This is a genomic window from Streptomyces sp. NPDC093568 (assembly GCF_044764945.1).
Classification (GTDB): domain Bacteria; phylum Actinomycetota; class Actinomycetes; order Streptomycetales; family Streptomycetaceae; genus Streptomyces.
In genome coordinates this window covers 501705-557732 of sequence record NZ_JBIWJD010000005.1, presented here as the reverse complement: position 1 = coordinate 557732, position 56028 = coordinate 501705, and the positions used below count along the sequence as shown (strand labels likewise).

Below are 56028 nucleotides of genomic sequence, written 5' to 3'. Positions count from 1 at the left end.
GTGCCCGGCGTTGCCGTTGCCGTCGACCAGGGGCTGCCGCCCCCGGACCCCCGCTTCGGCCCTGAAGGGGCCTCGTCCTCAATCGCCGGACGGGCTGAAAAAACATGTCGGCCGGCGCTCAGAAGCACCCCCTAGGCCGACAACTCCCGCTCCAGCGGCGTCCGTAACCGCGGCGTCACCCGCGCCGCCCCCACCCACCCCCGCAGCCGCTGAGCCTCCACCGCGACCGCCGCCTCGGCCGCCCGCCGCTCCGCGGCGCCGAGGTCCGCCAGCAGCCGCCAGGCGATCTCGCCGTCCGGGCGCTGGGCCCAGCCGCCCACGACCCGTCCGTTCCACCACACCGTCGGCCCCACGTTGCCGCTCCGGTCGAACAGGGACGGCCTCAGCTCCGGCGCCAGATACCAGTCCCGCTGCTGCCACCCCATCGCCGTCGGATCCAGCCCGGGCAGCAGGGCCGCCCACGCCTCCCCGGGCCCCGCCACCGGGTCGACGTCGTCCTCGAGTACGTACCCCGTCCCCTCGTCGAGGGACACCGCCCGCGCCCCGATCGCCGTCAGCGCCCGGCGCACCTCCGTCACCCGCCACCCCGTCCACCACTTCAGGTCGGCCTCCGTGGCGGGACCGCACACCGCGAGCCAGCGCCGCAGCAGCTCCGCCTGCGCCCCGGCGGCGTCCAGCTCCGGATGCTCCGGCGCCACCGCCCAGCGGAACTGCGAGGACGTCCAGGAGCCCACCGGCCGCCCCCGCACGACCTTGCCCTCGACGCCCAGCACCCGCAGCAGCCGCGTCGAGACGGTGTGCACGCCCTCGTAGCTCTTCCCGGCCGCGTACGCGAACTGCTCGCGCAACCGCGGCTCGTCCTGGGCGAGTTCGGCCGCCGTCGCCTGCCCGCGCCGGGCCAGCGCGGCGAGCGCCGACTCCTCGACCTCCTTCAGCCAGGCGGCGTCCGGGGCCCCCGCCCTGGCCATGTCCTTCACCAGCAAAGCCCGCTCGCGGGCGGCGACCGTGAGCCCGGTGGAGGCGTGCACGACGGCCGTCAGCCCGGTGGGGAACACGAACACGGTGTGCCGCATGCCGTGCATCCGCACCAGCGTCCGCTCCTCGTACAGCGCCCGCTCGGTCTCCGGCACGGTCCTCGCGGCGTCGGCCAGCCGAGCGCCCACGGCCAGGTACACGGTCGCCGGATCGCTGCCGTGCAGCGCGACCAGCGACTCGGCCACGTCGGCCGGATCCGCCGCGCGCGCCTCCCCGGCCAGCCGGTGCCGCAGCCCCAGCCGGGCCCGCCGCTCCGCCACGCCGACGTACCGCACCCCGTCACCCACCCCGTCGCCCATCCCGGCCTCCACCCGTCACACCATCGCGAACCACCACTCCCCGTATCTTCGCCGCCCCCACTGACAACGACCTCCACCCATTCGACACCCCCCGGCCCAGCCGCACGCCACCCCTTCCCGTCACCCGAACCGCCGCCCCGACATGCGCCCGCCCCCCACCCCGCATTCACTGCCAATCAGGAGGTGGACCGCCTTCGTCGGGTGGTGTCGCAGCGGGAGGTGTCATGAAGCGGATCGGTGCGCACCTGCCGGGGAGCGGGGCGGGCGGACACTGGGCCGGCGGGTCATGACGAGCCCGGCCACACCGGGCGACCGGTTCGTGCGCGGCAAGGCCGCCCGCAAGCGCGCTCCCCGCTCCGCGCACGCCGCCTGGATCCCCTCCGTCGACCGCCGGGACCCCGTCGGCGTACTGGAGCGCCAGGGCCGCGACCGGCTCCCGGAGCTCCTGCCGATCCGGTACGGGCGGATGGCGTCGTCCCCGTCCGCCTTCCTGCGCGGTGCCGCCGCCGTGATGGCCGCCGACCTCGCCGCCACCCCGCACACCGGCCTCACCGTTCAGCTGTGCGGCGACGCCCATCTGCTCAACTTCGGCGTGTACACCTCCCCGGAGCGCGCCCTGCACTTCGACCTCAACGACTTCGACGAGACCTTCCCGGGACCGTTCGAGTGGGACGTCAAGCGGCTCGCCACCTCGGTCGCCGTGGCGGCCCGGGAGAACGGTCACCCGGAGGCCAAGGTCGTCCGCGCGGCCCGGGAGGCGGGCGCGGCCTACCGCGTCGCGATACGCCGGCTCGCGCGGCAGGGCGAGCTCGACGTCTGGTACACGCGCATCGGCGCCGAGCAACTGCTGCCCCTGGTCCGCTCCGCGCCCCGGCACCGCCGCGTAGAGGCCAGCCTCGGCCGCGCGCGCCGCCGTACCAGCCTGCGGGCTTTCGGCAAGCTGACCGAGACGGTCGACGGACGCCGGCGCATCATCGACGACCCGCCGCTGCTGGAACGCGCGGGCACCTCCGACATGGCCTCCCTGCGCAAGACCTTCAGCGACTACCGCTCGACCCTCTCCGAGGAGCGGCGCCTCCTCCTCGACCGCTACCGCTTCGTCGACGCCGCCCGCAAGGTCGTCGGCGTCGGCAGCGTCGGCCTGCGCTGCTTCCTCGTGCTGCTCGCCGGACGCGACGCCGGCGACCCGCTCTTCCTGCAGATCAAGGAGGCCCGGCAGTCGGTCCTGGAGGACCATCTGCCGAGCGGGCCGTACGTCCATCCCGGACACCGCGTCGTGGCCGGCCAGCGGCTGCTGCAGGCCACCGGTGACATCTTCCTGGGCTGGATGTCGGGGCCGCAGGGGCGCGCGTTCTACTGGCGCCAGCTGCGGGACATGAAGGGCTCGGCGGACGTGGCCGGGATGGGCCCCGACGACCTGAGCGCGTACGCCCGGCTGTGCGGCACCGCCCTCGCCCGGGCGCACGCCCGCTCCGGCGACCGTATCGCCATCGCCGGCTACCTGGGCGGCGCCGACACCTTCGACCGTGCCGTCGCCGACTTCGCCCTGGCCTACGCCGACCAGACCGTCGCCGACCACACGGCCCTGCGCGGCGCCGTCGAGGCCGGGGTGGTCAGGGCCGCACCCGAGATCTGACCGGCGCAGGATCCGGTCCGTTCAGCCGCACCCGGCCAGCACGGCGGTCACGAACTCCCGCCGGTCCTCGGCGTGTTCCTCGAACCACAGCCCAAGCATGTGCTCCGAACCCGGCACGTCGAACCGGGTGAAGCGCGCGTGCGCGGCCAGCGCGTCCTGGACCGCCTCCGTCACGGTCGGCGGGATGATCGCGTCCGACCCCGGCACCGCGAGCACCGCCCGCCCCTCGTACGCCCGCAGCGCCTCCAGCGCGGGCGCCCCGCGCCAGCTGTCCGGCCTGCGGATGATCTCGCTGAACTGCCCGTCCCCGTCACCGAACGGCACGTCCCACGCCTCCCGCGCGTACACGGCGGGCGCGCACAGCCCCACCGCCGCCACACGCCTGCCGTAGTGGGCGACGAGATCCGTCACCGTCTGTCCGCTCATGCTGAACCCGACGAGGATCAGCGCACCGCCCGCCGGAACCCGCGCGTCGATGACGGCGACGGCCTGGTCGAAGCGCCGCCGCAGGCTCAACTTCCCCGGTTCTCCGGTGCTTTCACCGTGCCCCGAGAAGTCGAAGGCGATCCCGCGGCAGCCCCGGGAGACGAACTCCGCGAGCATCGGCAGCAGGCGGTCCTTGGTGCCGGCGCCCGCACCGTGCAGCAGGACGACGGTGGCCGTGTCCGCGCCGTCGGCGTCACCGCCGTAGACCCCGCTGAGCAGTTCACCGTCGTACGCGTGTGTGAAGGAGGAGAGCTCGATCATGGGGTCCATTCATTCACACCGGACAGGGCCAACTCCCACCCCGGGAAAAGGAGATGCACACCGGGTGACCGCCTCCCTACCCTGGACACGCGTAACGGAGCAGTTCACGCCGCTTCTCGCAGAGGAGGCGTCACCCTGCGGGCTCGGGGCTACTCTCTACGCACCGACCGACGGCCGCCATTCCCCAGCGCCCCGTCGGGGACATCCGATCACCGCTCAGTACCGACCCACACGCACACGGAGGCCCGTGATGGGCACCATCGTCATGTCCGGGACCGTCGTCCTGGTGATCCTTGGATTCGGAAACCACGTCTACTGGCTGGCCGCGGTCGCTGTGCTCTTCCTCTACCTGCAGTACGGCCGCAGCTCCTCCACGTCGAGCGGCGGCGCCGGGGGCGCCGGGGGAGCGGCCCCTGGGGGAGGGGCCGTGCCCTCGGACTACCGCGCCTACCGCGATCGTCGTGACAAGCAGGCCAAGTGGGAGCGCCGCTACCGCCGCGAGCGCCCCCTGGAGGCCCGTCGCCAGGAGCGCGAGAAGAGCAAGTGAGACCACCTCGGGTGGTGACGCGCCCCTGAGGGTGCCCCCGGTCACAGGCCGGGGGCACCCCACACCGGGAACCAGCGGTTCAGGTCCTGCTCGATCCGCAGGTCGTTCGCGAGCGCCGCCCGCACCCGCAGCTCCAGCGGGTTGTCACGCCGCTCCGCCGCGCCGGGCAGCGGCGCGAAGGGGTAGAAGGTGCCGCGCTTGTAGAGATAGACGAGCGCGAGCCGGCGGCCCTGCCCGCCCTCCCCGGCACCCTCCTTCTCGAACCCCGCCAGCGAGCACAGCAGCTGCGGTCCGAAGCCGTTGACCTCCATCGCGCTGTTCACCGCGTGCAGATCGTTGACCAGCTCCGGCAGCTGGCCGGGCGTGCGCCGGGAGACCAGCCACGAGTAGCCGTAGCCGTCCCGGGTCAGCTCCACCGGCCGGTCCTCGCGCTCGGCGTCCGCGTCGAGCAGCGCCTGCACCTCGCGATGCGTCTGCTCGAACAGGCCGCCCTCGACGGTGGCGAAGCACACCGCCCCGCTCCCCGTCGGCCGGAAACCGGCCGCCGCCTCCAGCGTCACGGCCGCCGACGGCAGGGCGAAGAGCTGGTCGAGATCGGGTACGACCGGCTTGCTGCGGCCGAGCAGGATGTCCAGCAGCCCCATCTCACGCCCCTCCGGGAGCCGCCGCCTGGTCCAGCTCGGCGGAGATGCGCCCCAGCTGGTCGAGCCGCTGCTCCAGGCTCGGGTGGGTGGAGAAGAGCTGCGCGATGCCGGGATCCCGGCCGAGCGCCGGAGTGAAGTAGAACGCGTTGAAGGCCTGTGCCGTCCGCAGGTCCTTGGACGGGATCCGGGCGATGTCGCCGGTGACCTTGGTCAGCGCGGACGCCAGCGCCGAGGGGCGCCCGGTGAGCAGCGCCGCGGCCCGGTCGGCGGCCAGCTCGCGGTACCGGGACAGGGCCCTGATCAGCAGGAAGCTGATCGCGTACACGGCCGCCGACACCCCGAGCACGGCGGCGAGGGTCGCCGCGGTGTTCTGGTCCCGGCGCCCGTCCCCGAGCAGCTGGCTGTAGAAGGCGAACCGCACGATCAGCCCCGCGATGACCCCGAGGAAGGAGGCCACGGTGATCACGGCGACGTCCTTGTGCGCCACATGCGACAGCTCGTGCGCGAGCACACCCTCCAGCTCGTCCGGCTCCAGCCGGCGCAGCAGCCCCGTGGTCACGCAGAGCACGGCGTGATCGGGATTGCGCCCGGTGGCGAACGCGTTCGGCATATCCATGTCCGACACGGCGACGACGGGCTTCGGCATGTCCGCGATGGCACACAGCCGGTCGATCACCCCGTGGAGCTCGGGATACTCCTCACGTTCCACGACCCGTCCGCGCATCGCGAACAGCGCGACCCGGTCGGAGAACCAGTACTGCGCCCCCAGCAGCCCCGCCGCCACGACCACGACGAGCACCCAGGACTTCAGCAGCACGACCAAAGCGGCGATGAATCCCACATACAACAACCCGAGCAGAAACAGCGTGACCCCCATACGCGCGGTCAGTCGCCGGTCACTCCGGAAGCGGCTCTGCATCTTGCACCACCCCGCACTCAGGCACTCGTCCCACTGCCCAGTGTGCACCCGGCCACGCCCATGAACGGGTCGCGATCGGCCCTAGGAGCAGCAAAGAGCCCCTGGCTAGGGAGCGCGGAAGTTCAGGTACCCGAGCAGCACGATCACGGCCGCCACGGAGCCCAGGACGACGACCGTCGACACCCATCCCGACCGCCGCTGCCGCCGCGCCACATGCTCGGGCTCGGCCCGGAAGGGCACCGGACCGGGAGGGTTCTCCTTCCAGCGCGCGGCGAGCATCCGGGCCCGTGCCGAGGGCTCCTTGTGCTCGGCGTTGTCCGCCCACCTCAGGTCGAACTCGCGTTCCTGATCGTCGTGTTCGTGCCGCTCCGGCATCCCGTCCACCCCCGTGTCGTCTCCTCGGCAGAATAGAACATACGCCCGCGCCCCCGCTGTCGGTGCGACAGCGGGGGCGCGGGCGGGATGCCTGGGTCAGGCGTCGATCACACGTCGAAGAAGTGATGTCCCGGCGCCGCTACCTTGGGGTCATGTTTCCTGCTCCGCTCTGACCAGCGCGGATGCTGTCGATGTCTGTCGTTGTTGGGTGTCGTCGGCCACCCTCGCACGGCCCATGGACGGCCCGACCCGGGGCTCGGTGACGTCACTGGGGCAGGAAGCCAGGCTTCTCCTGTCCAAGGTCACGGAGCCGCGCGAGGCACGCCTGCGCCCCAGGCTCCGAGCAGTGCACGGCTGCCACCCAGGAGGGGCTCCGATCGGTTGGTCAGCCCTTGGGTGGGGTGTCCGCTCCCATCCTTCAGGGGTTGTCGGGTTCGAAGTTGGAGATCTCGGCGGTGATGTTGTCGATGGTCCCGTCCTGGTCGATGGTGGTGAGGACCCTGACGGGCTGGATCGGGTGCGGCGGGAGGATTGGGTCCGGCGGGTAGATCTTGAGGAACGTGGGGAAGACGGCCAGGGGGCTGATCGGGCCCGGCGGGTATTCCACGACGTTGTTGTCGGTGCCGACGAAGTGGTAGAGGCCGCCGCTGTCTTGGCCGACGCCGGTGGTGTTCCGCAGCTGGCTGGTGATCTGGGCGGTTCCGCCGCCACCCGGCTCGGTCCGGGTGACGACGGTGATGCGGATGCTGCCCGTTACGTCAACCGGTTCCGGGCCGGTGAACAGCAACGTTCCGCTCAGTCCCAGCACCGCGGTGCGCCGGTGGATGGTCTGGGCGGAGGCGGAGGCGGAGGCGGAGGCGGAGGCCGTGGTCGTGGGAAGAGCCAGGCCGAGCAGGGCAACCATCAGGCAGATCTTGCTGACGACGCGCAGAGGGTGACCGCGCATGCATGCTCCCATCGGTGAGGCGGGACTGGATGACCACCCCCTCCCGCCGTGGAAGTCCAGCCTGACCGGGCAAGCCAACCGCTGTCCTGTCGGACTGGGCGGACGGGTGACCCGGGCTCCCGGACGGGGTAGGCGCGGTCACTCCTGAGCCGCCCACGGCGAGCAACGAAGGTGCCTCCGATCTGGGCGGTCCGGGGACACCTTCGTGTTACTAGCGCAGATGCATCGACAGTTGTAGGCCATGCACCAAGGCGACGGGACGTTCGAGAACGTTCGAATAAGACGGGCTTCGGTGACGCAAAGCCACTAGGCGCAGACTCCGGGATGGCAGCCTCATATCAGCGGACGGTCTTCGCGAACGTCTCCGCTGTGTTCGGCGCCGCAATGGACGATGGCATTCTGACGCGGAACCCCTGCCGCGCAGGATCGGTGCGGGCGCCCAAGTTGGATCGGCGGAAGATCAAGCCGTGGCCGCGTGACCGGGTGGTCGCTGTCCGGGACGGACTGCCGAGCCAGTACGCGCCGATCGTCGATGTCGGGTGCAGGGGTGCGGATTGCGGCAGGGTGAGATTTTCGGGCTCGCCGTGGACGAAGTCGACTTCGTCGGGGGAGCGGTGCATGTCGTGCGGCAGGTCAAGCTGGTCGGCCCGCAGATGGTGTTCGCCCCGCCCCAAGGGCGGCAAGCTACGGGACGTTCCGCTGCCGGGTGTGGTGTCGGATGCGCTTGCCGCTCACATCACCCGCCAGCCCCCTATCGACGTCACCCTGCCGTGGAAGACGCCGGACGGTCCGCCGGTAACAGCCAAATTGCTGTTCTTCTCGCGGGAGCGGAAGGCGCTGAACAGGAACTACTTCAACATGTACCTGTGGAAGCCTGCCCTGATCGCTGCCGGCGTCATCCCGGAGCGGGAGCCGGGGGAGCGGTTCCAACCGTCGCGTGAGCATGGCATGCACGCCCTGCGGCACTACTACGCGTCGGTGCTGTTGGACTCGGGAGAGAACATCAAGGCGTTGGCCGAGTACCTCGGTCACTCAGACCCGGGATTCACGCTCCGGACGTACACGCACCTCATGCCGATCAGCCAGGACCGCGCCCGTAGGGCCATCGACGCCGCGTTCGGCTTGCCGGATGTGGACGCCGGCCCCGGCGAAGCCGATGCGCTGACCTGAGTGGCACCGGGACCGTAGCTCTCGACCACCGTTCGCTCTGCGGGCCCGAAACAGGCCGTCGGCCGTGCCCTTCCAGCGAGGAAGAACACGGCCGACGGCCCACACACGGCCCAGGGGAGCGGAAACCCGCTCTGACCTGGGGGGATATCACACGTCGAAGTACAGCTCGAACTCGTGCGGGTGCGGACGCAGCTGCAGCGGGGCGATCTCGTTCGCGCGCTTGTAGTCGATCCACGTCTCGATCAGGTCCGGCGTGAAGACGTCGCCCTGGAGGAGGAACTCGTGGTCGCGCTCGAGGGAGTCGAGGACGGCCGGGAGGGAGGTCGGGACCTGGGCGACGTTCGCGTGCTCCTCGGGAGCCAGCTCGTAGAGGTCCTTGTCGATCGGCTCGGCCGGCTCGATCTTGTTCTTGATGCCGTCGAGGCCCGCGAGGAGCAGGGCCGAGAAGGCCAGGTACGGGTTGCCGGAGGAGTCGGGCGCGCGGAACTCGACGCGCTTGGCCTTCGGGTTCGAACCCGTGATCGGGATACGCATCGCGGCGGAGCGGTTGCGCTGCGAGTACACCAGGTTGATCGGCGCCTCGAAGCCCGGCACCAGACGGTGGTAGGAGTTCACCGTCGGGTTGGTGAAGGCGAGCAGCGACGGGGCGTGCTTGAGGATGCCGCCGATGTAGTAGCGGGCGGTGTCCGACAGGCCCGCGTAGCCGGCCTCGTCGTAGAAGAGCGGCTGGCCGCCGGTCCACAGCGACTGGTGCACGTGCATGCCCGAGCCGTTGTCACCGAAGATCGGCTTCGGCATGAAGGTCGCGGTCTTGCCGTTGCGCCAGGCCACGTTCTTCACGATGTACTTGAAGAGCTGAAGGTCGTCGGCGGCGGCGAGCAGCGTGTTGAACTTGTAGTTGATCTCGGCCTGGCCGGCGGTGCCCACCTCGTGGTGCTGGCGCTCGACCTTCAGGCCGGCCCGGTCCAGCTCCAGGGAGATCTCGGCACGCAGGTCGGCGAAGTGGTCGACCGGCGGGGTCGGGAAGTAGCCGCCCTTGTAGCGGACCTTGTAACCGCGGTTGTCCTCCAGCGCACCGGTGTTCCAGGCACCTGCCTCGGAGTCGATGTGGTAGAAGGACTCGTTCTCGGACGTCTTGAAGCGGACGCTGTCGAAGACGTAGAACTCGGCCTCGGGACCGAAGTACGCGGTGTCCGCGATACCGGTCGAGGCGAGGTAGGCCTCGGCCTTCTTCGCCACGTTGCGCGGGTCACGGGAGTACTGCTCGCCCGTGATCGGGTCGTGGATGAAGAAGTTGATGTTGAGCGTCTTGTCCCGGCGGAACGGGTCGACACGGGCGGTCGACAGGTCCGCGCGCAGCGCCATGTCGGACTCGTGGATCGCCTGGAAACCACGGATCGACGATCCGTCGAAGGCGAGCTCCTCGTCCGGGTCGAACGCCTCGACGGGCACCGTGAAGTGCTGCATGACGCCCGGCAGGTCGCAGAACCGGACGTCGACGAACTTGACGTCCTCGTCCGCGATGAACTTCTTGGCCTCGTCGGCGTTCTGGAACATCCAGCTCCTCCTACTCCCGACCGTCCGCGCCGGGGTGGTAGTTCGTTCGTGCGGCCAGTGCGGTGGCACACGCTGACCTCGACCCTAGGGACGGGTGATTTCTCGGGCGTGACCCGTTTGTTTCACCCACGTTAACCGGACATCCCGTACCTCACCCCACCTGTCCGTATCGCAAAACGCGCACAGTACCGTGGACGCGTGGACAAGAGGCAAGCAATCGGATCCTGGCTCTCCGGCCCGCGCGCGGCCGCCGAGGACGCGGGTGTCGACTTTGGATACCGGGGGCGGCAGCTCGGCCTCCCGGAGGAGGGGCCGGGCTCCATCGCCCGCCCGGGACGACGGCTCGGAGCGCTCGCCGTGGACTGGGGCCTCTGTGTCTTGATCGCATACGGTCTCATCACCGACGGCTACGGCCAGGCGACGAGCAACTGGGCGCTGCTGCTCTTCTTCATCATGGGCGTGCTGACCGTCGGCACCGTCGGCTTCACCCCGGGCAAGCGCCTCTTCGGGCTGCGCGTGGTCTCCCTGGACACCGGCACGGTCAACCCGTTGCGCGCCCTGCTGCGCACGGCCCTGCTGTGCGTCGCCGTCCCGGCCCTGATCTGGGACCGCGACGGCCGCGGCCTGCACGACCGGCTGGCGCGCACCGTGGAAGTGCGCATCTAGCAGTCGTACGTGAAAGGGGGCGCCCGGCAGAACCGGGCGCCCCCTTTCACGTACGAGGGAGATCAGCGAGCCTTCGGCCCGCCCTTCGGGAGTTTCATGCCCCTGGGCATGGGGCCCTTCGGCAACGGCATGTTGCTCATCAGGTCGCCCATGGCCTTGAGCCGGTCGTTGGTGGCGGTCACCTGGGGGCCGGTCAGCACCCGGGGTAGCTTCAGCATGGTGGTCCGCAGCTTCTTCAGCTCGACCTGGCCCTCGCCCGTGCCCACGATCAGGTCGTGCACCGGCACGTCCGCGACGACGCGGTTCATCCTCTTCTTCTCGGCGGCCAGCAGGGTCTTCACCCGGTTCGGGTTGCCCTCGGCGACCAGCACGATGCCGGCCTTGCCGACGGCCCGGTGGACCACGTCCTGGCTGCGGTTCATCGCCACCGCGGGGGTGGTGTTCCAGCCCCGGCCGATGTTGTCCAGCACGGCCGCTGCCGCGCCCGGCTGGCCCTCCATCTGCCCGAAGGCCGCCCGCTCGGCCCGGCGCCCGAAGACGATCGCCGTCGCGAGGAAGGCGAGCAGCAGGCCCAGGATGCCGAGATAGATGGGGTGCCCGATCAAGAAACCGATCGCGAGGAAGACACCGAAGGTGACGATTCCGACTGCCGCGAGTACAAGACCGATCTTCTTGTCGGCCCTGCGGGTCATCTTGTAGGTCAGGGCGATCTGCTTCAGTCGCCCGGGATTCGCAGCGTCCGCTGCCGTGTCCTTCCTCGCCATGCCACGAAGTCTACGTGGCCCCGGGAGCGGCGACGACGGCAGTGCCCCGGACTCAGGGGCGGACGACGGTGACCTGGTCCAGGACGCGCTGCGCCTCGACCCGGTCCTTGGCGCGGCGGCGGTCCTCCAGGACGGACGTCCAGGCGTTGCGGCGGGCGGTGCGCTGGCCACTGCTCATCAGCAGCGACTCGACGGCACGCAGTGCAGTGGTGAACGACGGAATGGCGGTGGCGCGAACCGGCGCGGCCTGCATGGTGGAGGTCCCCCCTCGGGAATGGCGGCTTCGGTGAGTGGTGCACGGGGTGTACAACCAGGGTCACTGATTGGTGTTACCAGGGCGTGACCGACCGGTCAAACACCAATGAAGCCTTAATGCGCCGCCCGAAATGTTTGACGCGGCCCTGATGGTGCCCCTATCTGCGGGGACGTCCAGGACCGCGTCAACTGCGCTCTGCCGGGGGGTGTTTGCTTGTGCGCGGATTCACACGCGCACGGTGGCACTCCGTGCCATCACACCGCCTGCGAGGCGACGTAGGAACCGCGCTTCTCGATGGCCATCCGGTACAGGCGGCCGGCCCGGTAGGAGGACCGCACCAGCGGGCCGGACATGACACCGGAGAAGCCGATCTGCTCGGCCTCGTCCTTCAGCTCCACGAACTCCTGCGGCTTGACCCAGCGCTCCACGGGGTGGTGGCGGACGCTCGGGCGCAGGTACTGCGTGATGGTGACCAGCTCGCAGCCGGCGTCGTGCAGCTGCCGGAGCGCCTCGCTGACCTCCTCGCGGGTCTCGCCCATGCCGAGGATCAGGTTGGACTTGGTGACCAGGCCGTAGTCGCGGGCCTCGGTGATGACCTTCAGGGACCGCTCGTAGCGGAAGCCGGGGCGGATCCGCTTGAAGATCCGCGGCACCGTCTCGACGTTGTGCGCGAAGACCTCGGGGCGGGAGGCGAAGACCTCCTCGAGGAGCTCCGGCACCGCGTTGAAGTCCGGGGCGAGCAGCTCGACCTTGGTGTGGCCGCCCTCGCGGCCGGCGGTCTGCTGGTGGATCTGGCGGACCGTCTCGGCGTACAGCCAGGCACCGCCGTCCGGCAGGTCGTCGCGGGCGACGCCGGTGATGGTGGCGTAGTTCAGGTCCATGGTGACCACGGACTCGCCGACGCGGCGCGGCTCGTCGCGGTCGAGCGCCTCGGGCTTGCCGGTGTCGATCTGGCAGAAGTCACAGCGCCGGGTGCACTGGTCGCCACCGATGAGGAAGGTCGCCTCGCGGTCCTCCCAGCACTCGTAGATGTTCGGGCAGCCGGCTTCCTGGCAGACCGTGTGGAGGCCCTCGCTCTTCACGAGGCTCTGCATCTTCGTGTACTCGGGGCCCATTTTCGCCCGGGTCTTGATCCACTCGGGCTTGCGCTCGATGGGGGTCTGGCTGTTGCGGACCTCCAGGCGCAGCATCTTGCGTCCGTCCGGTGAGACTGCGGACACGTCGGCTCCCTGTGCTTCGATTCGTCGGCGTACACCAGGGTACGCCCGTGTTTACTCAGCCCTGCCGTCAGGCCAACCCCTTGACTTCCGGGCTGATTCCCTTCCTCAGACGGTCGCCGTCTCGATCTTGCGCGGCTTCAGGTCCGCGTTCTCCAGTACGTCCGTCAGGTGCCGCTCGACCACCGGCAGCACCTCGTCGATCGTGACGTCCCGGCCGAGCTCGGCGGCGAGCGAGGCGACCCCCGCGTCGCGGATCCCGCACGGGATGATCCGGTCGAACCACTTGTTGTCCGGGTTCACGTTCAGCGCGAAGCCGTGCATGGTCACGCCCTTGGCGACCCGGATGCCGATCGCCGCGATCTTGCGGTCCTCACGCCGCTGGCCGGCGTTGGAGGGCGCGTACTCGGGGCCGTTCAGGCGCGGGTCGAACTCCTCGTCCGTGAGCCGGGGGTCGAAGTCCAGCGCCAGACCGCCGAGCGGCGGGCGCTGCTCGACCGGGTCGCCGAGGACCCACACCCCGCTGCGGCCCTCGACCCGGGTGGTCTCCAGGCCGAACTCGGCGCAGGTGCGGATCAGGGCCTCTTCCAGGCGGCGTACGTGCGCCACGACGTCCACCGGGCGGGGCAGCTTCTGGATCGGGTAGCCGACCAGCTGGCCGGGGCCGTGCCAGGTGATCTTGCCGCCGCGGTCCACGTCGATGACCGGCGTGCCGTCCAGGGGCCGCTCGTTGTCCGCCGTGCGCCGGCCCGCCGTGTACACCGGCGGGTGTTCGAGCAGCAGGACCGTGTCGGGGATCTCGTCCTCGAACCGCGCCGCGTGCACCCGGCGCTGCTCGTCCCACGCCAGCTGGTACTCGACGGCGTCCGCGCCGAATCCCATGCGGACGAACCGCAACTCACTCACGGCAAGCGCCTCCCTGGAAGCAGCCTTGAAGTCGTAAGGCACAAAGCGTGCCTACGCCACTGTACGACCGGGTCGTTCGAGTGCGGTCTCGCGGTCTGCGTCAGCCCGGTAGGGCAATCCTCACACGATCGGATGAATGGGCGGCGTAATGTGCGATCGGCTGCTTACTCTCCGCTACATTCGCGCCGTTCGAGAGGCCAAAAGGGCTGCTCACCGGCAATCCGGGCACTTGACGGCCGTATGGCCATACGAGGCCCGAAAGGCAGGAGACCGCACCGCAGATGACGGAACGACCCGCGCAGCGCACTCCCAACCGCCAGCTCGCCGCGCTCATCGCAGAAGCGGGATTCTCCAACGCGGGTCTCGCCCGCCGGGTGGACCAGCTCGGCCTCGAACACGGGCTTGATCTCAGATACGACAAGACATCGGTCACCCGCTGGCTGCGCGGACAGCAGCCGCGCGGCACGACCCCCGCCCTCATCGCCGAGGTCTTCACGCGCCGCCTCGGCCGTCGGCTCAGCGCCCAGGACCTCGGGCTCGACGCCTGCGCGCCGGTGTACGCCGGGCTGGAGTTCGCCGCGACCCCCGAGGAGGCCGTCGACATCGTCAGCGGCCTGTGGCGCAAGGACTCCGGCAGCCACGCCGAACTGCGCAAGATCGCCTTCACCCCGGCCGGGCTCGTCGTGCCCAGCCGGGACTGGCTGATCGGCCGCGCCGACGAGAAGGTCGCCCGCGGCGAGCCGCTCGCCCGCATCCCGGTCCAGGGCCGTCCGACGGCGGTGCCGCGCCAGCGCGGCCAGGCCGAGCGCGGCCCCGGCCAGAAGGTCACCGGCGGCGACATCGCGGCGCTGCGCTCGGTCGGCGAGCTGTTCCGCTCCCTCGACGACATGTACGGCGGCGGCCACGCCCGGCAGGCGCTCGTGCGGTACCTGGAGCACGAGTGCGAGCCGATGCTGCGCGGCACCTACGGCGAGCAGACCGGCCGCCGGCTGTTCGCCGCCGCCGCCGACCTCACGCGGCTCGCGGGCTGGACGTCGTACGACATCGCGGCGCACGGGCTCGCGCAGCGGTACTTCGTGCAGTCGCTGCGCCTCGCCCAGGCGGCCGGGGACCGGCCCTACGGCTCCTACGTGCTCGTCACGATGAGCCGCCAGGCCGTCTATCTCGGGCACGGCCGCGAGGCCGTCCAGCTGGCCAGAGTGGCCCAGCAAGGGGTGGGCACGGGCGCGCCGCCGGTGGTGCAGGCGCTGCTGCACGCCTGTGAGGCGCGCGGGCACGGAGTGCTGGGCGAGGTGCGCGCCTGCACGGCGTCCCTCGTGCGGGCCGAGCGCGCCCTGGAGGCCGCGCGTCCCGGCGACGACGTGCCCTACTGGGCGCGCTTCTTCGACGAGGCGCAGCTCGCCGACGAGTTCGGGCACTGCCACCGGGATCTGCAGCAGTTCCGTGCCGCCGCCCAGCACGCCGAGCGCTCGCTGCAGCTGCGCGCGCCCTCCTACGCGCGCAGCCGCCTGTTCTGCCGGGTGGTGCTCGCCTCCGCCCGGCTCGGGCTCGGGGAACTCGACCAGGCGTGTTCCCTGGGGGCGGAGGCGGCCGGTCAGGCGGCTGAGATGCGGTCCGTAAGGGCGATCGAGTACGTCAGGGACTTCGAGCGGAGGCTGGAGCCCTATCGGGACGCGGCGCCGGTGAGGGGGTACCGGGACAAGGTCGCGGCGTTGCTGTAGGGGTGGGGGAGCGCTTCAGGCGGCCTGCCGTAACGGCTCCGCCCGGTGCAGCGAACCGGCCGATCCCAGGTCCGCCAGGATCGCCGCCGCCGCTCGGTGGGCCGAGTGGAGCGCTCCCTGGACCGTGCTGGTGTCCCGGTGGTCGCCGCAGACGTAGAGGCCGGCCAGCAGGCGCACCGGGCGGCGCAGGTCGTGGGGTGGGCGCATCGCCGGGACCGCTTCCGGGGTGTGCTGCACCGCGAGCGTCTCCCAGCGGTCCGTGGAGGTGCCGTAGAGGCGGGAGAGGTGCATCCGTACGGCCGTGTCGATGCCGGGCGACGGGGTGCCCAGGACCGTCGAGGAGATCAGGGCCCGGCCGGCCGGTGCGCGGGTCGGGTCGACCTGGCTGATCAACGCCGTGTGCGCGACCGGCCCGCCCCGGTCGGCGTCGAGCAGGAGCGAGGCGCCGGTCGCCGGCGGGTCGTCGGTGGTGTGGTGGACGACCGTCACCGGGTGGAAGTCGGGTACGCGCAGGCCCGGCAGCAGCTCGGCGGCGGTGCGCGCGTCGGTGGCCACCAGAACGGCCCGGCAGCGTATCTCGCCGTGCTCCGCGGTGGTCACGGACGTCGTGGCCACCGAGGTGACCCGCACCCCGGTGTGCACCGTCCCCGGCGGCAGCGCCCGTGCGAGCAGGTCCGGCAGCGCCTCGGCGCCGCCCTCGGGCACGCACAGGCGTCCGCTCGCGAAGGCGCGCAGCGCGAGGTCCGCGCACCGGCTGGACGTCGTCAGCTCCGGGTCGCACAGCAGCGCGGCCAGCAGCGGCCGCAGGAAGCCGTCGATCGTGCGCGCGGGAACTCCCCGTTCCGCGAGGGCCCGCGCGGCCGGCAGCTCGGGGCGCGACAGGAGCCGTTCGACGGGGGAGGAGGCGAGCCGGGCGAGCGCGGCGCCGAGCCGGGCCTGGTCGACGGCGGTGCCGAGCGGGGCGCCCGCCCGTACCCGCGGCACGGTTCCCGGGACACCCCGTACGGACGTCGACCTGGGAGCGCTCGCCAGGGCGCGCACCGCGTGCAGTGCGCCCCTCGCGCGCCTTGCGCCCATCGCGCTCGGTACCGCGCCCGCGCGCTGCCGGCGTCCGTCGCTGTGCAGCAGCACGCCGGGTGCGAACGGGCGCAGCGCGAGTGCGTCGAGGCCGGGTGTCAGGCGTAGTTCGGGGTACGACGTCGACAGGAGTTGCCCGATCCGGTCGAGTCGGAACCCGTCGACCTTCTCGGTCGACATGCGGCCGCCCGGGTAAGGGGCGGCCTCCAGGACTGCGGTCGTCACTCCTGCGCTGGTCAGGCGATGCGCCGCGGAGAGGCCGGCGACCCCGGCTCCCACGATGACGACGTCCGCCTGGTACGCGGGCTCAAGCACGTGCCCCTCCTCGAGGTTGCGCGGCCGGTGGAGACGTCATGCCCCCAACAGGCTCCGGGAATACCCGAGTTCGGGTCGAGGTTAGGGCCGTGATCGGTCAGGAACAGTCGCGCATCGGCAGAGCACGGTCGCACAGTGGTCGCATACCGTCGCGCGGGCCCGGCCTGCGGTTACCGGGCGACCGCCCGGATCGCTCCCTCGATCTCCGGGAACGCGAAGACGAACCCCGACTCCAACAGGCGTGCGGGCAGCACCCGTTGGCTACCCAGGACATCTCCGGCCATCTCGCCGAGCACCGTCCGCAGCACCGGCGCGGGCACCGCGAACAGCGTCGGCCGGTGCAGCACCCGGCCCATCACCTCGGTGATCTCACCGTTCGTCAGCGGCCGCGGCGCGGTCACGTTGAACGGGCCCGACAGGTCGTCGCGGTCGAGCAGATGCCGGATCGCGGCCACCTCGTCGTGCAGCGCGACGAAGGACCAGTACTGCCGGCCGTCCCCCATCCGCCCGCCGAGGCCCGCCTTGAACAGCGGGAACAGCCGCCCCCAGGCCCCGCCGTCGCGGGCCACCACCAGCCCCGTGCGCGTGAACACCGTCCGTACGCCCGCCTCCCGCGCCGGTGCCGCCGCGCCCTCCCATTCGACGACCAGCGAGGGCAGGAAGCCCTCCCCGGCGGGGGCGCTCTCGTCGACCGGGCGCCCGCCGGTCTCGCCGTAGTAGCCGATCGCGCTGCCGTTGACGAAGACCCGCGGCCGCTCCTCGGGCTTCAGCGACGCCATGGCCTGCGCGAGCGCCGCCGTGCCCCGCACCCGGCCGTCGCGCAGCTTCGCCTTGTACTCCGTCGTCCAGCGGCGCCCACCCACGTTCGCCCCCGCCAGATTGACCACCGCGTCGCACCCGGCGAGCCCCGCCGCGTCCACGGACCCGCCCTCCGGATCCCACCGCACCTCGTCCCTTGACCGGGGCGCACGGCGGACCAGCCGCACCACGTCGTGCCCGTCGGCGACGAGGGAACGCACCAGAGCGCTGCCGATGAGACCCGACGCGCCGGCCACCGCGATGCGCGCGGGTGCCGAGACTCTTGAATCTTCCATGAAATCCATCCTGCCCGTGACCCCGTAAAACCCTGGTAGGCATCCCTTCCCCCGGACGTAGGGTGGCGCTCATGCCCGAACCGCACCAGCCGCCGAACATACGCATCGCCCTGCCGGACGACGACGAGGAACTGTCCGTCCTCGACCGCAGCACCTGGTCGCAGCTGCACGCGGTCACGCCACAACCGCAGCCGCCCTACACGCCGTTCTTCGACGAGCGCCACGCACCCGGCGACTACCTCGTCGCCGAACTCGACCGGCGCATCGTCGGCTACATCCGTCTCGCGTTCCCCACTCCGCTCGCCTCGAACGCGCACGTGCGGCAGATCCAGGGACTCGCCGTCGCCGACGAGGCCCGCGGCCGGGGCGTCGGCCGGGCACTGATCCGCGCGGCCGTCGACGAGGCCCGGCGCAGGGGGGCGCGCCGGCTGACGCTGCGCGTCCTCGGCCACAACACGCCGGCCCGCAAGCTGTACGAGGCGGAGGGGTTCGTGGTGGAGGGGGTCCTGCCGGAGGAGTTCTTCCTGAACGGTGAGTACGTCGACGACGTGGTGATGGGGCTCAGGCTCTGACCGGCCCCTCGCGAACCGCCCCGTACCTCAGGACGTGATCAGCTCGCCCGTGTCCACGGGGGTCGTCGAGGCCGCCGCGCGGCTGGCGTCGGCGGCGACCTCGGCCGCCGTCAGGACGTAGCCGGTCTCGTCGTCGGAGGTGGAGCGGGCGAAGACGACGCCGAACACCTTGCCGTCGGTGGTGAGCAGGGGGCCGCCGGAGTTGCCGGGGCGGACGGTGGAGCGGATCGAGTAGATCTCGCGGGTGACGGTGTCGTCGTTGTAGATGTTCTGGCCCGTCGCCCGGACCCGGTTCGCGACCGTCGCCGCCTGGAGGTTCAGGTCGCCGTCCTCCGGGTAGCCCGCCACGACCGCCGAGTCGCCGCGCGCGGCGTCGTCGTCGAACCGCAGGACAGGAGCGCGCAGTTCGGGCACGTACAGCACGGCGACGTCCCGCGCCGGGTCGAAGAGCACCACCCGTGACTCGTACGACCGCCCGACGCCGCCCACCCGGACGCCGGGGTCGTCGATGCCGGCCACCACGTGGGCGTTGGTCATCACGTGCCGCGGGGCGTAGACGAAGCCGCTGCCCTCGCGGCCCTGGGTGCCCGAGCTGCCCTCGATCTTGACCGTGCTGAGCTTGGCGGCGTTCGTCGCGGCCGCCGTGACGCTGTCGCCGGTGGGCTTGGCGACCTCGGCCGTGGACTCGTTCTCGAACGGGTTGAAGACCTGCGGGAAGCCCGCCTCGGTGAGCGCGGAGGTGGCGCGTGAGAACCAGGCCGGGGTGGTGTCCGGCATGGCCTCCTGCACCGTCCCGAGCAGGCGGGAGTCGCGGATCGCCGAGGTGAGCAGCGGGGAGGATGACGCGGCCAGGACGCTCGCGGCCACCCAGGCGACGATCAGCACGGCCACCGAGTTGGCCACGGCGCCGCCGACTCCGTCGGCCACTCTGAGCGGCCCCCGGTCCAGCTCCCGGCGCAGCCGCAGCGCCAGCCGCCCCGCCAGCTCGTGCACCAGCACGGCCGGGACCAGCACCGTGAGCACCGCGGTCACGGTCGCCTGCGTCGTACCCGGTGTGACCAGGTCCATCATCCACGGCAGGACCCATACGCCGATCACCGCGCCGCCCACGAAACCGGCGAGGGACACGCAGCCGGCGACGAGCCCCCGGCGGTAGCCGGACGCCGCGTAGGCCAGGATCACCAGCAACAGCAGGATGTCGAGCAGGTCCACTGAGCCGCCTTTCTCTCGGACCCCTTAGTACGCGCATGAGGCGCCCGTTGATCAGCACACACGCCCGCGCGACCCGAATCCGGCCACGCTGCGTGCACCTGGAGAAACGCCCTGGACCGGGACGATGGTTCCACTGCGTGTCACACCACACATCGCGGGCGGACGGGATCCGTCGGACAGTAGGACCATGCGTGCCTTCCGACGGGTCACCCGAAGGGTCTTCGGACGAACGCGGGGGAGACGAAGACCACGTGCCGTACGAATACCGTGGGCTGCGCGGATGTGGGAGGCGGGGTGGGGGGCGGGGGCCTCGGCCGCGCGGCTGCGGACTTCGGGCGGGCGTGGTCGGTCGACCGTGGAGCGACCAGCGGCGGCCGGGCAGGGTCAGTCGGCCGTTGAGCGACCAGCGCCAGCCGGGCAGGGGCAGTCGGCCGTGGAGCAGGCTCCGGCCGGTCAGGGTCAGTCGGCCGTGGAGCAGCGAGCGCCGGCCGCTCAAGGTCGGTCGGCCGTGCAGCGACCAGCGGCGGCCGGGCAGGATGCAGCGGCTGCGGAGAATCGACCCGCCCTCACCCCGCCCCACTCGGTCCCGCACGCGGCGCCGCGAGTAGTGCCGGTACGGCCGGCCGTGGCCGCGCGCGGTGCCGCGCGGCACGCCCGAGCGCGGCGATGGCCGCGAGCCGGGTGGAAGTCGTGGGCCGCGCGGCAGGCCCGTGCCCAGGGGCCGGCCCGGGGACGGGTGGTTTCGGACGTCCCTGGGTCGTCGTCCGGGCAGGCGGCGCAGGGTGTTCGGTCGGCAGTCGGCGATCACCGTGGGTCGTCGTCCGGGCAGGGGGCGCCCAGTGTTCGGCCGGCAGTCGGCGAGTTCCGTGAGTCGTCCTCCGGGCAGGAGTCGACCGGCACCCGGCGGCAGGCACCCCGTGCCCCGCAGACAGAACCTGGCCCACCGCGGACCCCCCGCACCCCCCGGCAGTCCCGGATCCGGCCACGCTTTCGATCCGGGCGGCCGGAGCACGACCTGGCCCGGCGGCCGTCCGGCGCTCCGCAGTCCTCCCGCACGCGGCGGCTGGGCCGAGCGCGGACCCAGGTGCCCGGTGGTGGGACCGCGGCTTCGAGCAGCGCCCGGCGGCGGGCCCGGGTCTGGTCGCCGGTCCGGCCCGGCGCCCCGATCCCCGCGGGGCTGCTGGTCGTCCTCGGCTGTCTTCCCGGGCTGGCCGCCCTCCTCACGCTCATGCTCTGCGCGAGCGGGGTCGAGCGGAGCGCCGACGAGGCCGAGCAGCCGGTCGCGGCCCGGCCCGTGAGCTCGTACCACGCGCCCCGGCCGCACATCGTGCCGCGGACGGCATGGCTGGATGACGACGTCCGGCGCGCGCAGCCGCCCCCTCGGTACGACGACCGGGTCGTCGCCGTGTTCGTGCATCACACCGACTCGCCCAACGGCTACGACTGCTCCGACACACCGCGCATCATCCGGTACCTGTACGCGGGCCAGACCGGCTCCCGCGACTGGGACGACATCGGCTACAACTTCCTCGTCGACCGCTGCGGCACCGTGTACGAGGGCCGCGCGGGCGGCGTCACCCGTGCCGTCACCGGCGCCCACACCCAGGGCTTCAACCACCGCACCGCCGGCATCGCGGCCATCGGCACCTTCACCGCCGGCGTACCCGTGCCCAAGGCCATGACCGACGCGATAGCCGCGGTGGCCGCGTGGAAGCTGGGGCTCTCCGACACCGACCCCCGGGCGAAGGTCCGGCTCACCTCGAGCAACAGCCTCAGCCGCTACTCCGCCGGCACCTCCGCCTCGCTGCCGGCCATCGCCGGCCACAACGAGGGCTATATGACCAGCTGCCCCGGCGCGGCCCTCACCGCCCGCCTCCCGGACATCAGGGAGACGGCCGCCCGACTCCAGGGCAGGCACTGAACGGAACAGCGCGCCTCACTCCGCCTCGCCCCAGGACGAGCCGCGCCGACCGGCCCGCCGCGCCTCCGTGCCTTCACCGCCGCCCTCAGGCCCAGGTGAGCACAGCACGACCCTGACCGGTCCGCCGGGCCACCGCGCCCTCAGCCACGCCTCCGGCCCCAACGCCTGCGTGTCGGGCCCCGCCCTCAGCTACGCCTCCGGCCCCAACGCCTGCGTGTCGGGCCCCGCCCTCAGCTACGCCTCCGGCCCCCACGCCCGCCCGCGCGTCGGGCCCCGCCCCCCCCAGCCCTCACCGACGCCCCAAATAAACCCCCACCGCCCGCTGCAACGCCTTCCCCTGGCTGCCCACCGGCCGTTCCCACTCCCCGAGATACTCCACCGCCCGGCCCCCCGCCCCCGTCTTGAACAGCAGTCGGCCGAGCAGGCGGTCCTCGGTCAGGGTCGGGGTGATGGAGCGCAGGTCGTAGGTCCGGGCGCCCGACTGCCGGGCGTCGCCCAGCATTCGCCACAGCAGCGCGCTGCTGGGCCGCAGTTCACGGCCCCGGCGGCCGGACGCGGCGTACGAGTGCCAGACCCGGGAGCCGACGCTGATCATGAGCGCGGCGGAGAGCACCTCGCCGTCGAACTCGGCGACGTAGAGCCGCAGCCGGTCCTCGTCCACAGCGTTCAGGGCCGCCCACATGCGCTGGAAGTAGCTCAGCGGACGGGCCCGGAACCCGTCGCGTTCGGCGGTCGCGGTGTACAGGCGGTAGAACTCCGGCAGGTCGGCGGCCGTCGCCCAGGACACGTGCACGCCCGCCCGCTCGGCGACGAGCAGGGACTGCTCCCAGCGCGGTGCCAGGGCGTCGCGCAACTCGTCCATCGAGCGCCCCGCCAACGGCACCTGGCAGCCGTAGCGCGGCTGGCCGAGCCCGAAGCCGCTGCCGTTGCCGTCCGCGCACCGGCGCCACCCGAGCCGCCCCAGCCGCTCGGCGACGTCCAGGGCGTGTCCGTCGAGGCCGTCCGTCGGCAGGTCGTGCAGATGGCGTATGTCGGGATCGGCGACGCCCATCGCGACCGTGTCCGCCTCCCAGTGCCGTACGACCAGGGGCGGCCCGATCCGCAGCGAGAACGCTCCGCGCCGCTCCACATGGGCCACGAGGGCGTCCAGCCAGCGGTCCACACGCGGGGCCCGCCAGTCGATCCCCGGTCCGTCGGGGAGGTAGGCGAGGCAGCGCCGGGTGCCGGGCAGCGGGCGGTAGAGGACCAGCGCCGACGCGATCAGGACCTCCCCGGCGGGCCCGTCCTCGAACCAGCCGACGCTCTCCGACCGCCAGTCGGGCTTCACATCGCCCCACTCGGGGATCTGGAGATGGCTCGCGTCGGGGTACAGCCGCAGATGGGCCAGATGGTCCTCGCGTGTGATCTCCCGCACGTACGGGCTGGTCATGGGCTGGATGCTCCTGTTCGGGGCGGCCACCGTAAGCCGGAGATCACACAACCGGTCAAGAGACGGAGAGTGAACCTTCCCGGAAGGCGCGCCCCTCACAGGGTTCTCGTGGCCGGCTCAAGGGTCGCCCCGAGAGCGGCGACACCGGCAACAGCGGCAACAGGCGGGTCTGGACGGTCGTCTGCGCGGTCGCGACCGTCGTCCTGGGGCCGGCCGCCGTGACGGCGTCCGCGCTGGACCAGGCCAACAAGGCGCCGATGCACCACGCGGTGAGGGTCGAGGCCGCCCAGCAGACGCAGGCGTACATCGCCCTGCGGCGGCTCAGGCCTTAGTCCTTGAACCGCTCCCACAGCCTGGGGAACCGCTCCGCCAGCGCCCGCTCGTTCTCGAAGTCGACCGGTGCCCCCACCGGCTCCGCGGGCGCGGGCGGGATGCCGAGGTCGGGCGCGACCGTCCCGGTGAGCTGCTCGTAGGCCTCGTCCGCGGCGTAGCCCAGTTCCTCGCCGTCGCCGTCGAACTCCTCGTCGAAGTCGTCCAGCAGGTCGGCCAGCGAGTCGGGATCGTGCACCCCGCCCTCGTACACCTCCCGGCCCTGGCCGATCAGCCAGCACCGGAAGAAGTCGAACGCGTCGTCGCTGGCCCCGTCCAGCAGGACCCAGGCGGCACCCCACAGGTCCCAGCTGTACGCGCGGTTGTAGCGGGCCTCGAAGTGACGGGCGAAGTCGAGCACCGCGTCGGGGTCCAGTTGGACAAGCCGCTCCACGAGCAGGTCGGCCTGCTCCTCGGGGTCACCCTCGGCGCCTTCACGGGCGCCGTCCACCAGCTCCCAGAACTCGGTCTCGTCCATCACGGGTCAAGCATCGGCCCTGGGCGGGTGGGACGCACGTGGAGTGCGGTGGATTGTTATCGGCGACCGGCCGAGGACGGCAAGGCAGGCGGGCCGGTTCACCCGCGGTGCGGCGGTGCCGGCTCAGCCGCGGTACAGCGCCGCCAGCCGCAGCGCGTCGGCCGCGAACCGCTCTCTGAGCTCCGGCGGCTCGAGCACCTCGACCTCCGGCCCGAGCGAGGCGAGCTGGCTGTGGGCGACCTCCTCGGACTCCACCGGGAGCGTCAGGGTCACCCAGCCGTCCCCGTCCGGCGAGCCCGCCGTCTCCAGCGCCTCCCGCGCGGACTGCGGATCGACGGTGTACGGCAGTCTGCGCACCCCGCCCGGCGACACCCGCACCACCACCTCGGCCCGCAGCAGGGACCGCGCGAACTGCTCGGCCCGCTCCTCCCAGAAGCCCGGCAGATCGAACTCCTCGTCCCGCTCGAACCGCTCGTCACCGGGGTCCACGGCGGTGAACCGGTCGATCCGGTACACCCGGTGCGCCCCGTGCCCCGCGACCCGGGCGCACAGATACCAGACCCCCGCCTTCAGCACGAGCCCGTACGGCTCCAGCTCCCGCTCGACCTCCCCCTCCCCGCGCCGGTAGCGCGCCACGATCCGCCGGTCGTCCCAGACCGCGTCCGCGACGGCCGGCAGCAGCTCGGGGGTCTTCGGCTCCTTGAACCAGCTCGGGGCGTCCAGATGGAAGCGCTGCGAGGCCGTACGGGAGGCGTCGCGCAGGGACGGCATCAGGGCGGCGGACACCTTCAGCCGGGCGGCGGAGGCGGCGTCCTCCAGCCCCATCTCCCGCAGCGCCCCCGGCACCCCGGACAGGAACAACGCCTCGGCCTCGCTCCGCCCGAGCCCCGTCAGCCTGGTCCGGTAACCGCCGATGAGCCGGTAGCCCCCGGCCCGCCCCCGGTCCGCGTACACCGGAACCCCGGCCTCCGAGAGCGCCTGCGCGTCCCGGGTGACGGTCCGCTCGGACACCTCCAGCTCACGAGCCAGCTCGGCGGCGGTCATGGAGGGCCGGGACTGCAGGAGCAGCACCATCTTGATGAGCCGGGCAGCACGCATACGGCCATCATGCCGGGGCCCACCGACAACGAAGGGGCACGGCGGTCGCCGTACCCCCTCGCCGAACGTCAGCTCTTACAGCCCGTACTTCTCCCGGGCCTCCTTGACCGCGGTCGCCTTGACCTCGCCCCGCTTCGCGAGCTGGGCCAGGGCCGCGACGACGATCGACTCCGCGTCCACGCCGAAGTGGCGGCGGGCCGCCTCACGGGTGTCGGAGAGGCCGAAGCCGTCGGCGCCGAGGGAGGAGTAGTCCTGCTCGACCCACTGCGCGATCTGGTCCGGGACCTGGCGCATGTAGTCGGAGACCGCCAGCACCGGACCCTCGGCACCCTGGAGCACCTGACGGACGTACGGCACCCGCTCCTCGCCGCGCAGCAGCGCCGCGTCGGCCTCCAGCGCGTCCCGGCGCAGCTCCGTCCAGGACGTCGCCGACCAGACGTCGGCCGCCACGCCCCACTCCTCGGCGAGCAGCTTCTGCGCCTGGAGCGTCCAGTGGATCGCCGTGCCGGAGCCGAGGAGCTGGATGCGCGGGGCGTTCGCCACCGGGGACAGGCCCGCCGACTCCGCCGTGTTGAAGCGGTACAGGCCCTTGACGATGCCCTCGTCGACCCCGTCCGCCGCCGGCTTCGCGGGCTGCGGCAGCGGCTCGTTGTAGACGGTCAGGTAGTAGAAGACGTTCTGGTCCTCGCCCGGGGCCGCCTCGCCGTACATCCGGCGCAGACCGTCCTTGACGATCGCCGCGACCTCGTAGGCGAACGCCGGGTCGTACGTCAGCGCGGCCGGGTTCGTCGCGGCGATGACGGGGGAGTGACCGTCGGCGTGCTGCAGGCCCTCGCCCGTCAGCGTCGTGCGGCCCGCGGTCGCGCCGACCAGGAAGCCGCGGCCGAGCTGGTCGCCGAGCTGCCACATCTGGTCGGCCGTGCGCTGCCAGCCGAACATCGAGTAGAAGATGTAGAACGGGATCATCGCCTCGCCGTGCGTCGCGTACGCGGTGGACGCGGCGATGAAGTCGGCCATCGAACCGGCCTCGGTGATCCCCTCGTTGAGGATCTGGCCGTTCTTGGCCTCCTTGTAGTACATCAGCTGGTCGCGGTCGACCGGCTCGTACGTCTGGCCCTTGGGGGAGTAGATCCCGAGGGACGGGAAGAGCGACTCCATACCGAAGGTGCGCGCCTCGTCGGGGACGATCGGCACCCAGCGCTTGCCCGACTCCTTGTCGCGGACCAGGTCCTTGATCAGGCGGACGAAGGCCATGGTGGTGGCCACGTTCTGGGAGCCGGAGCCCTTGTCGAAGGAGGCGAAGGCCTTCTCGGCGGGGGCCGGCAGCGGGGCCACCGGGTGGACGCGGCGGGCCGGGGCCGGGCCGCCGAGGGCCGCGCGGCGCTCCTGGAGGTAGCGGACCTCGGGGGAGTCGGCGCCGGGGTGGCCGTAGGGGACGACCCCGTCGACGAACTGCGCGTCGGAGATCGGCAGCTCCAGCAGGTCACGCATGTTCTTGAACTCGTCCACCGTCAGCTTCTTCATCTGGTGGTTGGCGTTCTTGGAGGCGAAGCCCTCGCCCAGCGTGAAGCCCTTGACCGTCTGGGCCAGGATGACCGTCGGGGCACCCTTGAACTCGACGGCCGCCTTGTAGGCCGCGTGGACCTTGCGGGCCTCGTGACCGCCGCGCGACAGGTGGAAGCACTCGAGGATCTTGTCGTCGCTCAGCAGCTTCGCCATCTCGACGAGCGCCGGGTCCTTGCCGAAGAAGTCCTCGCGGATGTAGGCCGCGTCGCGCGTCTGGTACGTCTGCACCTGCGCGTCCGGTACCTCGCGCAGCCGGCGTACGAGCGCGCCGGTGGTGTCCAGCTGGAACAGCTCGTCCCACGCCGTGCCCCACAGCGTCTTCACGACGTTCCAGCCGGCGCCGCGGAACTGGGCCTCCAGCTCCTGCACGATCTTGAAGTTGGCACGGACCGGGCCGTCGAGGCGCTGCAGGTTGCAGTTGATGACGAAGGTCAGGTTGTCCAGGCCCTCGCGGGAGGCCAGGGCGAGGGCCGCCGTGGACTCCGGCTCGTCCATCTCGCCGTCGCCGAGGAAGGCCCAGACGTGCGAGTTCGAGACGTCCTTGATGCCGCGCGCCGTCAGGTAGCGGTTGAAGCGCGCCTGGTAGATCGCCGACAGCGGGCCGAGGCCCATGGACACCGTCGGGAACTCCCACAGCCAGGGCAGGCGGCGCGGGTGCGGGTACGACGGGAGGCCGTTGCCGCCGGCTTCCTGGCGGAAGTTGTCCAGGTGCTGCTCGGTGAGGCGGCCGTCGAGGAAGGCGCGGGCGTAGATGCCGGGGGAGGCGTGGCCCTGGATGTAGAGCTGGTCGCCGGAGCCGTCGGCCTCCTTGCCCTTGAAGAAGTGGTTGAAGCCGGTCTCGTACAGCCAGGCGGCGGAGGCGAAGGTGGCGATGTGGCCGCCCACGCCGTGCTTGCTGCCCCGGGTCACCATCGCGGCCGCGTTCCAGCGGTTCCACGCGGTGATCCGGCGCTCCATCGCCTCGTCACCGGGCACGGACGGCTCGGCGGAGGTCGGGATGCTGTTGACGTAGTCGGTCTCGAGGAGCTTCGGCAGCGCGATGCCGTTGCCCTCCGCGCGCTCCAGCGTGCGGCGCATCAGGTACGCGGCACGGTGCGGGCCGGCCGCCTTGGTGACCGCGTCCAGGGAGGCCTGCCATTCGGCGGTCTCCTCCGGGTCGCGGTCCGGGAGCTGGTCGAGCTCGCTGGGCTGGATGGCGCTGGGGTCGGTCATGTCGCCGCCTTCCTCAGTCGAAGGGGGTTCCCTCATGGGTAAGGGTTCGGGTTGCCCTAGGTCTTTGGCAGGACAGGGCGGGCGGACTTCGGTGCGGTGTCGATGTGCGACCCCGTCGCGTGTCCGTCGGCGACTGTAACTCCCTGATCGATGATCGATCAAAGGGTGGAAGGCGAAAAAGCACTCCCGACCGAAAATTGGCATCCGGTGCCGGGGATTCGGGCACGCCGTGCCGTGTTTTCCCTGCTCACCTGAGTTGTGACCGGCTAGCTTGGGCGGCTCGCGCCGGCCCGGCCGGGCTCAGCTCATCGCCGGGGTCTCCCTCTCGGTGCGCTCCCGGTCCATGCTCTCGTGCTGCTCGCGGTGGTGTGCGCCCTGCTCGCGGGTGATCACCTCGGTGGCGGCGCCGACGGCGAACGCGACCGGCCAGGCCATGGCTCCGGCGGCCGACATGCCGCCGAGAATGCCGTAGAAGGCCAGCCTGCGAGGGCTGGGGAGCAGTGACGTGGCCGTGGCCGCGGCTGTCGACGCCATGGAGGACGTGGCCTTGCGGGCGCCCGTGAACATGTCGCCCGGTGTCACATACGGGATGGGCACCCGGGGGTGCGCGGTGTGCATGTGCACGACCTTGCCGCCGTCCGGCCTCTGCTCGGTCCGGGCGCCTGCCTGGGGTGGTGCCGGTTGCTGTGTTTGCTGTGCTTGCTGGGTCTGCGGCTGGGTCTGCGGCTTTGGGGAAGTCATCGCCGTCCTCCCCTGGTGGAAGTGTGGGGTGCGGTGTCTTTCCAGCCGCCTTCCATGGCCTTTCCCGGCTAAACCCGACCTGACCGGACAAATCGGTCAGGTCGGGGCGGGGGGCGTCAGGCGTGAGCCGCCGCCGGACGGCCGCTCGTGGCGAACGCCTTCCAGAGCTGGACGGCCAGGCGCACCAGGACGGCCTCGAGGAGGGCGACCGCCACCTGGGTCAGGATCGTGCTGAGGATGTGCGGCATGATCAGCCGCCTTTCGTGTGCGTCGTGCTCGGTACGACTCCTTTGTCCGGGCCGATGTCATCCGGCGGGCTGCATCCGGGTGTCCTGTGGGTGAACTTTCCCCAGCGTGTCGACGGCTCCCGTGGCCGCCGCGGGCACCAGCACCGACCCCGCCGCCGTCGCCAGCGCGATCGTCCAGCCCACCGGCCCGAGCGGCCGGCTGCCGAAGAAGTGGCTGAGCCCCGGCACGGTCACCACCGTCCCCAGCACCGCCAGCGACCCCACCACGGCGACGGCGACCACCGGATCGCGGCCCGCGTCCTGGAGCGTCTGGAACAGCTGGGACGTCACGAGGGCGACCAGGGCGACGGTGTCTGCGTGCGCCCGGGTGCCGGTCATCCGGGCCGCGATCCAGGCGGTGCCGGCCGCGAGCGTGGTGACCGTGGCGCGCAGCCGGATGTGCCGGGTCAGGGCCCGGCCGAGAGAGGCCTCCGGGCCCTCGGCGAGCAACTGGTCGCGGTCGGCGGCGGGCGGCCGGGCGGCGATGGCCATGGCCGGCAGCATGTCGGTCAGCAGGTTGACCAGGAGCAGCTGACGGGCGCCCAGCGCGCTGCGTCCGGTGAGCAGCGTGGTCGCCAGGGTGAACGCGATCTCCCCGAGGTTGCCGCCGAGCAGGATGCCCAGCGCCTTGCGCACCGACGCCCACATGGCCCGGCCCTCGACGAACGCGTCGACGATGGTCTCGAGCCGGTCGTCGGTGACGACCATGTCGGCCGCGGCGCGGGCCGCCGGCGTCGCCCGGGACCCCAGCGCGATGCCGACGTCGGCGATCCGGATGGCGGGTGCGTCGTTGGCGCCGTCGCCGGTGACGGCGACGATCCGGCCCGCCGAGCGCAGCGCAGCGACGATCCGGACCTTGTGCGCCGGGGTGGTCCGCGCGAACACGGTGATCTCCGGCAGCGTCCTCGCCAGCTCCGCGTCGTCCAGGGCGTCCAGTTCCGCGCCCGTCATCAGGCGCGGCTCCTCGTCGGGGCGCAGCTCCCGGGCGATCGCGGCGGCCGTGCTCGGGTGGTCGCCGGTGAGCATCACGATGCGCACCCCGGCCCGCGACAGCCGGTCCACGCTCTCGGCGGCGGTGGCCCGCACCGGATCCGCGAGACCCAGCAGGCCCAGCAGACACAGCCCGTCGACCTCCTCGTCGTCCAGCTCGGTGTCTTCCGGCGACGCGCCCCCGGGCAACACGCGCTCGGCCACCGCGAGCACCCTGAGCCCGCGCCTGGCCAGCCGGTCGACCTCCGCCTCGGTCCGCGCGCGCAGCCCCTCGTCGAAGGGCTCGGCGTTCTCCCCGCGGCGCATCCGGTCACAGCGCGCCAGGACCACCTCCGGCGCGCCCTTGACGACGATCCGCGCCTCGCCGTCCGACCGCCCCCGCACCGCGTGAAAGCCACGCCCCGGCTCGAACGGCAGCTCCGCGAGCCGCTCCCAGGTGTCCGTACCGAGCCCGGCGGCCCGCGCCGGGGCGGCGCCCAGCAGCTCGGCGCCGGCCGCGATGGCCCGGTCGGTGGGATGGGTGAGGTCCGCGGCCGTGCCCGGGGGACCGGCGAGGGCGGCCGTGGCGACGACGCGGCGCAGCGCCGGGGTGAGCCGGTCGGGCGCACCGCGCTCCCGGCCGTCGGAGACCTGCTGGAGGCTGATCCGGCCCTCGGTGAGCGTGCCGGTCTTGTCGAAGCACAGCACGTCGGTGCGGCCCAGGGCCTCGATGGTGGAGGCGCCGCGGACCAGGGTGTCGCGGGTGGACAGCCGGCGGGCCGCCGCCAGCTCCGCGACCGTGGCGACGAACGGCAGCCCCTCCGGTACGGCCGCCACGCACAGGCTGACCGCGGAGCCCAGGGCGGCGCCCAGCGGGCGTCCGCGCACCATGTCGACGGCGAACAGGACGACGCCCGCGCCGACGGACAGCGGCAGGAACCACCGGCCCAGCGCCTTCAGCCGCCGCTCCACCCCGCTCTCCGGCGGTCCGCCCTCCGGACCCGCCTCGCTCGCGCTGCCCGCTTCGGTGGCGGTGCCGGTGGCGACGACCACGGCGATCGCGTGGCCGGCCGCCACCGTGGTGCCCTCGTAGAGCATCGACGTGCGGTCCGCGACCGTGCGGGCCGAGGTCGGCGCGGCGCTCTTCGTGACGGGCAGCGACTCGCCGGTCAGGCTGGATTCGTCCACCTCCAGGCCGTGCGCCCGCACCACCCGGCAGTCCGCCGGCACCGAGTCACCTGCCCGCAGTTCGACCACGTCGCCGCGCACCAGGTGCTCACCGGCCGTCTCCACCGCCTCCTCGCGGCCGGGCCGCAGCACCCGCACCCGTACCGAGGTGGCCTCGACGAGCCGCTCGGCCGCGTCGTCGGCCTGCTGCCGCTGCACCCCGCCGACCAGCGCGTCCACCCCGAGCACCCCTCCGATCAGCACCGCGTCCAGCACGGAGCCGAGCGCCGCCGAGATCCCGCCGCCGACCGCGAGGATCGGGGTGAGCGGATTGGCCAGCTCCTCGGCGACCCGGCCGATCAGGGTGACGGCGCCGTCATGGTGGTCGTCGCCCTCGAACTGGCGGCGCCGGGCGGCCTCGGTCTCGTCGAGGCCCCGGGACGAGGTGCCGAGCCGGGCCATCACCTGCCGTACCGCCATGGCGTGCCAGGGCGTGTGACCGGTGGCGGCCGGGGCCGGCCGGCCGTGCAGCCGCCACCCGGCCCAGAAGCCCGCCGCGACCCCGGCGGCCGTCACCCCGTCGGTCACCAGACGGGCCCGCTCCCAGGCCCGCGGACGGGGCACCAGCAGGGCGAGCGCCGAACCCGCCACGGTCCCGGCGCCGTCCAGCCGAGCGCACAGCCGGCTGATCCGCCGGGCCTCCGGCAGGGCCGTCAGCAACAGGTGGATGACATCGGGCGGGGCGGCGACGTCGGCGTCCCAGGGCACGTGCCGGGGGTCCGAGATCGACCCGAGGCCCAGGTCGGCGCGGACCAGCGCACGCCGGGTCCGCGCCGAGACCACGGCGACCCCGCGCCCCTCCGCCTGGAGGGACCGCACCAGGGCGGCCGTACGCCGGTGGCCGGTGGGCACGGCCTCCTCCAGCCCGAACCGCAGATGCAGTCCGGGCGGCCCGCCCACCAGCCGCACCCGGCCGCACTCCCGCGCCGCGCTCACCAAGTGGTGGGCCAGCGGATGCAGTTGGGGCACCAGGGCGGCCACGGCCACCGGCGTCCCCTGCCGCAGCACGAGCACGACCCGCGCTCCCCGCTCACCCCACTGCCGGGCCCGCGCGGCCGCGTCCGGGGGCAGCACACCGCCGTCGAACGGCCGCAGCTCCCACCCGTCCCGCACCTGCGGCTCGGCCGTGCCGGTGCCCTGCCGGCGGCGCCTGCCGGCCGCGCCCTCCGCCTCGATCAACTCGTGGATACGTACGTGGATCTCGTCCTCGTCCGCCCCGCCGTCAGCGGGCTCTTCCGGGAGAACTCCGGGGCCGGCGCCGGGCGGTGGCAGGCGCAGGACGCCGTCGAGCGTCCAGTCATGGCCGGCCAGTACCCGGGCGTCGAGGACGACGGTGTCGATCCGGTCCAGCCGCCGCAGCACCTCCGGGCGCAGCACCAGCGCACCCCGGTCGGACGCGGCCCGGCCCATGGCGGAGGCGAACGCCTCGCGGCCGGACTGGGGGCCGCGCGGTGTTCCCGAGATCAGCAGGGCCAGCCCCCGGTCGTGGCTGAACGTGCCGAGCGTGGTCAGCCCGTACGCCGCGAGCGACAGGGGCGCCGCCACGTTCGCGTACCGGTCGCCCGGGCCCGGCGGCAGCGGCGCGGGGCGCTCGTGGGCCGGTACCGCGTCGTGGCGGTACGTTCCCTCGTGCACGGCCAGCCTGCCCGCCCACTGCTCCCACGCCGAGCGCCGGGCCCGTACCTCCGCGTACCGGGCGGTGGCCAGCACGGCGGCCACCGTGGCCCCGAGCGGCCGGAAGGTGAACGCCGTCGCCAGCATGTTCGCCGTGGTGAGCCCGCGTTCCGTGGCCGTCTCGCCGATCTTGCGGGCGAGGCCCTCGCGCAGCGGCGGGGTGGACTCCACGAACTGGATCACCGACAGCACCAGCGGATGCAGTCCGCGCAGCCGCAGCGCGTCACCCACCGCCGCGACTCCCACGCCCAGCACCCCCGCCCCGAGCCGCACGGCCGCACCGACCTGTGCCCCCTGAGCCCCCGGGTAACCGACCGCGGGCCGCCCACGGTCGGCGCCACCCCGCCGCTTCACCGCAACCCGCGGCGTGCCCTGTGGTGCCGCCTCGTCGTGTTCCGCCGCTTGTGCCTCGACCGCGCCGGCGTCCGCCGCCGCGACCATGCCCGCGACGCTCACCAGGTCGGTCTCCGGCCCGCAGCCGACGTAGACACAGCCCAGCGTGCCGTTCACCTCGGCACGGCTCACCCCCGGTACCCGGCGCAGCGCCGCCTCCAGAGCGCGGGCCTCGGCGACCGTACCGGGACGGCCCAGCCGCCGGAGCTCGATCTGCACGCCTCCGGACGTGGGCCACAGACCGGGCGTACGAGGCCGCACCAGCGGCCCGATCACCGGCAGCACGGCGGGGACGGCGCTCAGGCTCCCCGCCACGGTCCGCACCGCCGAGGCGGTCGACGCCACTGCGCTGAGCGTCGCCGGCAGCACGGATCCGGCGAGCACGGAGGAGAGCTGTGTCCACATCACGCGGCCTCCACCTCGGCGACGGGGGTCGTGGGTGCCGCCTCGGGGGGAGACACGGCTCCCACCAGTATTGATGCGCCTCAACAGCCCCGCTCGTCACAGCCGCTCAAGCTGGGCCGGGTGGACGAGTCACCCCGGCGCGGCCCTGACGCGGACGCCCCGCGAGCCCGGCCTACTCGCCCTCGTGCCGCGGCGCGCACCCGAGCACATGCGCCTTGACGATCTCGGCGATCCGCGGGTCCTGGCGCTGGAACGCGGCGACCAGCTCCTCGTGCTCCTCCGCGTACGACTGCTGCACGGTCCCCAGCCACCGGATGGACAGGGCCGTGAACACCTCGATGCCGAGGCCCTCCCAGGTGTGCAGCAGCACGGAGTTGCCCGCCGCGCGGACCAGTTCGCGGTGGAAGGCGACGGTGTGCCGCACCTGGGCCGTGCCGTCGGACTTGCGGTCCGCCTCGTAGAGGGCGCTGACATGGGGTTCGAGGGCTGAGCAGTCCTCGGCGAGGCGGTCGGCCGCCAGCTCGGCGGCGATGGCCTCAAGACCGGCCCGGACCGGGTAGCTCTCCTCCAGGTCGGCCGCGGTCAGGTTCCGCACCCGTACGCCCTTGTTCGGCGCGGACTCGATCAGCCGCAGCGACTCCAGCTCACGCAGGGCCTCGCGCACCGGCGTCTGGCTGACCTCCAGCTCGGTGGCGATCCGCCGCTCCACGATCCGCTCGCCCGGCTGCCAGCGACCGCTGATGATCCCCTCCAGGATGTGCTCGCGGATCTGTTCGCGCAGCGAGTGGATGACGGGGGCGGTCATGAGGGCTCCTTAGGGCGGGGCCCACAAGGCCCCGGGGGCGTTTTGACGTTTAGACAATACGGCCGGGACGCCACGCGGGAAGGGCGCACGGGGGCGCTTTTGCGCAGGTGAGACGAGACTTACACACCGACATGGCAGTGCCCCCGCCCGGAAGCATCCGGACGGGGGCAGCAACAGCCGTACCCAGAGGGTGTTACAGGCCGAGCTCGACCTCGAACTCGCCCGCCTCCAGGATCGCCTTGACCGCCGTCAGGTAACGGGCCGCGTCGGCGCCGTCCACCAGGCGGTGGTCGTAGGAGAGGGTCAGGTACGTCATGTCGCGGACGCCGATGACCGTGCCCTCCTCGGTCTCGATGACCGCCGGGCGCTTGACCGTGGCACCGATGCCGAGGATCGCGACCTGGCCCGGCGGCACGATGATCGTGTCGAAGAGCGCACCGCGCGAACCGGTGTTGGAGATGGTGAAGGTCGCGCCGGACAGCTCGTCGGGCGTGATCTTGTTGGCGCGGACCTTGCCGGCCAGCTCCGCCGTGGCCTTCGCGATGCCGGCGATGTTCAGGTCGCCCGCGTGCTTGATGACCGGGGTCATCAGGCCCTTCTCGGAGTCCACCGCGATACCGATGTTCTCGGTGTCGAAGTAGGTGATCGTGCCCTCGGCCTCGTTGATCTTGGCGTTGATGGGCGCGTGCGCCTTCAGCGCCTGGGCCGCGGCCTTGACGAAGAACGGCATCGGGGAGAGCTTGACGCCCTCACGGGCCGCGAACGCGTCCTTGGCCCGGGCGCGCAGCTTCATCAGACGCGTGACGTCGACCTCGACGACCGACGACAGCTGCGCCTGCTCGTGCAGTGCCTTGACCATGTTGTCGCCGATGACCTTGCGGATGCGCGGCATCTTGACGGTCTGGCCACGGAGGGGGGAGGCCTCCAGGGACGGCGCCTTCTTGGCGGCGGGGGCCGGAGCGGCAGCGGCCGGCGCCGGAGCGGCAGCGGCGGCCTTCGCGGCCTCGGCGGCGGCGATGACGTCCTGCTTGCGGATACGGCCGCCGACGCCGGTGCCCTTGACGCTGGCCAGGTCGACGCCGTTCTCGGCGGCGAGCTTGCGCACCAGCGGGGTGACGTAGGCGCCCTCGTCGGTCGGCTGGGCGGCGGCCGGAGCGGCCGGAGCCGGGGTGACCGGGGCAGGCGCGGGAGCCGGAGCCGCGGGGGCGGCCGGGGCCGGGGCGGCGGCGGCCGGGGCGGGCGCGGCCGGAGCGGCGGGGGCAGCCGGAGCCGCGGGCGCGGCCGGGGCGGCCGGAGCCGGGGCAGCGGCGGCGGGGGCCGGAGCCGCCGGGGCCGGGGCGGCCGCCGGAGCGGCACCCGCGGCGCCGATGACGGCCAGCTTGGCGCCGACCTCGGCCGTCTCGTCCTCGCCGACCACGATCTCCAGCAGCGTGCCGGAGGTGGGGGCCGGGATCTCGGTGTCGACCTTGTCCGTCGACACCTCCAGCAGCGGCTCGTCGGCCTCGACGCTGTCACCGACCGACTTCAGCCAGCGGGTGACGGTGCCCTCGGTGACGGACTCGCCGAGCGCGGGCAGGACGACGTCCGTGCCCTCGGCGGAGCCGGCGCCGGCGGCGGCCTCGGCGGTGGGAGCCGGCGCCGGGGCGGCCTGCTCGGTGGAGGGGGCGGCGGCCTGCGGGGCCGGCTCCGGCTCGGCGGCCGGGGCGGGCTCGGCGGCGGGGGCCGGGGCAGCGGCGGGCGCGCCGGAGCCGTCGTCGATCAGGGCCAGCTCGGCGCCGACCTCGACCGTCTCGTCCTCGGCGACCTTGATGGAGGCCAGGACACCGGCGGCGGGCGAGGGGATCTCGGTGTCGACCTTGTCGGTGGAGACCTCGAGCAGCGGCTCGTCGGCCTCGACGCGCTCACCCTCGGCCTTCAGCCAGCGGGTGACAGTGCCCTCGGTGACGCTCTCGCCGAGCGCCGGAAGGGTTACGGAAACCGCCATGGTTTCGGTTGCTCCTAACGAATTGCGGAAGTCTGTGTCGTCGCTTCGTCGACCGAGGGTCAGTCGTGCGAGTGCAGCGGCTTGCCGGCCAGGGCCAGGTGGGCCTCGCCGAGCGCCTCGTTCTGCGTCGGGTGGGCGTGGATGAGCTGGGCGACCTCGGCCGGCAGCGCCTCCCAGTTGTAGATCAGCTGGGCCTCGCCGACCTGCTCGCCCATGCGGTCGCCGACCATGTGGACGCCGACCACGGCGCCGTCCTTGACCTGGACGAGCTTGATCTCGCCCGCGGTGTTCAGGATCTTGCTCTTGCCGTTGCCCGCCAGGTTGTACTTCAGAGCGACGACCTTGTCCGCACCGTAGATCTCCTTGGCCTTGGCCTCGGTGATGCCGACGGAGGCGACCTCCGGGTGGCAGTAGGTCACGCGGGGGACACCGTCGTAGTCGATCGGGACGGTCTTCAGGCCGGCCAGACGCTCCGCAACCAGGATGCCCTCGGCGAAGCCGACGTGCGCGAGCTGGAGCGTGGGCACCAGGTCACCGACGGCGGAGATGGTCGGGACGTTGGTGCGCATGTACTCGTCGACGAGGACGTAGCCGCGGTCCATGGCGACGCCCTGCTCCTCGTAGCCGAGGCCGGCGGAGACCGGGCCGCGGCCGACGGCGACCAGCAGGACCTCGGCCTCGAACTCCTTGCCGTCGGCGAGGGTGACCTTGACGCCGTCGGCGGTGTACTCGGCCTTCTGGAAGAAGGTGCCCAGGTTGAACTTGATGCCGCGCTTGCGGAACGCGCGCTCAAGAAGCTTGGAGGAGTTCTCGTCCTCGACCGGGACGAGGTGCTTCAGGCCCTCGATGACGGTGACGTCGGAGCCGAAGGACTTCCACGCCGAGGCGAACTCGACGCCGATGACGCCGCCGCCCAGGATGATCGCGGACTTGGGCACGCGGTCCAGGACGAGGGCGTGGTCGGAGGAGATGATCCGGTTGCCGTCGATCTCCAGGCCCGGCAGCGACTTCGGCACGGAGCCGGTCGCCAGCAGGACGTGGCGGCCCTGGACGCGCTGTCCGCCCACGTCGACGGAGGTCGGGGAGGACAGGCGGCCCTCACCCTCGATGTACGTCACCTTGCGGGAGGCGACGAGACCCTGGAGGCCCTTGTACAGGCCGGCGATCACGCCGTCCTTGTACTTGTGCACACCGGCGATGTCGATGCCCTCGAAGGTGGCCTTCACGCCGAACTGCTCGCTCTCGCGGGCCTGGTCGGCGATCTCGCCCGCGTGCAGCAGGGCCTTGGTGGGGATGCATCCCCGGTGCAGGCAGGTGCCGCCGACCTTGTCCTTCTCGATCAGGGCGACGTCCAGGCCCAGCTGCGCCCCGCGCAGGGCCGCGGCGTAACCACCGCTACCACCGCCGAGGATCACTAGGTCGAAAACGGTGCTGGCGTCGTTCGCCACGTCACGTCCTCCATGCATGTGCGCCGTACGCCGGTCAGCGTTGACCGGGCGGCGGCTGGTGTCCGGCCGCTCTTTCTTCGGCCCTGTGGTGGGGGCCCTGTCCTGCCGAGCCCCATCTTCGCACTTGTCCACACCGAACGAGACGCCGGGCCGGTGTGTGAGACGTCCCACGTTCAGCCGAGCGGGCATGGAAGAGGGGGCTCCGCCCTACCCGCGCGCGGAGCCCCCTCACCGTGATCTACGTCAGCCGAGGTCCCCGGCCGCGGTCAGCTCGGCCAGCCTGACCAGCGTGCGCACGGCGGAACCCGTACCGCCCTTGGGCGTGTACCCGAAGGGCCCGCCCTCGTTGAACGCGGGACCCGCGATGTCCAGGTGCGCCCAGGTGATCCCCTCGCCCACGAACTCCTGGAGGAAGAGACCGGCGACCAGGCCGCCGCCCATCCGCTCACCCATGTTGGCGATGTCGGCGGTGGACGAGTCCATGCCCTTGCGCAGGTGCTCGGGCAGCGGCATCGGCCACGACGGCTCGCCGACCTCCTCGGCCGCCTCCACGACCGCGGAGCGGAACGCGTCGTCGTTGGCCATCACGCCGAACGTGCGGCTGCCGAGCGCCAGCACCATCGCGCCGGTCAGCGTCGCCACGTCGACGATCGCGTCCGGCTTCTCCTGGGAGGCCGCCCACAGCGCGTCCGCCAGCACCAGCCGGCCCTCCGCGTCGGTGTTGAGCACCTCCACGGTCTTGCCGCTGTACATGCGCAGCACGTCCCCGGGGCGGGTGGCGGTTCCCGAGGGCATGTTCTCGGCCAGCGCCAGCCAGCCGGTGATGTTCACCCGCAGCCCGAGCCGTGCGGCGGCGACCACGCTGGCGAACACGGCGGCCGCACCGCTCATGTCGCACTTCATCGTCTCGTTGTGCCCGGCGGGCTTCAGCGAGATGCCGCCCGAGTCGTAGGTGATGCCCTTGCCGACGAGGGCGAGGTGCTTGTCCGCCTTGGAGTGCGTGTACGACAGCTTCACCAGCCGCGGGCCGGACGCGGAGCCCGAGCCGACGCCCAGGATGCCGCCGTAGCCGCCCTTGACCAGCGCCTTCTCGTCGAGCACCTGCACCTTGATGCCGTGCTCCTTGCCCGCCGCCGTCGCGATCGCGGCGAACGCCTCGGGGTTGAGGTCGTTGGGCGGGGTGTTGATCAGGTCACGGGCGCGGTTGAGCTCCTCGGTGACGGCGGTGGCGCGCTCGAGCGCGGCCTTGTGCTCCTTGTCGCGGGGCTTGGCGCCGAGCAGCGCGGCCTCGGCGAGGGGGGCCTTGCCGTTCTTCCTGCCGCCCTGGGCGGCCTTGCCGTTGTCCTTGTACGCGTCGAAGGAGTACGCCCCGAGGAGCACGCCCTCGGCGACGGCGCCGAGGTCACCGGCGTCCCTCAGCGGCAGCGCGAACGCGGCCTTCTTGGTGCCGGCGAGGGCACGGGCGGCGACGCCGGCGGCCTTGCGCAGCGCCTCGCCGTCGTAGTCGGCGTCCTTTTCGGGCTCGGCGCCCAGCCCCACCGCCACCACGAGCGGGGCCTTGAAGCCGGCGGGTGCGGGGAGCTTCGTCACCTCGCCCTCGGCGCCGGAGGCACCGAGGGTCTCCAGGACGCCGGCGAGCCTGCCGTCGTAGGCCTTGTCCACGGCTTCGGCGCCGGGTGCGACGACCAGTCCGCCGGACTTGGACACGGCGCCCTTGGCGACACCGATCACGATCGCGTCGGCTCGCAGGCCGGGCGCCGCGGCGGTGCTGAGAGTGAGAGCAGTCACGGTGGTGAAATCTCGCTTCCGATGTGAAGTTGCGATGGCCGAAAAGTGTGGGTCGACCGGGCCCGACGGCCGACCCTAGTTCCGACCTGCGGGTGCGGTGGCAGCGGGGCCTTCCCCGGTACGGCGAACACTCGGGACGAGCCTACGCTCGCGTGAGCGTTCGCTCATTCTTTCGGGCGTTCACCTGACGGTGGCGTCGCGGTCATTTCTTGATCCTCGCCGCCGGTGAGCTGAGTCACACTCGTCTGGTTCCGGTGAGCCACTCGCTTGCCGCTTTGCATGATTTCCACGGATCCTCCGCCGATTCACCGCAAGCGGCCACAAGGGGATCTTCTGGGGGGAAGGGACCACCAATGGCGCACACCGCGCGCAGCTGGAGAAACCACAGAAACGCCGCCGCCGTTCTGGCGGCCACCGGTCTGCTGACACTGGGCCTGTCGGTGCCCGGCGCCGCGGCCGCCGGGGAACCGCGCATCGATCTCAGGGTGCTGGTCGTGGACAACGGCGACAGCCCCGTCAAGGCCATCACCGCTCAGCTCAAGAGCACCGGCATCCCGTACACCACTGTCGACCTGAACGACGCGAACCGTCCGACCATCACGGACGCGTTCCTCAGCGACACCGTCAACGGCACGCCCCGCGCCAAGTTCCAGGGCGTCGTCCTGCCCAACGAGGCTCCCTTCGGGGCGGGTTCGGCCGAGCAGACCGCGCTGGAGGGCTACGAGCGGACCTACGGGATCCCGCAGGTCGACGCCTACACCTGGGCCCACCCGGGCGTCGGCCTCGACTACACCAGCCAGGGCGGCTGGGCCGGCAGCCTCGACGGGCGTGAGGCGTCCGTCACGACCGAGGGCAGGGCGGGGTATTTCGGCTATATCGACGGCGCCTTCACCTTCGAGGACAACGACCCGGCCGTACAGGAGAGTTACGGCTATGTCGCCCGGCCCCGAACCGGCTTCACCAGCTACGTCGACCTTCCCGTGCCGGCCGGCTCCGGGCGCGGCAGCCTGGTCGGCGAATACAGCCACGACGGCCGCCGCGAGCTGGTCGTGACCTTCGCCTACAACGAGTACCAGCAGCAGTTCCGGCTGCTGGCGCGCGGCATCGTCGAATGGCTGACTCAGGGCGTGCACCTGGGTCAGGCGCGCAACTATTTTGCGGTGCATGTCGACGACGTCTTCGCGCCCGACAGCCGCTGGGACACCGAGCGCAACTGCACGCCCGGTGACTTCGACTGCGTGGGCGGTGACGGCGAGGGGACCACGCCGATCCGGATGACCGCGGACGACGCGGTGTTCGCCGCTCAGTGGCAGCGGGAGCGCGCCTTCAAGCTGGACATGGTCTACAACGCCGGCTCCGGCGAGGAGTGGAAGGCCGAGAACGGCGGCACCGACGCGCTCGCCGACCGGCTCCTCGCGGACAAGGCGCAGTACCGCTGGGTCAACCACACCTACACGCACCCCTTCCTCGGCTGTGTGCAGGACACCTCCACCGTCCCGTGGAGCTGTGCGAAGAACGCCGACGGCTCCACGCGGTACATGAGCCGTTCGGACATCTCCGCGGAGATCAGGAACAACTACAACTGGGGCCTCGGCAAGGGGCTCCCGCTCGACCGCACCGAACTCGTGACCGGCGAGCACTCGGGCCTGAGGACCCTGCCGCAGCAGCCCGACGACAACCCGAACCTGGCCGGCGCGCTCTCCGACAACGGCGTCAGGTGGATCGCCTCCGACAACTCCCGTGAGCCCGCCCAGCGTTCGGTCGGCGCCGCGCTCACCGTGCCCCGGTACCCGATGAACGTGTACTACAACACGGGCACCGACGAGGAGATGGCCGACGAGTACAACTGGATCTACACCTCCGCGGCCGACGGCGGCAGCGGCGTCTGCGAGACCAACCCCGCCTCCACCTGCCTGGACGAGCCGCTGGACACCGCCACCGGCTACGCGCAGTACATCGTCCCGCAGGAGGCCCGTATCGCCCTCGGGCACGTGATCGGCAACGACCCGCGCCCGCACTACGCCCACCAGTCCAACCTGGCCGAGGACCGGACGCTGTACCCGGTCCTGGACAAGGTGCTCGCCGACTACGGCGCGCTGTTCGCCGACAACACCCCGGTGCAGAACCTCGCCCAGAGCGCCATCGGCACCGAACTCCAGCGCCGCGCCGCCTGGCAGACCGCGCTCGCGAACGGCTCCGTCACGGCGTACCGCATCGGCAAAGCCGTCACCGTCAAAGCCCCGTCCGGGACCCAGATCCCGGTGACCGCACCGGAGGGCACCACAAAGCGACTCCTGCTCGGAACCTCCGCGTTCGGGACGCCGTACGCGGGAAGACGCTCCGCCTGGACCAAGCCGGAGCTTCTGCAAAGCGCCGTCACGTTGAACCTGCCGTAGGGGCAGCGCCCCCGCAGGGGCGTGGGGAACTGCGCGACCAGCCACGACGAACCCGCAGCCGGGGTCGGGGCCGCAGTTCCCCTCACAGAATCCGCAACAGGGGGGAGCGGCGCAGCCATGCGCACTGGCCGTCATGTCACCATGCTCACCGAAGGAACGTATCCGCATGTCCACGGCGGGGTCAGCACCTGGTGCGACCAGCTCGTCAAGGGCATGCCGGAGGTCGACTTCCACATCGTGTCCCTCACCGGGACCGGCCGGGAACCCGTCACCTGGGAGCTGCCGCCCAATGTCCGCCGGCACACCTCCGTACCCACGTGGGGCCCGCGTCCGGGGCGCAAACGAGCGCCGCACGGCCGGGCCCGTCGCCGTTTCACCGACTCCTATGAGCGTTTCCTGCTCTCCTTCCTCGACCCCGAGGCGCCCTGCGACTTCGGCGAGGCCTTGGACGAGCTGGCCGGGGTCGCCCGCGACGGACGGCTGTCGGCGGCGCTGCGCAGCGAGGCGGCGCTGCGGTCCCTGATGTGGATCTGGACGATGCCGCACCTGCCGACCGCGGCCGCCCGCCCCACCGTCCACGACGCCCTGACCGCCACCGACCTGCTGGAACACGCGCTGCGCCCGCTCGGCGTCCGCGTCCCCGAGGACTCGGTCGCGCACGCCGTCAGCAGCGGCCTCGCGACCCTGCCGGCCCTGGCCGCCCGCAGGCTGGACGGCGTGCCCTTTCTCCTCACCGAGCACGGCATCTATCTGCGCGAGCGCTACCTCGGCTACCGCAGCGACGCCCAGCGCTGGCCGGTGAAGGCGTTCATGCTCGGCTTCTACCGCGAGCTGAACTCGCACGGGTACCGCACGGCCGACCTGATCACCCCCTGCAACCAGTACAACCGGCGCTGGGAGGAGCGCGGCGGCGCCGACGCCGACAAGATCCGCACCGTCTACAACGGCGTCGACCCGCACGCCTTCCCGCACGCCGGCCCCGAGCCCGAGGTCCCCACCCTCACCTGGTGCGGCCGGGTCGACCCCATCAAGGACCTGGAGACGCTGCTGCGGGCCTACGCCATGGTCCGCGCCGAACTCCCCGAGACCCGGCTGCGGTTGTTCGGCCCGGTCCCGGCCGGCGGCGAGGCCTACCGCACCAAGCTGGAGAAGCTCGCCGCCGAACTCGGCGTGGCGGACGGCCTGACCTTCGAGGGCCGCATCACCGAGGTCTGGCGCGCCTACGCGGCCGGGCACGTCGTGATGCTGTCGTCCATCTCCGAGGGCTTCCCGTTCTCCATCATCGAGGCCATGTCCTGCGGCCGTACGACCGTCTCGACCGACGTCGGGGGAGTGCGTGAGGCCGTCGGCGACACCGGCCTCGTCGTCCCGCCGCGCGAGCCGGAGAAGATGGCCGCCGCCGCCCTGACCCTGCTCCGTGACGACGAACGACGCCTGAAACTGGGTGAGTTGTCCCGTCAGCGCGTGATCGACCGCTTTACACTGCGCCGCTCCGTGGACAATTTCCGGACGATTTACCAGGAGCTCGCGGGCAGCTCCGAGGTGTACGAGCCCACGCTGGAGACGGTCGCCGACTGGACCGTCGAACTGCGCGACCCCTGGTACGAGAAGGTCGCGACGGACGGAACCGGCTGGTGAGCGGAAGCATCTGGATGCCGCCCGGATCCCGCCCCGACACCCTGCCCGCCATCCCGCGCCAGCGCACCACACCCAGCTGGGCGCAGCCCGACCCCCTCGACGAACTCGCCCTGCGCCTCGACGACTTCATAGCCGCGGCCGTCCACCCGGACGAGATAGCCGCGCTGCTGGAGTCCGACGGCCTGTCCGACGACCAGATACGCGAACGCTACGGCGTCAAGAACTCCTTCGCCCTCGCCGAGGAGCTCTACGAGCGCGTAGGCCGCCGCTATCCCGAGCCGGAGGGGCCGCTCCAGGACCCCTGGCGGACCGGCCTGCTGGGCTGTCTGCTGCGCGGCGTGGTCTTCGCGCTCCCGGGCTTCGGCTACGTCCTCGGCGCCCCGCTGCTCGCCGGCCCGCACGACGACTACGGCCTCCCGGCGGGCACGGTCCCGCTGCTGGCCGGAGCCCTGGTCGGCTGGACCTGGAACCAGGGCCTCGCGCATCGGGCGTACTCCTGGCTGGGGTTGGGCGACCGATCGGCCGCCCGCCGCTCCCTGCTCCTGGGCGCACCGGTCGGCGCGTTGCTCGGCGCCCTGGTCGCGCTGGCCGTGGCGGGCTCGGCCCACCCCGTCGCCGTGGCCTTCGCGGCCGGACAGTCCGTCTACCTGGGCGCGGCCACCGTCCTGCTGGTGATGGGCCGTGAACGCGCGCTGCTCCTCGCCCTGTTGCCCATGGCGGCGGCCGCCGTCGTGGCCCTCGTCCACTCCATGCCGGACGCGGCGAGGGCCGCCTTGCTGCTGGGCTCCCTGGTGGCGGTGGCGGTCCTGGGGCTACGGGAGGTCGCCTTCGCCGGAAACGCACCCAAGGGGCACGGGCCGACCTCCGGCCCCCGACTCCTCGCCTCCCTCCCCTACGCCCTGTTCGGCCTGGCCACCGGCGTCCTGGTCCTGTACGCGGCCCTCGGGGACGCCCTCGCCGACGACACCACCGGCGTGGTCGCGGCCCCGGCCGCAGTCGCCCTCACCCTCAGCATGGGCCCCGCCGAATGGCTGCTGCACCGCTTCCGCAGCGGCAGCCTCGCGGGCCTGCGCTCCAGTCACACCCCGAGGGCGTTCCGGCGGACGACGGTGCTCACCGCCGTGCGGTGCCTGGCCGCCTATCTGGCCGCGCTGCTCGCGCTCAGCCTCGCCACCTCGGCCCTGTGGCCGGACGCCCCCGGCATCGCCGGGGTCCGGCTCGCCGGCCTCCTCCTGCTCGGCGTGGTGCTGTGGACGGGGCTGCTGCTCCAGTCCTTCGGCGCGGTGTCCGGCGCGGCGGCGGTCTGCGGTGCGGCGGCCCTCGCCCAGACGCTCGCCCTGCTGACGCACGCGGCCGGCCCGCACTGGGTCGCCCTGGCCGTCCACGGGACGGCGGCGGCGGCCCAGGCCGTCCTGGTCTGCGGCCTGCTCGGGAGAGTGACGGCCCACCGATGACCGACCTGCTGATCCCCTACTACGAGCACCCGTCCGCCCGCCCCGCCGAGTGGGACGCGATCGTCGCGGCCGCGCCCCGCCTCTACGGCGTCGTCCTCAACCCGGCCAGCGGCGCCGGCGAAACCCCCGACCCGGCCTTCGCGACGGTCGCCGCCCGGCTGCGGGACGCGGGCGTGCGCGTGCTCGGCTACGCCGACACCGGCTACGGCCGCCGGCCCCACGCCGACGTCGTACGCGACATCGCCCGTCACCGCGCCTGGTACCGCGCCGACGGAATCTTCCTCGACCAAGTCGCGGCGGGCCGCGAGGAGTTCGCGTACTACCAGCGGCTCGCGACGGCGGCCTGGGGCGCCGGCTGCGGCACCGTCGCCCTGAACCACGGCACGGCACCGCACCCGTCGTACGCCAGGATCGCGGACCTGCTGGTCACCTTCGAGGGCCCTTGGGAGTCGTACCTGGGTCTCGGCCCGCAGGAGTGGCGCGGCGGCGGGGGAGTGCGGCTGTGCCACCTGGTGTACGGCGTCCCGCCCGACGTCGATCTGACGGACCGGGCCCGCGCCCGCGGCGCCTCGGTGCACTGCGCGGTGCCGGGCACGGGTGGCCACCCCTGGGGCACGCTGCCCCACGCGCTGGCGCCCGCCCGGTGAGAGGCCGCGGCCTCAGCCCAGGGACAGCACGACCAGCGCGGTGGTCGCCGCCGTCTCCGCGAGCCCGCCGAAGACATCGCCGGTGACCCCGCCGAAGCGGCGGACACAGTGCCGCAGGAGCAGCTCGGCCACGGCCGGCGCGGCGAGGACCGCGAGGGCGGTGCGGACGACGTCGTCCGTCCCGAGCAGCGCCCCCGCCGCTGCGGCGACGCCGGTCACGGCCAGGGCTGCGGCCACCGCGCCCCGTACCGGGACGACCCCGGCGACCGCGGCTCCCAGCCCCTCCGGGCGAGCCGCCGGTACGCCGGTCCGGGCGGCGAGGGTGAGGGCGAGGCGGGCGGCGACGGCCGCGACGACGGTGGCGAGGGCGCCCCGGGCCCACGAGTCGTCGTACAGCCGTGACAACGCGGCCACCTGAGCCAGCAGCACGAACAGGAGTGCGATCACCCCGAACGGCCCGATGTCCGACTGCTTCATGATCCGCAGCGCGTCCTCGGCGGGCTTGCCGCTGCCCAGCCCGTCGGCGGTGTCGGCGAGCCCGTCGAGATGCAGCCCCCGGGTGAGCGCGGCGGGGACGGCGGCCGCCGCGACGGCGGCGAGCAGGGAGCCGGAGCCGAGGAGGAGCAGCAGCAGGGCGGCGAGGGCGGCACCGCAGCCCAGCACCACCCCGACCAGCGGGGCGCAGAGCATTCCGCCGCGCGCCGCCTCCCGGTCCCAGCGGCTCACCTTGACGGGCAGCACGCTCAGGGTGCCGAAGGCGAAACGGAGGCCGTGCAGCGGCGGGCGGGTCATGGACACGACCGCAGACTAGCCGGGACCTCCGCGGACCGGCCCGGACGCCCTCCTCGCCAGGCAGCCCACCCGGGTCGGGAAGACACTGAGAGCATGGGTGACTGGTGGACGCGCAACATCATCGAACCGGGCAAACTCCCCCTGCTCCTTGCCCTGACCGCCTTCGTGGTCACCTTCGTGGTCACCCGCGTCATCACCCGCATGATCCGCGCGGGCAAAGGGCCCTTCCGCAACATCGAGACCGGCGCCGTCCACGTCCATCACGTCGTCCCGGGAATCCTCCTGACCGTCATCGGCGGCTTCTGCGCGGTCGCCGGCGGACAGCGCGGCTTCGGCTCGGCGACCGCCGCCGTGATCTTCGGGATCGGCGCGGGCCTGGTCATGGACGAGTTCGCGCTGATCCTGCACCTCGACGACGTGTACTGGTCCGAGGCCGGCCGCAAGAGCGTCGAGATGGTCGTGCTCACCGCCGCGCTGGTCGGCCTGCTCCTCCTCGGCTTCGCGCCCTTCGGGGTCAACGACCTCAGTGACGACGAGATGCAGAGCCGCGGAACCGTGCTCACCACGATCGGCGGGAACTTCCTGCTCGCCCTGATCGCCCTGTTCAAGGGCAAGGCGCGGGTCGCGCTCTTCGGGGTGATCATCCCCTTCGTGGCCCTGTTCGGCGCCATCCGCCTGGCCCGCCCCACCTCTCCCTGGGCGAAACGGTTCTACCGCCGGCGCCCGCGTGCCCGCGCCAAGGCCCAGCTGCGCGCCTACCACCACGACCGGCGCTGGCTGGGCCCCAGCCGCAAATTTCAGGACTGGATCGGCGGCACGCCCGACGTGGACCCGGCCCGGGCCCTGGAACGCCGCTGACGCACCGCCGCGACCGCGCACAGCACGAGGACCGCCGCGATCGCCGCGAGGTGTTCCCGGCCCGCGAGGTTGTCCTCCAGCACGACCTCGACGATCATCGCCGCGATCACCCCTGCGGCCGTGGCGTACGCCCCGTAGCGCCACCCCAGGAACACGGCGAGGCCCACCACGGCGGCCGACGGTCCCGTGTCCACGACCCGCGCGTCCGAGGCGGGCAGCCCGAACGGGGTGTCCGGGCCGAGCGCGATGCCCACGCGGGCGTACAGGGTTCCGGTGAGGGTGGCGACGTAGGCGACGACGAGGGTCCGCCACCAGCCCAGACAGACCTCGGCGATCCCGAACACGATCAGAATCTGTGCGAGCGCACCCCACACCGGCAGATCGAGGGCGGGCACGAACAGCGACAGCGGCGTGCGCAGAAGGGCCGGCCACAAGGGGTCCTCGGCCCGTACGGCCCCGAGGTTCTGGACCGGCCGGTATCCCCAGGGCTGGTTCTGCACGACCTGGATGAGCCCGGTCAGACAGACGGCCCCGAGGGTCAGCGGCAGGGCCCTCCACCGCCGCGCCACCAGGGGGCCCCGCACGGCGAGATACAACGCCCCCCACTCCGCCCGGGCCCAGCGGCCGAGGGTGCTCATCATGAGGGCCGATCATATGGGCATGATCGTTAAGAATGCCCCTTTTGTGGCGACGGGCGGGAGCGGGGCCGGCGGGGCCGGCGGGGGTGGGGGGCGAACCGCCCCCGCTCCCTACTCGACCTCGGCCGCCTCCGAGTCCACCGAGTCCACCGAATCAGCGGAGTCCACCGCGTCCGCCGGCTTCTCGGCGTCCTCCGGCCTCTCCGGCAGTTCCGCGGCCAGCGCCGCCGCGGCCTGCACCAGCGGCAGCGCCAGCAGCCCCCCGGCCCCCTCGCCGACCCGCACACCCTGGTCGAGCACCGGCTCCAGGGCCATCCGGTCCAGCGCCTTCGTCTGTCCCGGCTCCCCGCTGTCGTGCGCGGCCAGCCACCAGTCCGGCGCCCGGAACGCGATCCGCTGCCCCACCAGCGCGCAGGCGGCGGCCACGACCCCGTCCAGTACCACCGGCACCTTGCGCACCGCGCTCTGCAGCAGGAACCCGGTGATCGCCGCCAGGTCGGCACCGCCCACCGTCGCGAGCAACTGGAGCTGGTCCCCGAGCACCGGCCGCGCCCGGCGCAGGGCGTCCCGGATCGCCGCGCACTTGCGCATCCACGCGAGGTCGTCGATGGCGACCCCGCCGCGCCCGGTGACCACGGACGCGTCCGTCCCGCACAGCGCGGCGACCAGCACCCCGGCCGCCGTCGTCCCGCCGACGCTCACATCGCCGAGCACCACCAGATCCGTACCGGAGTCGGCCTCCTCGTCGGCCACTGCCATCCCGGTCCGGAAGGCCGCCTCGGCCTCCTCCGCCGTCAACGCGTCCTCGACGTCGATACGACCGCTGCCGCGCCGCACCCGATGCCGTACGACCGCCTCCGGCAGCGTCTCCGGGTCGCAGTCCAGCGCCATGTCGACGACCCGCACCCCGACCCCGAGCCGCCGCGCGAGCACGGACACCGGACGGCCGCCCTCCAGGATCTCCCGCACCAAATCCCCGGCACCGCCCGCCGGCCGCGCCGACACGCCCAGCTCGGCGACACCGTGGTCTCCGGCGAACAGAACGACCCGCGGCTGTTCGATCGGCCGCACCGGCACCGCGGACTGCGCCGCCGCCAGCCACTCGCCCAGTTCGTCGAGGCGGCCCAGCGCCCCGGGCGGCACGATCTGCCGCTCACGGCGCGCCTCGGCGTCACGGCGCACCCCACCGTCGGGGCGCTCGATCAGATCAGTGAAGTCGTCGAGATTAAGCGAGCTCATTCGCCGAACAGTACCGGCACCGGTCGAACAGAGCGGTGCCACATGGCCACCACCGGCTTCGCCACGTCACACCCGCATCCGCGCGACGTCGTTGCACCCAAGATCGTCATCCCATACGTTCCGTTTTGCAGTGGATTGTCGGGGCATGCTCGCACCGTCTCGCACCGCCTTCGCCGTACGCCCCAGCCGTACGCCCCCCCACGCCCGGAGCCGCTCATGACCGCGACCGCACCCGCCGAACGCCCCCAGGCGGACTGCCCGTTCACGCTCACCCCCTGCCGGGAGCACAGCTACGTCCCCCGTCACCTGGGACTCACCCGAAGAGGGCCGCGCCGGCTGAGAGCCGCGGCCCGCCTGGCGCTCGCCTTCCCGGAGCCGGAGAGCTGGCTGGATGTCGGCACCGGGTACGCCCGGTTCCCGGAGACGGCGAAGGAACTGTTCCCCTACACCGCGTTCGACGGCCTGGACCCGACCTACCGCGTCCTGCACGCGCGCGTGGCCGAACGCGTGGAGGAGGCCCACGTCGGCAGCCTCACCGACCGGCGCGTCACGGCCCGGCTGCGCGGCCGCTACGACGTCGTCAGCATGTTCCGGCACCTGGAACACGCCCGCGACCCCAGCGCGGAACTCCGCGCGGCCCTCACGGTCCTGCGCCCGGGCGGCCACCTCGTCCTCGAACTCCCCAACCCGCGGTGCCTGTTCGCCGGACTGCTCGGCCGCCTCTGGGTCCCGCACAGCCCCCCGGGCCATCTCCACCTGCTGCCCATGGACGCCCTGTGCGAGGAACTGCGGGCCCAGGGCTGCACGATCGTCCGCACCGACCACCGCACCGCGCACATCCCCTACGACCTGGCGGCCACGACCTCACTGATGCTGTCCCACCTGCTGCCGTCCCTGCTGCTGGGCCTTGGCGCGCCGCTGGTGGCCGTGGCCTGGGCCGTGGACCACCTCCTGTCCCCGCTGCTGCGGCACACCCGCTTCGCGAACGCGTACCGGGTCATCGCCCGCAAGGAGCCGAGCTGAAGCACCCTCAGCCGCGCAGCACGACCGCCTGCCCCGCCACCACCAGAACCACCTGCTCGCACTCACTCGCGAACGCGGCGTTCAGCCGCCCGAGCTCATCGCGGTACCGCCGCCCGGAAGCCGTGGCCGGCACGATTCCCGACCCCACCTCATTGGACACGGCGACCACGGTCCGCAAAGTCGCCCGCACCGCCTGCGTGAGCTCGCGCACCCGCTCCCGCAGCGCCCGCTCCCCACCGTCCGCCCACACCGCGTCGTCCCAGGCCCCGACCGAGTCCATCGCATCCGTCAGCCACAGCGACAGACAGTCGATCAGCAGCGGCGCCCCCTCCTCGGCCAACAACGGAACCAGGTCGCACGTCTCGGCCGTACGCCACGACCCCGGCCGCCGCTCCCGGTGCAGGGCGACCCGCGCCGCCCACTCGCTGTCCCCGCCCCGGGTGCCGCCGGTCGCGACGTACAGCACGTCGGGAAAGGCCTCCAGCCGCCGCTCCGCCTCGACCGACTTCCCGGAGCGGGCACCGCCCAGCACCAGGGTCCGCCGCGGTACGTCCGGCACGTCCTCGTACGCCCCCACCTCCAGCGTCACCCCGTCCGGCACCGCCCGCGCCCCGAGCGCGGCCAGCCGCCGCCGCAGCTCCGCACCCGGCGGCGCGTCATGGTCCAGATGCACGGCGATCACATCCGTCGTCGGCCCGATCGCCCCCACCGCCCGCAGCTTGGCCAGGGCGTCCGGCCGCCCCACGACATCGGCGACCACCATGTCGTACATCCCGACGGCCCCGTTCTCCAGCCCGGCCGGCGCGCCCCCCGGCGGCAGATACAGCAGGCGTTGCCCGTCCGGCCCGGTCACCGCGTACCCGGTGCCCGGCGCGTCCATCGCCACCGCCCGCACCCGATGCCCCGTCAGCAGCGCCAACTCCCGCCCGTCCGGCACCCGCCCGGGCTGCGGCACCCCCGCCGGCACCTCGACGGCGGGCCCGTTGTGCGGATGGGAGAGCAGCACCTGCCGTACGTTGCCCAGCGAACGCCCCGCCCGCGCCGCCGCGAACGCCGCCCCTGGCGTCAGATCGAGCAGCAGGGCCCCGTCCACGAGCAGCGCGGTGGCCGCCCGCGCGTCGTTGCCGAGCGCACTGGCACACGCCGCGCACGGACAGTCGGGGCGGGGGAGTCCCGCGGGGGCACCGGTGCCGAGGAGAGTAAGTTCCACGCCTCCGATTTTCACCGGTCACCGCTGTACGTGCGTGATGGAGACGCCCCGAGGGGCGCGGGGCCGGATCGATCCGCGGCTCCGCCGTGTGGGCGCGACCAGCCCCCACCTGCCCGGAGCCGCACACGAACCGCATACGCTGGTGCACTCAACGTGCTGACATCTTGGAGGCGTACATGGCGGCATGGACGTGGCGGTTCGAGAAGACCGACGGTGCGGAGGTCCAGCCCGCGGTGCAGCCCGAGGAGTTCACCACCCAGGGCGACGCCGAGTCCTGGATCGGGGAGCACTGGAAGGCTCTGCGGGAGGGCGGCGCGGACCAGGTGCGGCTGTTCGAGGACGCCACGGAGATCTACGGCCCGATGAGCCTGCACGCCGAGGCGTGAGCGAACGGGGGCGGGGGCCGTGCACCCTCGCCCCCGTCACTGCTCGCCCAGCGTCACATCCGCCTTCTGCTCATTGCCGTCACGGGTGAACGTCACCGTCGTCCGGTCCCCCGGCTGCTCGCCGGCCAGCGCCTCGGACAGCGAGGTGATGGTGGTGATGTCCGTGTCGCCCAGCCGGGTGATGATGTCCCCGGGCTTCATCCCGGCCTTGTCGGCCGCCCCACCCGACTGCACCTCGACGACGGCCACGCCCGCGGCCTGGAACTCGTCGTTCACGACCGTACGGCCCGTGATGCCGAGCGCCGCCCGGCCCGAGTCGGTGACCCGGCCGTCCTCGATGATCTGGTCGGCGATCTTTTGCACCGTCGACGCCGGGATCGCGAACCCGATGCCGGGCGCCGCGCTGTCCCCGACGTCGGGGTCGACGGCGGCGAGGGTCGGGACGCCGATGACCTCGCTGTCGAGGTTCACCAGCGCGCCCCCGCTGTTGCCGGGGTTGATGGCCGCCGACGTCTGCACCATGTTGGCGATCGTCGCGCCCGTACCGCCGTCGTCACTGCCCTCGGTGACGGTCCGTCCGGTCGCCGAGACGATGCCCTGCGTCACGCTGGACGACAGCCCGAGCGGCGAGCCCATCGCCAGCACGATCTGCCCCACCTCGACCTTGCCGGAGTCCCCGAACCTCGCCGCCTTCAGCCCGTCCGGCGGGTCGTCCAGCTTGATGACGGCGAGGTCCTGCTGCGGATAGGAGGAGACCAGCTCCGCGGTGAGTTCGTTCTCGCTGTTGGCGGTCGTCACCCGGAACGTCTTCTCGTCCCCGACGACATGCGCGTTGGTGACGATGTGGCCCTGGTCGTCGTAGACCACGCCCGAGCCGAGATCGCGCCGGCCCTGGATCTGCACGACCGACGGCAGCACATCCTTGATCACCTTCAGATAGCCGTCCTGAAGGTCGTCGACCGCGCCGAGCGCCTTCGGCACGGCGGCCTGCGTCGTCGAGTCCTCCTTCTCACGCGTGGCGGAGGAGGCCGAACAGGCGGACAGCAGACCGAGGCAGCAGACGAGGGCGGCGGCCGCGACGGCCGGCCACCGGGCGCGGAAACGGCGAGCATCCATGCCCCGAGTCTCACCGCGGGGCCGGGGTCCGGCGCGCGCTGCTCACCCGAACGGGATCAGCCGCGCACCCCGCACAGATGCAGCAGCGCCGCCACCCCGCGATAGGGGTCGGTCTTCCCGGCCCGCTCCTCGACGGCCAGCAAGCCGTCCAGGTCCGCCGGGATCTCCGCGCCGTCGGCCGCCGTGTCGGTGAAGGCCCGCACCCCGTACCAGGCGTGCAGCGGCGCCCCGATCCCCGCGAGCGTCGCCGTCAGGTCCGACAGCCGGTCCGCCCGGACGTCGAGGCCCAGACGGTTGCGGTAGGTGATCGTGTCGAACGCGGCCAGCGCGCCCGCCCAGTCGCCGGACAGCCCGGGCCGCATGGCGAGCGCGTCGCCGTTGCGCACGAGGAGGGAGAGCAGTCCGCCCGGGGCGAGCATCCGGGCCAGCCCGGCCAGCATCGGATCGGGCTCGTCGATGTACATCAGCACGCCGTGGCACAGCACCAGGTCGAAGCTGCCCGGCAGGAAGTGCACACCGGTGTCCCGCCCGTCGCTCTGGACCAGGCGCACCCGCTCCCGGATCCCCTCGGGCTCGCCGGCCAGCTCCTCACGGGCGGCCGCGATCATCTTCGGGTCCTGCTCGACACCGGTCACCTGATGCCCGGCCCGGGCCAGGCGCAGCGCCTGGGTGCCCTGGCCCATCCCCACGTCGAGCACCCGCAGCCGCTGCCCGACCGGGAACCGCCCGGCTATCTGCTCGTCGAGCTGTCGGGCGACCAGCTCCTGCCGTACGACATCACGCAGACCGCCGAGCCCGCTCAGCCACGCGTCGGCCGCACCCCCCGAGAAAGCCGCAGCGCTCAGGGCCGCTCTCCACGCTTGACCTGAGGCTTGGGCAGCCGGAGCCGGCGCATCTGGAGCGAGCGCATCAGCGCGTAGGCGACGGCGCCGCGCCTGTTGTCGTCGGGGAAGCGCTCGGCGAGCCGCTTCTTCAACCGGAAGCCGGTGACGACCGAGTCGAGCACGATGAGCACGATCACGACCAGCCACAGCAGCAACGCGATGTTCTGCAGCGCCGGCACCCGGACCAGGCTCAGCACGAGGATGACCACGGCCATCGGCAGGAAGAACTCGGCGATGTTGAAGCGCGAGTCGATGAAGTCACGCGCGAACTTGCGGACCGGACCCTTGTCACGGGCCGGCAGATACCGCTCGTCGCCTCCGGCCAGCGCCTGACGCTGCTTCTCCAGAGCGGCCCGGCGCTCCTCACGGCCACGCTTGGCGGCGTCCTTGCGCGTCATCGACGTATTGGCGACGCTGCGACGCTGCGACTGGGCCTCACTGCGCTTGGGCGTGGGGCGGCCCTTCGGGGCCTCGGGGTGACGGGTCTCGTTGGAGTCGGTCACCAGGGCCTTGTCGGCGGCCTGGGCCTTCTCATCCTTCGCACGGCTACGGAACACAAAACCCAAGGGTACGGGGTGCCCGGGGTTGGACCCCAGCCCCGTGGGGAACGATCCGGCAACACCAGTCGTCGTAGGGGGACAGAGGGGACGTTGCAGACGGTTCGTCCGGCGGTCACGGGGGCGGCACGCGGGCGGCACCCGGTGGTCACCCATGAGACCACCCGGGAGTCACCTACTCCTTACGCCGGAGCGCGAGCGTCAGCAGTCGTCCTTGGGGATGAGCGCATCCGTCCCCGAACAGTGCGGTAATGGATGCAGGGCCCGTACTGTGGGTTCTGTCGCAGGTGCTGGAGTGGAGTCCGTCAGAAGGGGGCGCGCGAAGCCCATGAGCGGTGTCATGAAGCGTATGGGGATGATCTTCCGCGCGAAGGCGAACAAGGCCCTTGACCGGGCCGAGGACCCGCGCGAGACCCTCGACTACTCGTACCAGAAGCAGCTGGAGCTGCTCCAGAAGGTACGCCGGGGCGTGGCCGACGTCGCCACGTCGCGCAAGCGGCTGGAGCTCCAGCTGAACCAGCTCCAGCAGCAGTCCTCCAAACTGGAGGACCAGGGCCGCAAGGCGCTCGCGCTGGGTCGCGAGGACCTGGCCCGTGAGGCGCTGTCCCGCCGCGCCGCCCTCCAGCAGCAGGTGACGGATCTGGAGACCCAGCACGCCACCCTCCAGGGCGAGGAGGAGAAGCTCACCCTCGCGGCGCAGCGCCTCCAGGCCAAGGTCGACGCCTTCCGCACCAAGAAGGAGACCATCAAGGCCACGTACACCGCGGCCCAGGCCCAGACCCGCATCGGCGAGGCCTTCTCCGGCATCTCCGAGGAGATGGGCGACGTCGGCCTGGCGATCCAGCGCGCGGAGGACAAGACGGCCCAGCTCCAGGCGAGGGCGGGAGCCATCGACGAACTGCTGGCCTCGGGTGCCCTGGACGACCAGTCCGGCATGCACAAGGACGACATCCAGGCCGAGCTGGACCGGCTCTCCGGTGGTACGGATGTAGAGCTGGAGCTGCAGCGCATGAAGGCGGAGCTGGCGGGCGGCTCGTCGAGCGGCCAGCAGGCCATCGAGGGCGGCAACGGCGCGCAGCAGTCCCAGCAGCAGCCGCAGGACACCCCGCGCTTCGACAAGCAGTAGCCGACGGCCGGGGCCCACGCCGAGGAGGGCGAGATGGGCGACATGATCGTCCGGATCATGGGTGAGGGGCAGGTGCGGCTGTCCGACAGCCACCTGCCCGAGCTGAACAAGCTCGACGACGAGCTCCTGGCGGAAATGGAGAACGGCGACGGCCCCGGCTTCCGCCGCACCCTCACCGCTCTCCTGGCCAAGGTCCGCGAACTGGGCACGCCCCTGCCCGACGACTCCCTGGAACCGTCGGAGCTGATCCTGCCGTCGCCGGACGCGACGCTGGAGGAGGTCCGGGAACTGCTGAGCGACGACGGACTGATCCCGGGCTGAGCGGCGGGGGTCCGGGGGGCGGCAGCCCCCGGGCGTCGGCGACATCGGGCACCTGACGTGAGAAACCTCCAGTTCGACCCGGTTCCAAGCCCCGCGGGGACGCCGTACCGTAATCCAGCGTGAGCACCCTCGACCGCGCCCGCCGACACCTCAAGGCGCACCCCCTGGCACTGGACGCGGCGCTGGCGGTGGGCGTGCTCGCGTGCATGGTGGCCGGCTCGTTCGTGGACCCCCACGGTGAGGCCGGCGTCACCTGGGCCCTGCGCACCCCGGA

General features: G+C 72.4%; 50 protein-coding genes (1 of these 50 cut by a window edge). 17 read left to right on the top strand and 33 right to left on the bottom strand.

Annotation, left to right across the window (positions count from 1 at the left end):
• Positions 1 to 131: 131 nt before the first annotated feature.
• On the bottom strand, positions 132 to 1334 hold the full coding sequence (locus ACIRD7_RS23225) for a winged helix DNA-binding domain-containing protein (RefSeq protein WP_403456173.1): 1203 nt from the start codon (positions 1332 to 1334) through the stop codon (positions 132 to 134).
• A 286-nt stretch (positions 1335 to 1620) separates the two neighbouring features.
• Between ACIRD7_RS23225 and ACIRD7_RS23220 the strand changes: the two genes are divergently transcribed.
• Complete coding sequence (locus ACIRD7_RS23220) at positions 1621 to 2970, top strand: DUF2252 domain-containing protein (protein WP_403456172.1); 1350 nt, start codon at positions 1621 to 1623, stop codon at positions 2968 to 2970.
• 21 nt (positions 2971 to 2991) lie between these two features.
• Here ACIRD7_RS23220 and ACIRD7_RS23215 read toward each other — a convergent pair whose 3' ends face one another.
• Positions 2992 to 3717: an alpha/beta hydrolase gene (locus ACIRD7_RS23215; RefSeq protein WP_403456171.1), complete on the bottom strand. Its 726-nt coding sequence runs from the start codon at positions 3715 to 3717 to the stop codon at positions 2992 to 2994.
• 250 nt (positions 3718 to 3967) lie between these two features.
• On the opposite strand from ACIRD7_RS23215, the gene ACIRD7_RS23210 reads away from it, so the two are divergent.
• The gene (locus ACIRD7_RS23210) at positions 3968 to 4264 is read left to right on the top strand and encodes a hypothetical protein (RefSeq protein WP_403456169.1); all 297 of its coding nucleotides are present in this window, start codon (positions 3968 to 3970) and stop codon (positions 4262 to 4264) included.
• Between the two features lie 41 nt (positions 4265 to 4305).
• Here ACIRD7_RS23210 and ACIRD7_RS23205 read toward each other — a convergent pair whose 3' ends face one another.
• From ACIRD7_RS23205 to ACIRD7_RS23185, 5 genes are all read right to left on the bottom strand, one after another.
• The gene (locus ACIRD7_RS23205; protein ID WP_403456166.1) at positions 4306 to 4908 is read right to left on the bottom strand and encodes a hypothetical protein; all 603 of its coding nucleotides are present in this window, start codon (positions 4906 to 4908) and stop codon (positions 4306 to 4308) included.
• A gap of 1 nt (position 4909) precedes the next feature.
• Entirely contained in the window at positions 4910 to 5827 is a 918-nt protein-coding gene (htpX, locus tag ACIRD7_RS23200; RefSeq protein WP_403456164.1) for a zinc metalloprotease HtpX, read from the bottom strand.
• A gap of 105 nt (positions 5828 to 5932) precedes the next feature.
• Positions 5933 to 6202: a hypothetical protein gene (locus ACIRD7_RS23195; RefSeq protein ID WP_403456420.1), complete on the bottom strand. Its 270-nt coding sequence runs from the start codon at positions 6200 to 6202 to the stop codon at positions 5933 to 5935.
• 418 nt (positions 6203 to 6620) lie between these two features.
• Positions 6621 to 7148, bottom strand: a complete 528-nt coding sequence (locus ACIRD7_RS23190) for a hypothetical protein (protein ID WP_403456162.1) — start codon at positions 7146 to 7148, stop codon at positions 6621 to 6623.
• Between the two features lie 338 nt (positions 7149 to 7486).
• On the bottom strand, positions 7487 to 7822 hold the full coding sequence (locus ACIRD7_RS23185) for a hypothetical protein (protein WP_403456432.1): 336 nt from the start codon (positions 7820 to 7822) through the stop codon (positions 7487 to 7489).
• On the opposite strand from ACIRD7_RS23185, the gene ACIRD7_RS23180 reads away from it, so the two are divergent.
• A complete protein-coding gene (locus tag ACIRD7_RS23180; protein ID WP_403456159.1) occupies positions 7767 to 8318 on the top strand; it encodes a tyrosine-type recombinase/integrase in 552 nt (183 codons plus the stop codon). The two genes, ACIRD7_RS23185 and ACIRD7_RS23180, sit on opposite strands and share 56 nt — an antisense overlap.
• 147 nt (positions 8319 to 8465) lie before the next feature.
• On the opposite strand, the gene glnA is transcribed toward ACIRD7_RS23180, so the two are convergent.
• Positions 8466 to 9875 carry a type I glutamate--ammonia ligase gene (glnA, locus tag ACIRD7_RS23175; protein ID WP_403456157.1) on the bottom strand — a complete coding sequence of 470 codons (1410 nt, stop codon included), beginning with the start codon at positions 9873 to 9875 and terminating at the stop codon, positions 8466 to 8468.
• Positions 9876 to 10073: 198 nt separating this feature from the next.
• Between glnA and ACIRD7_RS23170 the strand changes: the two genes are divergently transcribed.
• Positions 10074 to 10541, top strand: coding sequence for an RDD family protein (locus tag ACIRD7_RS23170; protein WP_403456155.1), 468 nt, complete (start codon positions 10074 to 10076; stop codon positions 10539 to 10541).
• A 62-nt stretch (positions 10542 to 10603) separates the two neighbouring features.
• Here the strand turns inward: ACIRD7_RS23170 and ACIRD7_RS23165 are convergent, their stop codons facing one another.
• The 4 genes from ACIRD7_RS23165 to lipB all read right to left on the bottom strand — a co-directional run bounded on the left by ACIRD7_RS23165 (position 10604) and on the right by lipB (position 13684).
• On the bottom strand, positions 10604 to 11305 hold the full coding sequence (locus tag ACIRD7_RS23165; protein ID WP_403456153.1) for a DUF4191 domain-containing protein: 702 nt from the start codon (positions 11303 to 11305) through the stop codon (positions 10604 to 10606).
• A gap of 52 nt (positions 11306 to 11357) precedes the next feature.
• Positions 11358 to 11558: a hypothetical protein gene (locus ACIRD7_RS23160; protein ID WP_217209513.1), complete on the bottom strand. Its 201-nt coding sequence runs from the start codon at positions 11556 to 11558 to the stop codon at positions 11358 to 11360.
• A gap of 257 nt (positions 11559 to 11815) precedes the next feature.
• Positions 11816 to 12781 (bottom strand): lipoyl synthase, encoded by a 966-nt coding sequence (lipA, locus tag ACIRD7_RS23155; protein WP_403456150.1) that lies wholly within the window; start codon positions 12779 to 12781, stop codon positions 11816 to 11818.
• A 105-nt stretch (positions 12782 to 12886) separates the two neighbouring features.
• The gene (gene lipB, locus ACIRD7_RS23150; protein ID WP_403456146.1) at positions 12887 to 13684 is read right to left on the bottom strand and encodes a lipoyl(octanoyl) transferase LipB; all 798 of its coding nucleotides are present in this window, start codon (positions 13682 to 13684) and stop codon (positions 12887 to 12889) included.
• A 281-nt stretch (positions 13685 to 13965) separates the two neighbouring features.
• On the opposite strand from lipB, the gene ACIRD7_RS23145 reads away from it, so the two are divergent.
• Positions 13966 to 15405 carry a regulator gene (locus ACIRD7_RS23145; RefSeq protein ID WP_403456144.1) on the top strand — a complete coding sequence of 480 codons (1440 nt, stop codon included), beginning with the start codon at positions 13966 to 13968 and terminating at the stop codon, positions 15403 to 15405.
• Positions 15406 to 15420: 15 nt separating this feature from the next.
• Here the strand turns inward: ACIRD7_RS23145 and ACIRD7_RS23140 are convergent, their stop codons facing one another.
• Positions 15421 to 16797, bottom strand: coding sequence for an NAD(P)/FAD-dependent oxidoreductase (locus tag ACIRD7_RS23140; protein WP_403456142.1), 1377 nt, complete (start codon positions 16795 to 16797; stop codon positions 15421 to 15423).
• Positions 16798 to 16967: 170 nt separating this feature from the next.
• The gene (locus tag ACIRD7_RS23135; protein ID WP_403456141.1) at positions 16968 to 17891 is read right to left on the bottom strand and encodes a TIGR01777 family oxidoreductase; all 924 of its coding nucleotides are present in this window, start codon (positions 17889 to 17891) and stop codon (positions 16968 to 16970) included.
• Positions 17892 to 17962: 71 nt separating this feature from the next.
• Here ACIRD7_RS23135 and ACIRD7_RS23130 point away from each other — a divergent pair, with 71 nt between their 5' ends.
• The gene (locus ACIRD7_RS23130; protein ID WP_403456139.1) at positions 17963 to 18463 is read left to right on the top strand and encodes a GNAT family N-acetyltransferase; all 501 of its coding nucleotides are present in this window, start codon (positions 17963 to 17965) and stop codon (positions 18461 to 18463) included.
• A gap of 27 nt (positions 18464 to 18490) precedes the next feature.
• On the opposite strand, the gene ACIRD7_RS23125 is transcribed toward ACIRD7_RS23130, so the two are convergent.
• Positions 18491 to 19675, bottom strand: coding sequence for a MarP family serine protease (locus ACIRD7_RS23125; protein WP_403456136.1), 1185 nt, complete (start codon positions 19673 to 19675; stop codon positions 18491 to 18493).
• A gap of 1228 nt (positions 19676 to 20903) precedes the next feature.
• On the opposite strand from ACIRD7_RS23125, the gene ACIRD7_RS23120 reads away from it, so the two are divergent.
• Positions 20904 to 21596: a peptidoglycan recognition protein gene (locus tag ACIRD7_RS23120; protein WP_403456417.1), complete on the top strand. Its 693-nt coding sequence runs from the start codon at positions 20904 to 20906 to the stop codon at positions 21594 to 21596.
• Between the two features lie 289 nt (positions 21597 to 21885).
• Here the strand turns inward: ACIRD7_RS23120 and ACIRD7_RS23115 are convergent, their stop codons facing one another.
• The 11 genes from ACIRD7_RS23115 to ACIRD7_RS23065 all read right to left on the bottom strand — a co-directional run bounded on the left by ACIRD7_RS23115 (position 21886) and on the right by ACIRD7_RS23065 (position 39469).
• Complete coding sequence (locus ACIRD7_RS23115; RefSeq protein WP_403456135.1) at positions 21886 to 23025, bottom strand: lipid II:glycine glycyltransferase FemX; 1140 nt, start codon at positions 23023 to 23025, stop codon at positions 21886 to 21888.
• Between the two features lie 328 nt (positions 23026 to 23353).
• A complete protein-coding gene (locus ACIRD7_RS23110) occupies positions 23354 to 23872 on the bottom strand; it encodes a DUF4240 domain-containing protein (protein WP_403456416.1) in 519 nt (172 codons plus the stop codon).
• A 123-nt stretch (positions 23873 to 23995) separates the two neighbouring features.
• Positions 23996 to 24970: a helix-turn-helix transcriptional regulator gene (locus tag ACIRD7_RS23105; RefSeq protein ID WP_403456133.1), complete on the bottom strand. Its 975-nt coding sequence runs from the start codon at positions 24968 to 24970 to the stop codon at positions 23996 to 23998.
• A 75-nt stretch (positions 24971 to 25045) separates the two neighbouring features.
• The gene (aceE, locus tag ACIRD7_RS23100; protein ID WP_403456131.1) at positions 25046 to 27748 is read right to left on the bottom strand and encodes a pyruvate dehydrogenase (acetyl-transferring), homodimeric type; all 2703 of its coding nucleotides are present in this window, start codon (positions 27746 to 27748) and stop codon (positions 25046 to 25048) included.
• 300 nt (positions 27749 to 28048) lie between these two features.
• Complete coding sequence (locus tag ACIRD7_RS23095) at positions 28049 to 28489, bottom strand: hypothetical protein (RefSeq protein WP_403456129.1); 441 nt, start codon at positions 28487 to 28489, stop codon at positions 28049 to 28051.
• 116 nt (positions 28490 to 28605) lie between these two features.
• Positions 28606 to 28737, bottom strand: coding sequence for a hypothetical protein (locus ACIRD7_RS23090; RefSeq protein ID WP_403456127.1), 132 nt, complete (start codon positions 28735 to 28737; stop codon positions 28606 to 28608).
• A gap of 57 nt (positions 28738 to 28794) precedes the next feature.
• Positions 28795 to 33444, bottom strand: coding sequence for an HAD-IC family P-type ATPase (locus ACIRD7_RS23085; RefSeq protein ID WP_403456414.1), 4650 nt, complete (start codon positions 33442 to 33444; stop codon positions 28795 to 28797).
• A gap of 172 nt (positions 33445 to 33616) precedes the next feature.
• A complete protein-coding gene (locus tag ACIRD7_RS23080) occupies positions 33617 to 34249 on the bottom strand; it encodes a GntR family transcriptional regulator (RefSeq protein ID WP_403456124.1) in 633 nt (210 codons plus the stop codon).
• 193 nt (positions 34250 to 34442) lie between these two features.
• A complete protein-coding gene (sucB, locus tag ACIRD7_RS23075; RefSeq protein WP_403456122.1) occupies positions 34443 to 36233 on the bottom strand; it encodes a 2-oxoglutarate dehydrogenase, E2 component, dihydrolipoamide succinyltransferase in 1791 nt (596 codons plus the stop codon).
• A gap of 59 nt (positions 36234 to 36292) precedes the next feature.
• A complete protein-coding gene (lpdA, locus tag ACIRD7_RS23070; RefSeq protein ID WP_403456120.1) occupies positions 36293 to 37681 on the bottom strand; it encodes a dihydrolipoyl dehydrogenase in 1389 nt (462 codons plus the stop codon).
• 243 nt (positions 37682 to 37924) lie between these two features.
• A complete protein-coding gene (locus tag ACIRD7_RS23065; RefSeq protein ID WP_403456118.1) occupies positions 37925 to 39469 on the bottom strand; it encodes a leucyl aminopeptidase in 1545 nt (514 codons plus the stop codon).
• 353 nt (positions 39470 to 39822) lie between these two features.
• Here ACIRD7_RS23065 and ACIRD7_RS23060 point away from each other — a divergent pair, with 353 nt between their 5' ends.
• The 4 genes from ACIRD7_RS23060 to ACIRD7_RS23045 all read left to right on the top strand — a co-directional run bounded on the left by ACIRD7_RS23060 (position 39823) and on the right by ACIRD7_RS23045 (position 45604).
• Positions 39823 to 41865, top strand: a complete 2043-nt coding sequence (locus ACIRD7_RS23060; protein ID WP_403456116.1) for a hypothetical protein — start codon at positions 39823 to 39825, stop codon at positions 41863 to 41865.
• A 117-nt stretch (positions 41866 to 41982) separates the two neighbouring features.
• Positions 41983 to 43503, top strand: a complete 1521-nt coding sequence (gene pelF, locus ACIRD7_RS23055; RefSeq protein ID WP_403456113.1) for a GT4 family glycosyltransferase PelF — start codon at positions 41983 to 41985, stop codon at positions 43501 to 43503.
• Positions 43500 to 44957, top strand: a complete 1458-nt coding sequence (locus tag ACIRD7_RS23050) for a hypothetical protein (protein ID WP_403456111.1) — start codon at positions 43500 to 43502, stop codon at positions 44955 to 44957. The genes pelF and ACIRD7_RS23050 overlap by 4 nt, the downstream gene beginning before the upstream one ends.
• Complete coding sequence (locus tag ACIRD7_RS23045; RefSeq protein WP_403456108.1) at positions 44954 to 45604, top strand: spherulation-specific family 4 protein; 651 nt, start codon at positions 44954 to 44956, stop codon at positions 45602 to 45604. The genes ACIRD7_RS23050 and ACIRD7_RS23045 overlap by 4 nt, the downstream gene beginning before the upstream one ends.
• Positions 45605 to 45616: 12 nt before the next feature.
• Here the strand turns inward: ACIRD7_RS23045 and ACIRD7_RS23040 are convergent, their stop codons facing one another.
• Positions 45617 to 46396 (bottom strand): adenosylcobinamide-GDP ribazoletransferase, encoded by a 780-nt coding sequence (locus ACIRD7_RS23040; RefSeq protein ID WP_403456412.1) that lies wholly within the window; start codon positions 46394 to 46396, stop codon positions 45617 to 45619.
• Between the two features lie 93 nt (positions 46397 to 46489).
• Between ACIRD7_RS23040 and ACIRD7_RS23035 the strand changes: the two genes are divergently transcribed.
• Entirely contained in the window at positions 46490 to 47254 is a 765-nt protein-coding gene (locus ACIRD7_RS23035) for a hypothetical protein (RefSeq protein ID WP_403456106.1), read from the top strand.
• On the opposite strand, the gene ACIRD7_RS23030 is transcribed toward ACIRD7_RS23035, so the two are convergent.
• On the bottom strand, positions 47194 to 47892 hold the full coding sequence (locus ACIRD7_RS23030) for a hypothetical protein (protein ID WP_403456411.1): 699 nt from the start codon (positions 47890 to 47892) through the stop codon (positions 47194 to 47196). The two genes, ACIRD7_RS23035 and ACIRD7_RS23030, sit on opposite strands and share 61 nt — an antisense overlap.
• Before the next feature lie 111 nt (positions 47893 to 48003).
• Positions 48004 to 49131, bottom strand: coding sequence for a nicotinate-nucleotide--dimethylbenzimidazole phosphoribosyltransferase (gene cobT / locus ACIRD7_RS23025; protein WP_403456105.1), 1128 nt, complete (start codon positions 49129 to 49131; stop codon positions 48004 to 48006).
• Positions 49132 to 49347: 216 nt separating this feature from the next.
• On the opposite strand from cobT, the gene ACIRD7_RS23020 reads away from it, so the two are divergent.
• Positions 49348 to 50154, top strand: coding sequence for a class I SAM-dependent methyltransferase (locus ACIRD7_RS23020; RefSeq protein WP_403456103.1), 807 nt, complete (start codon positions 49348 to 49350; stop codon positions 50152 to 50154).
• A gap of 7 nt (positions 50155 to 50161) precedes the next feature.
• Here the strand turns inward: ACIRD7_RS23020 and ACIRD7_RS23015 are convergent, their stop codons facing one another.
• Positions 50162 to 51364 (bottom strand): bifunctional adenosylcobinamide kinase/adenosylcobinamide-phosphate guanylyltransferase, encoded by a 1203-nt coding sequence (locus ACIRD7_RS23015; protein WP_403456102.1) that lies wholly within the window; start codon positions 51362 to 51364, stop codon positions 50162 to 50164.
• Positions 51365 to 51540: 176 nt separating this feature from the next.
• Here ACIRD7_RS23015 and ACIRD7_RS23010 point away from each other — a divergent pair, with 176 nt between their 5' ends.
• Complete coding sequence (locus tag ACIRD7_RS23010) at positions 51541 to 51750, top strand: hypothetical protein (protein WP_403456100.1); 210 nt, start codon at positions 51541 to 51543, stop codon at positions 51748 to 51750.
• 36 nt (positions 51751 to 51786) lie between these two features.
• Here the strand turns inward: ACIRD7_RS23010 and ACIRD7_RS23005 are convergent, their stop codons facing one another.
• The 3 genes from ACIRD7_RS23005 to ACIRD7_RS22995 all read right to left on the bottom strand — a co-directional run bounded on the left by ACIRD7_RS23005 (position 51787) and on the right by ACIRD7_RS22995 (position 54463).
• Entirely contained in the window at positions 51787 to 52866 is a 1080-nt protein-coding gene (locus ACIRD7_RS23005) for a S1C family serine protease (RefSeq protein ID WP_403456098.1), read from the bottom strand.
• A 56-nt stretch (positions 52867 to 52922) separates the two neighbouring features.
• Positions 52923 to 53627 (bottom strand): class I SAM-dependent methyltransferase, encoded by a 705-nt coding sequence (locus ACIRD7_RS23000; RefSeq protein WP_403456409.1) that lies wholly within the window; start codon positions 53625 to 53627, stop codon positions 52923 to 52925.
• Between the two features lie 80 nt (positions 53628 to 53707).
• The gene (locus ACIRD7_RS22995; protein WP_403456097.1) at positions 53708 to 54463 is read right to left on the bottom strand and encodes a DUF3043 domain-containing protein; all 756 of its coding nucleotides are present in this window, start codon (positions 54461 to 54463) and stop codon (positions 53708 to 53710) included.
• A 172-nt stretch (positions 54464 to 54635) separates the two neighbouring features.
• Here ACIRD7_RS22995 and ACIRD7_RS22990 point away from each other — a divergent pair, with 172 nt between their 5' ends.
• The 3 genes from ACIRD7_RS22990 to ACIRD7_RS22980 form a co-directional block, all read left to right on the top strand.
• Complete coding sequence (locus ACIRD7_RS22990) at positions 54636 to 55433, top strand: PspA/IM30 family protein (RefSeq protein WP_403456095.1); 798 nt, start codon at positions 54636 to 54638, stop codon at positions 55431 to 55433.
• A gap of 42 nt (positions 55434 to 55475) precedes the next feature.
• Complete coding sequence (locus tag ACIRD7_RS22985) at positions 55476 to 55754, top strand: hypothetical protein (protein WP_403456407.1); 279 nt, start codon at positions 55476 to 55478, stop codon at positions 55752 to 55754.
• 119 nt (positions 55755 to 55873) lie between these two features.
• Positions 55874 to 56028 carry the beginning of a sensor histidine kinase gene (locus ACIRD7_RS22980; RefSeq protein WP_403456094.1) on the top strand. The gene runs 1063 nt beyond the window's last position, so only the first 155 of its 1218 coding nucleotides appear in the window; its start codon is at positions 55874 to 55876; the stop codon falls past the right edge of the window.

What these genes read in the sequence shown, in the direction of transcription:
- ACIRD7_RS23225 (WP_403456173.1), bottom strand. Translation starts at nt 1,334, where the DNA reads ATGGGCGACGGGGTGGGTGACGGGGTGCGGTACGTCGGCGTGGCGGAG.
- ACIRD7_RS23220 (WP_403456172.1), top strand. Translation starts at nt 1,621, where the DNA reads ATGACGAGCCCGGCCACACCGGGCGACCGGTTCGTGCGCGGCAAGGCC.
- ACIRD7_RS23215 (WP_403456171.1), bottom strand. Translation starts at nt 3,717, where the DNA reads ATGATCGAGCTCTCCTCCTTCACACACGCGTACGACGGTGAACTGCTC.
- ACIRD7_RS23210 (WP_403456169.1), top strand. Translation starts at nt 3,968, where the DNA reads ATGGGCACCATCGTCATGTCCGGGACCGTCGTCCTGGTGATCCTTGGA.
- ACIRD7_RS23205 (WP_403456166.1), bottom strand. Translation starts at nt 4,908, where the DNA reads ATGGGGCTGCTGGACATCCTGCTCGGCCGCAGCAAGCCGGTCGTACCC.
- htpX (WP_403456164.1), bottom strand. Translation starts at nt 5,827, where the DNA reads ATGCAGAGCCGCTTCCGGAGTGACCGGCGACTGACCGCGCGTATGGGG.
- ACIRD7_RS23195 (WP_403456420.1), bottom strand. Translation starts at nt 6,202, where the DNA reads ATGCCGGAGCGGCACGAACACGACGATCAGGAACGCGAGTTCGACCTG.
- ACIRD7_RS23190 (WP_403456162.1), bottom strand. Translation starts at nt 7,148, where the DNA reads ATGCGCGGTCACCCTCTGCGCGTCGTCAGCAAGATCTGCCTGATGGTT.
- ACIRD7_RS23180 (WP_403456159.1), top strand. Translation starts at nt 7,767, where the DNA reads ATGTCGTGCGGCAGGTCAAGCTGGTCGGCCCGCAGATGGTGTTCGCCC.
- glnA (WP_403456157.1), bottom strand. Translation starts at nt 9,875, where the DNA reads ATGTTCCAGAACGCCGACGAGGCCAAGAAGTTCATCGCGGACGAGGAC.
- ACIRD7_RS23165 (WP_403456153.1), bottom strand. Translation starts at nt 11,305, where the DNA reads ATGGCGAGGAAGGACACGGCAGCGGACGCTGCGAATCCCGGGCGACTG.
- ACIRD7_RS23160 (WP_217209513.1), bottom strand. Translation starts at nt 11,558, where the DNA reads ATGCAGGCCGCGCCGGTTCGCGCCACCGCCATTCCGTCGTTCACCACT.
- ACIRD7_RS23145 (WP_403456144.1), top strand. Translation starts at nt 13,966, where the DNA reads ATGACGGAACGACCCGCGCAGCGCACTCCCAACCGCCAGCTCGCCGCG.
- ACIRD7_RS23135 (WP_403456141.1), bottom strand. Translation starts at nt 17,891, where the DNA reads ATGGAAGATTCAAGAGTCTCGGCACCCGCGCGCATCGCGGTGGCCGGC.
- ACIRD7_RS23130 (WP_403456139.1), top strand. Translation starts at nt 17,963, where the DNA reads ATGCCCGAACCGCACCAGCCGCCGAACATACGCATCGCCCTGCCGGAC.
- ACIRD7_RS23120 (WP_403456417.1), top strand. Translation starts at nt 20,904, where the DNA reads ATGCTCTGCGCGAGCGGGGTCGAGCGGAGCGCCGACGAGGCCGAGCAG.
- ACIRD7_RS23115 (WP_403456135.1), bottom strand. Translation starts at nt 23,025, where the DNA reads ATGACCAGCCCGTACGTGCGGGAGATCACACGCGAGGACCATCTGGCC.
- ACIRD7_RS23110 (WP_403456416.1), bottom strand. Translation starts at nt 23,872, where the DNA reads ATGGACGAGACCGAGTTCTGGGAGCTGGTGGACGGCGCCCGTGAAGGC.
- ACIRD7_RS23105 (WP_403456133.1), bottom strand. Translation starts at nt 24,970, where the DNA reads ATGCGTGCTGCCCGGCTCATCAAGATGGTGCTGCTCCTGCAGTCCCGG.
- aceE (WP_403456131.1), bottom strand. Translation starts at nt 27,748, where the DNA reads ATGACCGACCCCAGCGCCATCCAGCCCAGCGAGCTCGACCAGCTCCCG.
- ACIRD7_RS23095 (WP_403456129.1), bottom strand. Translation starts at nt 28,489, where the DNA reads ATGACTTCCCCAAAGCCGCAGACCCAGCCGCAGACCCAGCAAGCACAG.
- ACIRD7_RS23090 (WP_403456127.1), bottom strand. Translation starts at nt 28,737, where the DNA reads ATGCCGCACATCCTCAGCACGATCCTGACCCAGGTGGCGGTCGCCCTC.
- ACIRD7_RS23085 (WP_403456414.1), bottom strand. Translation starts at nt 33,444, where the DNA reads ATGTGGACACAGCTCTCCTCCGTGCTCGCCGGATCCGTGCTGCCGGCG.
- ACIRD7_RS23080 (WP_403456124.1), bottom strand. Translation starts at nt 34,249, where the DNA reads ATGACCGCCCCCGTCATCCACTCGCTGCGCGAACAGATCCGCGAGCAC.
- sucB (WP_403456122.1), bottom strand. Translation starts at nt 36,233, where the DNA reads ATGGCGGTTTCCGTAACCCTTCCGGCGCTCGGCGAGAGCGTCACCGAG.
- ACIRD7_RS23060 (WP_403456116.1), top strand. Translation starts at nt 39,823, where the DNA reads ATGGCGCACACCGCGCGCAGCTGGAGAAACCACAGAAACGCCGCCGCC.
- pelF (WP_403456113.1), top strand. Translation starts at nt 41,983, where the DNA reads ATGCGCACTGGCCGTCATGTCACCATGCTCACCGAAGGAACGTATCCG.
- ACIRD7_RS23045 (WP_403456108.1), top strand. Translation starts at nt 44,954, where the DNA reads ATGACCGACCTGCTGATCCCCTACTACGAGCACCCGTCCGCCCGCCCC.
- ACIRD7_RS23040 (WP_403456412.1), bottom strand. Translation starts at nt 46,396, where the DNA reads ATGACCCGCCCGCCGCTGCACGGCCTCCGTTTCGCCTTCGGCACCCTG.
- ACIRD7_RS23035 (WP_403456106.1), top strand. Translation starts at nt 46,490, where the DNA reads ATGGGTGACTGGTGGACGCGCAACATCATCGAACCGGGCAAACTCCCC.
- ACIRD7_RS23030 (WP_403456411.1), bottom strand. Translation starts at nt 47,892, where the DNA reads ATGAGCACCCTCGGCCGCTGGGCCCGGGCGGAGTGGGGGGCGTTGTAT.
- cobT (WP_403456105.1), bottom strand. Translation starts at nt 49,131, where the DNA reads ATGAGCTCGCTTAATCTCGACGACTTCACTGATCTGATCGAGCGCCCC.
- ACIRD7_RS23020 (WP_403456103.1), top strand. Translation starts at nt 49,348, where the DNA reads ATGACCGCGACCGCACCCGCCGAACGCCCCCAGGCGGACTGCCCGTTC.
- ACIRD7_RS23010 (WP_403456100.1), top strand. Translation starts at nt 51,541, where the DNA reads ATGGCGGCATGGACGTGGCGGTTCGAGAAGACCGACGGTGCGGAGGTC.
- ACIRD7_RS23005 (WP_403456098.1), bottom strand. Translation starts at nt 52,866, where the DNA reads ATGGATGCTCGCCGTTTCCGCGCCCGGTGGCCGGCCGTCGCGGCCGCC.
- ACIRD7_RS22995 (WP_403456097.1), bottom strand. Translation starts at nt 54,463, where the DNA reads ATGGGTGACCACCGGGTGCCGCCCGCGTGCCGCCCCCGTGACCGCCGG.
- ACIRD7_RS22990 (WP_403456095.1), top strand. Translation starts at nt 54,636, where the DNA reads ATGAGCGGTGTCATGAAGCGTATGGGGATGATCTTCCGCGCGAAGGCG.
- ACIRD7_RS22985 (WP_403456407.1), top strand. Translation starts at nt 55,476, where the DNA reads ATGATCGTCCGGATCATGGGTGAGGGGCAGGTGCGGCTGTCCGACAGC.